52 protein-coding genes, 5 pseudogenes and 1 riboswitch (2 of these 58 running past the window's edge) are annotated in these 56,015 nt (G+C 61.1%); of the genes and pseudogenes, 16 read left to right on the forward strand and 41 right to left on the reverse strand.

Annotated elements, in window-relative coordinates; translation table 11 throughout:
- The 4 genes from G6N74_RS21545 to G6N74_RS21560 all read right to left on the reverse strand — a co-directional run.
- Positions 1 to 894, reverse strand: the 5' portion of a protein-coding gene (locus G6N74_RS21545) for an ABC transporter ATP-binding protein (protein WP_165120062.1). 90 nt of this gene lie to the left of the window's left edge; the window shows 894 of its 984 coding nt (coding positions 1–894); its start codon is at positions 892 to 894; the stop codon falls past the left edge of the window.
- Positions 891 to 1,919 (reverse strand): ABC transporter ATP-binding protein, encoded by a 1,029-nt coding sequence (locus tag G6N74_RS21550; protein WP_165120063.1) that lies wholly within the window; start codon positions 1,917 to 1,919, stop codon positions 891 to 893. The genes G6N74_RS21545 and G6N74_RS21550 overlap by 4 nt, the downstream gene beginning before the upstream one ends.
- 112 nt (positions 1,920 to 2,031) lie before the next feature.
- Positions 2,032 to 3,660, reverse strand: a complete 1,629-nt coding sequence (locus tag G6N74_RS21555) for an ABC transporter substrate-binding protein (protein ID WP_165120064.1) — start codon at positions 3,658 to 3,660, stop codon at positions 2,032 to 2,034.
- A gap of 156 nt (positions 3,661 to 3,816) precedes the next feature.
- Positions 3,817 to 4,485 (reverse strand): HAD family hydrolase, encoded by a 669-nt coding sequence (locus G6N74_RS21560; RefSeq protein WP_312857904.1) that lies wholly within the window; start codon positions 4,483 to 4,485, stop codon positions 3,817 to 3,819.
- Positions 4,486 to 4,674: 189 nt separating this feature from the next.
- Between G6N74_RS21560 and G6N74_RS21565 the strand changes: the two genes are divergently transcribed.
- Both G6N74_RS21565 and G6N74_RS21570 read left to right on the forward strand, forming a co-directional pair.
- Complete coding sequence (locus tag G6N74_RS21565) at positions 4,675 to 5,610, forward strand: sugar-binding transcriptional regulator (RefSeq protein WP_165120066.1); 936 nt, start codon at positions 4,675 to 4,677, stop codon at positions 5,608 to 5,610.
- A 334-nt stretch (positions 5,611 to 5,944) separates the two neighbouring features.
- Positions 5,945 to 6,832 (forward strand): LysR substrate-binding domain-containing protein, encoded by an 888-nt coding sequence (locus G6N74_RS21570; protein ID WP_165120067.1) that lies wholly within the window; start codon positions 5,945 to 5,947, stop codon positions 6,830 to 6,832.
- Between the two features lie 39 nt (positions 6,833 to 6,871).
- Here the strand turns inward: G6N74_RS21570 and G6N74_RS21575 are convergent, their stop codons facing one another.
- The 5 genes from G6N74_RS21575 to G6N74_RS21595 form a co-directional block, all read right to left on the reverse strand.
- On the reverse strand, positions 6,872 to 8,101 hold the full coding sequence (locus G6N74_RS21575; protein ID WP_165120068.1) for an aspartate aminotransferase family protein: 1,230 nt from the start codon (positions 8,099 to 8,101) through the stop codon (positions 6,872 to 6,874).
- A gap of 47 nt (positions 8,102 to 8,148) precedes the next feature.
- A complete protein-coding gene (locus G6N74_RS21580) occupies positions 8,149 to 9,435 on the reverse strand; it encodes a TRAP transporter large permease (protein WP_165120069.1) in 1,287 nt (428 codons plus the stop codon).
- A 7-nt stretch (positions 9,436 to 9,442) separates the two neighbouring features.
- Positions 9,443 to 9,895, reverse strand: coding sequence for a TRAP transporter small permease (locus G6N74_RS21585; protein WP_165120070.1), 453 nt, complete (start codon positions 9,893 to 9,895; stop codon positions 9,443 to 9,445).
- A gap of 99 nt (positions 9,896 to 9,994) precedes the next feature.
- The gene (locus tag G6N74_RS21590; RefSeq protein WP_165120125.1) at positions 9,995 to 10,990 is read right to left on the reverse strand and encodes a TRAP transporter substrate-binding protein; all 996 of its coding nucleotides are present in this window, start codon (positions 10,988 to 10,990) and stop codon (positions 9,995 to 9,997) included.
- Positions 10,991 to 11,200: 210 nt separating this feature from the next.
- On the reverse strand, positions 11,201 to 12,187 hold the full coding sequence (locus tag G6N74_RS21595; RefSeq protein ID WP_165120071.1) for a methyltransferase: 987 nt from the start codon (positions 12,185 to 12,187) through the stop codon (positions 11,201 to 11,203).
- A gap of 150 nt (positions 12,188 to 12,337) precedes the next feature.
- On the opposite strand from G6N74_RS21595, the gene G6N74_RS21600 reads away from it, so the two are divergent.
- From G6N74_RS21600 to otsB, 5 genes are all read left to right on the forward strand, one after another.
- Positions 12,338 to 12,619 (forward strand): hypothetical protein, encoded by a 282-nt coding sequence (locus G6N74_RS21600; RefSeq protein WP_246245855.1) that lies wholly within the window; start codon positions 12,338 to 12,340, stop codon positions 12,617 to 12,619.
- A 131-nt stretch (positions 12,620 to 12,750) separates the two neighbouring features.
- Positions 12,751 to 13,812: a glycosyltransferase family 4 protein gene (locus tag G6N74_RS21605; RefSeq protein ID WP_165120072.1), complete on the forward strand. Its 1,062-nt coding sequence runs from the start codon at positions 12,751 to 12,753 to the stop codon at positions 13,810 to 13,812.
- 55 nt (positions 13,813 to 13,867) lie between these two features.
- Positions 13,868 to 16,030, forward strand: coding sequence for an amylo-alpha-1,6-glucosidase (locus G6N74_RS21610; protein ID WP_165120073.1), 2,163 nt, complete (start codon positions 13,868 to 13,870; stop codon positions 16,028 to 16,030).
- Positions 16,031 to 16,317: 287 nt separating this feature from the next.
- Positions 16,318 to 17,958, forward strand: a complete 1,641-nt coding sequence (locus G6N74_RS21615; protein WP_246245856.1) for an alpha,alpha-trehalose-phosphate synthase (UDP-forming) — start codon at positions 16,318 to 16,320, stop codon at positions 17,956 to 17,958.
- Positions 17,958 to 18,710, forward strand: coding sequence for a trehalose-phosphatase (gene otsB, locus G6N74_RS21620; RefSeq protein WP_165120126.1), 753 nt, complete (start codon positions 17,958 to 17,960; stop codon positions 18,708 to 18,710). Before G6N74_RS21615 ends, otsB begins: the two co-directional genes overlap by 1 nt.
- 70 nt (positions 18,711 to 18,780) lie before the next feature.
- On the opposite strand, the gene G6N74_RS21625 is transcribed toward otsB, so the two are convergent.
- The 7 genes and pseudogenes from G6N74_RS21625 to repA form a co-directional block, all read right to left on the reverse strand.
- Positions 18,781 to 18,975: a hypothetical protein gene (locus tag G6N74_RS21625; RefSeq protein WP_165120075.1), complete on the reverse strand. Its 195-nt coding sequence runs from the start codon at positions 18,973 to 18,975 to the stop codon at positions 18,781 to 18,783.
- A 167-nt stretch (positions 18,976 to 19,142) separates the two neighbouring features.
- Positions 19,143 to 19,466: pseudogene (locus tag G6N74_RS21630) on the reverse strand (DDE-type integrase/transposase/recombinase); the annotation flags it as partial.
- Positions 19,467 to 19,588: 122 nt separating this feature from the next.
- Positions 19,589 to 20,305 (reverse strand): SMC-Scp complex subunit ScpB, encoded by a 717-nt coding sequence (gene scpB, locus G6N74_RS21635; RefSeq protein ID WP_165120076.1) that lies wholly within the window; start codon positions 20,303 to 20,305, stop codon positions 19,589 to 19,591.
- Positions 20,306 to 20,307: 2 nt separating this feature from the next.
- On the reverse strand, positions 20,308 to 21,255 hold the full coding sequence (locus G6N74_RS21640) for a DUF1403 family protein (protein ID WP_165120077.1): 948 nt from the start codon (positions 21,253 to 21,255) through the stop codon (positions 20,308 to 20,310).
- A gap of 706 nt (positions 21,256 to 21,961) precedes the next feature.
- Positions 21,962 to 23,173: a plasmid replication protein RepC gene (gene repC, locus G6N74_RS21645; protein ID WP_165120078.1), complete on the reverse strand. Its 1,212-nt coding sequence runs from the start codon at positions 23,171 to 23,173 to the stop codon at positions 21,962 to 21,964.
- Positions 23,174 to 23,329: 156 nt separating this feature from the next.
- Positions 23,330 to 24,370: a plasmid partitioning protein RepB gene (gene repB, locus G6N74_RS21650; protein ID WP_165120079.1), complete on the reverse strand. Its 1,041-nt coding sequence runs from the start codon at positions 24,368 to 24,370 to the stop codon at positions 23,330 to 23,332.
- A 39-nt stretch (positions 24,371 to 24,409) separates the two neighbouring features.
- Positions 24,410 to 25,621: a plasmid partitioning protein RepA gene (repA, locus tag G6N74_RS21655; RefSeq protein ID WP_165120080.1), complete on the reverse strand. Its 1,212-nt coding sequence runs from the start codon at positions 25,619 to 25,621 to the stop codon at positions 24,410 to 24,412.
- 754 nt (positions 25,622 to 26,375) lie between these two features.
- Between repA and G6N74_RS21660 the strand changes: the two genes are divergently transcribed.
- Positions 26,376 to 27,497, forward strand: coding sequence for an RHE_PE00001 family protein (locus G6N74_RS21660; protein ID WP_165120081.1), 1,122 nt, complete (start codon positions 26,376 to 26,378; stop codon positions 27,495 to 27,497).
- Positions 27,498 to 27,531: 34 nt separating this feature from the next.
- On the opposite strand, the gene nadC is transcribed toward G6N74_RS21660, so the two are convergent.
- From nadC to thiC, 10 genes are all read right to left on the reverse strand, one after another.
- Positions 27,532 to 28,386 carry a carboxylating nicotinate-nucleotide diphosphorylase gene (nadC, locus tag G6N74_RS21665; protein ID WP_165120082.1) on the reverse strand — a complete coding sequence of 285 codons (855 nt, stop codon included), beginning with the start codon at positions 28,384 to 28,386 and terminating at the stop codon, positions 27,532 to 27,534.
- Positions 28,387 to 28,389: 3 nt separating this feature from the next.
- Entirely contained in the window at positions 28,390 to 29,940 is a 1,551-nt protein-coding gene (locus G6N74_RS21670) for an L-aspartate oxidase (protein WP_165120083.1), read from the reverse strand.
- On the reverse strand, positions 29,937 to 30,911 hold the full coding sequence (gene nadA / locus G6N74_RS21675) for a quinolinate synthase NadA (RefSeq protein ID WP_165120084.1): 975 nt from the start codon (positions 30,909 to 30,911) through the stop codon (positions 29,937 to 29,939). The genes G6N74_RS21670 and nadA overlap by 4 nt, the downstream gene beginning before the upstream one ends.
- A gap of 67 nt (positions 30,912 to 30,978) precedes the next feature.
- A complete protein-coding gene (locus G6N74_RS21680) occupies positions 30,979 to 31,926 on the reverse strand; it encodes an NUDIX hydrolase (RefSeq protein ID WP_165120085.1) in 948 nt (315 codons plus the stop codon).
- 205 nt (positions 31,927 to 32,131) lie between these two features.
- Positions 32,132 to 32,908, reverse strand: a complete 777-nt coding sequence (locus tag G6N74_RS21685; RefSeq protein ID WP_246245858.1) for a hydroxymethylpyrimidine/phosphomethylpyrimidine kinase — start codon at positions 32,906 to 32,908, stop codon at positions 32,132 to 32,134.
- Positions 32,878 to 33,483 carry a thiamine phosphate synthase gene (locus G6N74_RS21690; protein ID WP_165120086.1) on the reverse strand — a complete coding sequence of 202 codons (606 nt, stop codon included), beginning with the start codon at positions 33,481 to 33,483 and terminating at the stop codon, positions 32,878 to 32,880. The genes G6N74_RS21685 and G6N74_RS21690 overlap by 31 nt, the downstream gene beginning before the upstream one ends.
- On the reverse strand, positions 33,480 to 34,253 hold the full coding sequence (locus tag G6N74_RS21695) for a thiazole synthase (protein WP_165120087.1): 774 nt from the start codon (positions 34,251 to 34,253) through the stop codon (positions 33,480 to 33,482). Before G6N74_RS21695 ends, G6N74_RS21690 begins: the two co-directional genes overlap by 4 nt.
- 3 nt (positions 34,254 to 34,256) lie before the next feature.
- Positions 34,257 to 34,454, reverse strand: a complete 198-nt coding sequence (gene thiS / locus G6N74_RS21700) for a sulfur carrier protein ThiS (protein WP_165120088.1) — start codon at positions 34,452 to 34,454, stop codon at positions 34,257 to 34,259.
- On the reverse strand, positions 34,438 to 35,427 hold the full coding sequence (gene thiO, locus G6N74_RS21705; protein WP_165120089.1) for a glycine oxidase ThiO: 990 nt from the start codon (positions 35,425 to 35,427) through the stop codon (positions 34,438 to 34,440). Before thiO ends, thiS begins: the two co-directional genes overlap by 17 nt.
- Positions 35,424 to 37,256, reverse strand: a complete 1,833-nt coding sequence (thiC, locus tag G6N74_RS21710) for a phosphomethylpyrimidine synthase ThiC (RefSeq protein WP_165120090.1) — start codon at positions 37,254 to 37,256, stop codon at positions 35,424 to 35,426. Before thiC ends, thiO begins: the two co-directional genes overlap by 4 nt.
- Before the next feature lie 119 nt (positions 37,257 to 37,375).
- Positions 37,376 to 37,492: riboswitch (TPP riboswitch) on the reverse strand.
- Between the two features lie 164 nt (positions 37,493 to 37,656).
- On the opposite strand from thiC, the gene G6N74_RS31235 reads away from it, so the two are divergent.
- The 4 genes and pseudogenes from G6N74_RS31235 to G6N74_RS31410 all read left to right on the forward strand — a co-directional run.
- The gene (locus G6N74_RS31235) at positions 37,657 to 37,884 is read left to right on the forward strand and encodes a tyrosine-protein phosphatase (RefSeq protein WP_165120091.1); all 228 of its coding nucleotides are present in this window, start codon (positions 37,657 to 37,659) and stop codon (positions 37,882 to 37,884) included.
- 246 nt (positions 37,885 to 38,130) lie between these two features.
- On the forward strand, positions 38,131 to 39,057 hold the full coding sequence (locus G6N74_RS21720; RefSeq protein ID WP_165120092.1) for a LysR family transcriptional regulator: 927 nt from the start codon (positions 38,131 to 38,133) through the stop codon (positions 39,055 to 39,057).
- Between the two features lie 87 nt (positions 39,058 to 39,144).
- Positions 39,145 to 39,261: pseudogene (locus G6N74_RS31405) on the forward strand (iron-containing alcohol dehydrogenase); the annotation flags it as partial.
- 109 nt (positions 39,262 to 39,370) lie between these two features.
- Positions 39,371 to 39,541 (forward strand): annotated as a pseudogene (locus G6N74_RS31410) (iron-containing alcohol dehydrogenase); the annotation flags it as partial.
- 162 nt (positions 39,542 to 39,703) lie between these two features.
- On the opposite strand, the gene G6N74_RS30870 reads toward G6N74_RS31410, so the two are convergent.
- The 3 genes from G6N74_RS30870 to araD1 all read right to left on the reverse strand — a co-directional run bounded on the left by G6N74_RS30870 (position 39,704) and on the right by araD1 (position 42,975).
- Positions 39,704 to 41,440 (reverse strand): FAD-dependent oxidoreductase, encoded by a 1,737-nt coding sequence (locus G6N74_RS30870; RefSeq protein ID WP_165120128.1) that lies wholly within the window; start codon positions 41,438 to 41,440, stop codon positions 39,704 to 39,706.
- A 110-nt stretch (positions 41,441 to 41,550) separates the two neighbouring features.
- Positions 41,551 to 41,940, reverse strand: a complete 390-nt coding sequence (locus tag G6N74_RS31655; RefSeq protein WP_246245859.1) for a hypothetical protein — start codon at positions 41,938 to 41,940, stop codon at positions 41,551 to 41,553.
- A gap of 36 nt (positions 41,941 to 41,976) precedes the next feature.
- Positions 41,977 to 42,975, reverse strand: a complete 999-nt coding sequence (gene araD1 / locus G6N74_RS21740; RefSeq protein WP_165120129.1) for an AraD1 family protein — start codon at positions 42,973 to 42,975, stop codon at positions 41,977 to 41,979.
- A gap of 452 nt (positions 42,976 to 43,427) precedes the next feature.
- Here araD1 and G6N74_RS21745 point away from each other — a divergent pair, with 452 nt between their 5' ends.
- Entirely contained in the window at positions 43,428 to 44,159 is a 732-nt protein-coding gene (locus tag G6N74_RS21745; RefSeq protein WP_246245866.1) for a tyrosine-type recombinase/integrase, read from the forward strand.
- Positions 44,129 to 44,488, forward strand: a pseudogene (locus G6N74_RS30880) (tyrosine-type recombinase/integrase); the annotation flags it as partial. The gene G6N74_RS21745 and the pseudogene G6N74_RS30880, both read left to right, overlap by 31 nt.
- 121 nt (positions 44,489 to 44,609) lie before the next feature.
- On the opposite strand, the gene G6N74_RS21750 reads toward G6N74_RS30880, so the two are convergent.
- The 3 genes from G6N74_RS21750 to G6N74_RS21760 form a co-directional block, all read right to left on the reverse strand.
- Positions 44,610 to 45,920, reverse strand: coding sequence for a type II toxin-antitoxin system HipA family toxin (locus G6N74_RS21750; protein ID WP_165120093.1), 1,311 nt, complete (start codon positions 45,918 to 45,920; stop codon positions 44,610 to 44,612).
- Positions 45,920 to 46,171, reverse strand: a complete 252-nt coding sequence (locus tag G6N74_RS21755) for a helix-turn-helix domain-containing protein (protein WP_165120094.1) — start codon at positions 46,169 to 46,171, stop codon at positions 45,920 to 45,922. The genes G6N74_RS21750 and G6N74_RS21755 overlap by 1 nt, the downstream gene beginning before the upstream one ends.
- Before the next feature lie 426 nt (positions 46,172 to 46,597).
- Positions 46,598 to 47,173: a hypothetical protein gene (locus G6N74_RS21760; protein ID WP_165120095.1), complete on the reverse strand. Its 576-nt coding sequence runs from the start codon at positions 47,171 to 47,173 to the stop codon at positions 46,598 to 46,600.
- 137 nt (positions 47,174 to 47,310) lie between these two features.
- Here G6N74_RS21760 and G6N74_RS21765 point away from each other — a divergent pair, with 137 nt between their 5' ends.
- Both G6N74_RS21765 and G6N74_RS31560 read left to right on the forward strand, forming a co-directional pair.
- Complete coding sequence (locus G6N74_RS21765) at positions 47,311 to 47,547, forward strand: transcriptional regulator (protein ID WP_205826794.1); 237 nt, start codon at positions 47,311 to 47,313, stop codon at positions 47,545 to 47,547.
- A 526-nt stretch (positions 47,548 to 48,073) separates the two neighbouring features.
- A pseudogene (locus tag G6N74_RS31560) lies at positions 48,074 to 48,751 on the forward strand (LysR substrate-binding domain-containing protein).
- Positions 48,752 to 49,070: 319 nt separating this feature from the next.
- On the opposite strand, the gene G6N74_RS21775 reads toward G6N74_RS31560, so the two are convergent.
- The 9 genes from G6N74_RS21775 to G6N74_RS21815 all read right to left on the reverse strand — a co-directional run.
- Positions 49,071 to 49,718, reverse strand: a complete 648-nt coding sequence (locus G6N74_RS21775) for a PulJ/GspJ family protein (RefSeq protein ID WP_165120096.1) — start codon at positions 49,716 to 49,718, stop codon at positions 49,071 to 49,073.
- The gene (locus tag G6N74_RS21780; protein ID WP_165120097.1) at positions 49,715 to 50,083 is read right to left on the reverse strand and encodes a PulJ/GspJ family protein; all 369 of its coding nucleotides are present in this window, start codon (positions 50,081 to 50,083) and stop codon (positions 49,715 to 49,717) included. The genes G6N74_RS21775 and G6N74_RS21780 overlap by 4 nt, the downstream gene beginning before the upstream one ends.
- Positions 50,080 to 50,556 carry a hypothetical protein gene (locus tag G6N74_RS21785; RefSeq protein ID WP_165120098.1) on the reverse strand — a complete coding sequence of 159 codons (477 nt, stop codon included), beginning with the start codon at positions 50,554 to 50,556 and terminating at the stop codon, positions 50,080 to 50,082. The genes G6N74_RS21780 and G6N74_RS21785 overlap by 4 nt, the downstream gene beginning before the upstream one ends.
- A complete protein-coding gene (gene gspG, locus G6N74_RS21790) occupies positions 50,537 to 50,980 on the reverse strand; it encodes a type II secretion system major pseudopilin GspG (RefSeq protein ID WP_165120099.1) in 444 nt (147 codons plus the stop codon). Before gspG ends, G6N74_RS21785 begins: the two co-directional genes overlap by 20 nt.
- 8 nt (positions 50,981 to 50,988) lie before the next feature.
- Positions 50,989 to 52,197 (reverse strand): type II secretion system F family protein, encoded by a 1,209-nt coding sequence (locus G6N74_RS21795; RefSeq protein WP_165120100.1) that lies wholly within the window; start codon positions 52,195 to 52,197, stop codon positions 50,989 to 50,991.
- Between the two features lie 3 nt (positions 52,198 to 52,200).
- Positions 52,201 to 52,698, reverse strand: a complete 498-nt coding sequence (locus G6N74_RS21800) for a hypothetical protein (RefSeq protein ID WP_165120101.1) — start codon at positions 52,696 to 52,698, stop codon at positions 52,201 to 52,203.
- A complete protein-coding gene (locus G6N74_RS21805) occupies positions 52,695 to 53,306 on the reverse strand; it encodes a GspMb/PilO family protein (protein WP_165120102.1) in 612 nt (203 codons plus the stop codon). Before G6N74_RS21805 ends, G6N74_RS21800 begins: the two co-directional genes overlap by 4 nt.
- Complete coding sequence (locus G6N74_RS21810) at positions 53,303 to 54,370, reverse strand: PilN domain-containing protein (RefSeq protein WP_165120103.1); 1,068 nt, start codon at positions 54,368 to 54,370, stop codon at positions 53,303 to 53,305. The genes G6N74_RS21805 and G6N74_RS21810 overlap by 4 nt, the downstream gene beginning before the upstream one ends.
- 392 nt (positions 54,371 to 54,762) lie before the next feature.
- Positions 54,763 to 56,015 carry the 3' portion of an IlvD/Edd family dehydratase gene (locus G6N74_RS21815; RefSeq protein WP_165120104.1) on the reverse strand. It continues 550 nt past the right edge of the window, so 1,253 of the gene's 1,803 nt are visible here — the last part of the coding sequence; its start codon lies beyond the right edge, outside the window; the stop codon is at positions 54,763 to 54,765.

Genomic DNA, 56,015 nt, shown 5'->3' on the forward strand with positions numbered 1-56,015 from the left:
ACGGCAGATGTCGCGCGCGATGGAACAGCGGGGGTGGAAAGCGCAGCCCGCGGGACGGTTGGCGGGATTGGGCGGCTCGCCCTGCAGGATGACGCGGCCCTCCAGCAGCTTGCCCGGCACCGGCACGCTCGAGACCAGCGCTTGTGTATAGGGATGCCGGGGCGACCGGAAGATCACGTCGGAGGAGGCCTCCTCCACGATCCGGCCGAGATACATGACGGCGACGCGGTCGGCGATGTTGCGCACGACCTTCAGGTCGTGACTGATGAAGACCATGGCGATGCCGTTCTGTTCCTGAAGCTGGCGCAGCATATTGACGACCTGCGCCTGTATGGAAACGTCGAGGGCCGAAACCGGCTCGTCGCAGACCAGAAGCTTCGGGCGCGAAGCCAGCGCCCGCGCTATCACCGCGCGCTGGCGCTGCCCGCCGGAGAGCTCATGCGGGAAACGCCCGGCCTGATCCTGGCGCAGGCCGACCGCCACCATCAGTTCGGCAACGCGGGCGGGGCGCTGGTCTTTCGGGATGATGCGATGAATTTCCAGCGGCTCGGCAAGCTGGGACGCGATCGTCAGGCGCCGGTCGAGTGCTGCCAGCGGGTCCTGATAGACCAGCTGCATCTTCGCACGAAGGGCGCGCCACTCGGCCGTGCGCAGTTCGGGCATTGCCCGCCCCTCGAAGCGCACCTCGCCCGCCTGTAGCTGGTCGATGCCGAGAAGCATGCGTCCAAGCGTCGATTTGCCGGACCCGGATTCGCCGACGATACCCAGCGTCTCGCCCGGCATTACAGCGAGCGAAACACCGTCGACAGCGCGTACCGGCTTCGGCTGGGCAAAAAGCCCACGTCGCACTTGATAGATGCGGGCAAGGTTCGTGGCCTGGATCAGCGGCGTCATTGCAGCGCACTCTCGACAATCCGGGCAGGTGTCCGGGGCTTTGCCGCGTGGATGACGAGCGCCAGCGGAACCGGGCGGGCGCAGGCCAGCAGGCGGCCGTCACCTTGCGGGACAAGAGGCGGCAGTTCCGTGTGGCAGGATTGCAGCACCCTCGAACAGCGCGGGGAGAAGGCGCAGCCGGCAGGCAGATGCTTCGGATTGGGCACTGTGCCGGGAATGGGAACCAGCGGTTGACGGGGACCGTCAATTCGCGGGATCGCGTCGAACAGACCGCGCGTATAGGGATGACGCGGCGCGGCGAATAGCTGCTCGACGGTTCCCTGCTCGACGATGCGGCCGGCATACATCACGCATACCCGCTCGCAGACCTGCGACACCGCACCGAGATCATGGCTGATGAACACCGTCGCCATGCCGGTTTCGGCGCGAAGCTGGATCAGCAAGTCAAGAATCTGCGCCTGGATCGTCGCGTCGAGCGCCGTGGTCGGCTCGTCCGCGATCAGCAGGTCCGGCTCTCCGGCCAGCGCCATGGCGATCATCAAGCGCTGGCATTGGCCGCCTGAAAATTCGTGGGCGTAAAGATCGAAACGGCTGCGGGCGTCGGGGATACCGACCATATCCATCAGCCGTAGTGCCTCCGTCCTTGCCGCATCGCCCCGCAGACCGCGATGCAGCGCCAGAGCCTCGGTGATCTGGCGGCCGATGCGTAGCACCGGGTTCAACGAACTCGACGGATCTTGAAAGATCATGGCGATCCGCCCGCCACGAACCGATTCCAGCGTGCTGCGCGGACTGCCGCAAAGCTCGCGCCCTTCGAGCCGGACAGACCCGCTGACGCCGGCTTTGCCCGGCAAAAGCCCGAGTGCGGCCAGCCAGGTGACAGATTTGCCACAACCCGACTCGCCGACAAGCCCCAGCGCCTCGCCGCGGCCTACGGTAAGGTCGATACCATGTAAAACCTGAACACCGTCGAAAGCGACCTTCAGGTCTCGCAATTCCACCAGATTGGATTTTGCTGCGCCCATGTTTCCCTCTCAAGCTGCGTTCTGTCCGTTTCCGGACAAGTAAGGATTTGTGCGCTGGAAAAAGAATTGCTCCGACAGCTAAAAACTGCCGGAGCAAAAACGGAATGGACTATCAACTCGCCCAGTTTGAGGCGCGGAAATCCATTGCAAAGGCAGGTGCGGCCTTCCACTTCAGCGAAGACTTCATGCCGGTGAACACCGCGTTCTGGTGCAGAACCTGATAGACCGGGTCCTCGCGCTCGCAGATTTCCAGCATGCGCGCGAAAGCCTTCTTGCGGGCGGCGCGATCGGTGCTGGTTTCCATGACCGCCGCCATCTGGTTGGCCTCAGTGTTGGTCCAGTCCTTCTTCTGCTGCACTTCGCCGTTCGGGCCGTACTGGTTGACGATGCCGGAAACCGGATCGTTGAACGTGCCACCGGCGGACCAGTCGCGCACGCCCTTTACGCCTGCCGGATCGTGGATCTGGCCCCAGTTCTCCTTCATCTCGATCTGGACATTCAGGCCGACCTGCTTCCACATCTCGACCATGATCTGGGCGTTCGCGGTCTGGTTGGTGTAGTAGTTGTTGAGAAGGCGGTAGGGGATCGCATCGCCCTTGTAGTTGGCCTGCTTCAACAGATCGCGTGCCAGCTCAGGATTGAATTCCGGAACGGTCCAGTCCTTGATGAACATGTCGCCATAGAAGGGGAACTGGAGTCCGGCCGGGATCACGGTCTGACCTCCCCACAACGCGTCGATGATCGCCTGGCGGTCGATCGAATGGGTCATGGCGCGGCGAACCAGCGGATCCCTGAGGATCGGATTCTCGATGTTGAAGACCGAGACGCGGTGGTTGAGGATCGTCGACCCCTGGACTTCCAGGCCGGATGCCGCCTGTACGGTGGCGATCTGGTCCGGTGGCAGGTCGCAGGCGAAGTCGTATTCGCCCGACAGCAAGCCGTTCACGCGCGACGCCACTTCCGGCACCTCGACAAAACGGATTTCGGCCAGCGGAGGACGCCCGCCCCAATATTCGTCGAACGCCACCAGCGTCAGCGAGACGTCAGGCCTGAAATCGCCGACCATGTAGGGGCCGGTGGTGATCGGCTTGCGCGCCCAGTCGACATAGGCCTCGGCCTCGTTCCAGGCGCGGTGGTTGGTGATCTGGCTACCGAAGGCATAGAGACGGCCCTCGATTGTCACGTCCGGCGTCGCGTTGTGGAAGCGCACCGTATATTTGTCCACGGCCTCGACGCCTGCAAGCGCCGGCCACAGGCGGCGGCCGTTGCCCGGCAGCGTAGCCGGCAGTTCCTTCACCGTCGTCGGCTTGTGGTCGGCCTCGAAGATCGTCTTGCCGCCGGCAGGCTGGGTGCTGCCAAAGACCCGCTCGGGCGAGAAGCTGAACACGACGTCGTCGGCCGTCAGTTCGTCGCCATTGTGGAACTTCACGCCCTGGCGCAATTTGAGTTCGACGGTCTTGTCGTCGATGCGCGTCCATTCGGTGGCAAGGCCCGGAAGGGGTCCTTGATCGCCCATCCAGTTGCGCAGGATGAGGCCTTCCCAAAGGTTCGGGAAGAACACGCGCTCGCCGACATTGGAACCTTCGTTCCAGATATCGAGCGTGCCATTGATGGTGATCTTCTGCACAGCAATCGTCACGGACGGGCGCGTTGCCTGGCCCATTGCGATGCGCGGCAGGATGATGCTGCCGGCGGTGGCCCCCAGCAAACCAAGGGCACTGCGCCTGTTAAGTGAAAGCATTTGGAGGTCTCCTTTTTCCATGGCCGACAATTGGTGACCGGGTGCCATGCGGCCTTGCTTGTACGGCTGGCGGTGTGTCGGTTTCTTAATGCTGGAATGAAGTTTTCATGACATGTGGCCGACGCGGATGCTGCGATCCGCATTGGCTTCGGGAACTCAACCTGTAAGCGTGGCGACTGGCATTCTGCGCGCAGGGGCTGGTGAAATCGCATCGATCGTCATGGCGAGTTCATCCGCACCTTCGGCAACGAAGGAGGCCCCTGCTTTCTCGAGGACGGCATGCCGTCCCGTACGTGGATCGGCCGGATCGACAAAGCCGATCGCTCTCATCCCGGCCGCAACGGCGCCCTGAATGCCAATGGCGCTGTCGTCGATCACGACGCATCGTTCAACCTCCACCCCGAGCTGCCTGGCGCAAAGCAGAGCAAGATCCGGCGCGGGCTTGGGGTGCCTCACCATATCGGCGCTGAAGATGTTCGGGTGGAACTCGCTCCACAGATCGAAGAGACCGAGGCTTCGGCGCAGCCTTTCCATCGTGCTATTGGAAGCGACGCATTTGCGATGCGGCAGCGATCGTACCAGTTCCGTCATTCCCGCCATCGGCTGCAGGGAACGCGCAAACTCACCATAAATGTCCGCCTGCCAGTTGGAAAAGACGCGGTCCACATCCGCCAGCCCGAACTCATCGGCACATATGCGCCGGCTCTCGCTCTCCGACAGGCCGGTGAAGCGGCGATGGACGTCGTCCGCACTTAAATTGACACCGACGCGCCGCAGCGACTTGGCAAACGTGGCGCTTGCGACCGGTTCGCTGTCGATCAGCACGCCGTCGCAATCAAAAATGAGAAGATCTACCGTCATGAAAGCGAAGGTTTCCGTGTGTCAGGTGAAATCGATTGCCGACCAGCCGCCTCTTCGCGACAATCTTCTCCGGTGATTATCTGATCGTTAGGACGGCATTAGATTACAAATGTTACATCGATGTGACATTTGTAATTCTGGAGGAAAGTTCGCGTGGAACAGCAAGAGTTGATGATCAAGGCGGCGTGGCTCTATCACGTTGAAGGGCTAACGCAGGCGCAGATCGGCGAGCAGATGAATCTGACCCGCCGCAGGGTGAATGAACTTCTTGCCGCAGCCCTGGAAGACGGGATCGTCCGGATCAGCTTCAGTTCACCGCTTGCCGCCAATATCGAGCTGGAAGCGCAGTTGCGCAGCCACTTTGGCCTGAAGGATGCCGTCGTGGTTCCGACGCCCGCCGATCCGCTGCAGCTTCATTCGGTCATCGGTCGGGGTGCTGCAGCCTATCTGGACCGACTGATCCAGACGCAGAAGCCGGGTTCGATCGGCATCGGCTGGGGTGCAACGCTACGCGAAACCGTCCAGCATATGAGCCCCGCCAACGAACCGCAGATCGACGTGCGCTCCATGATGGGCGGTCTGACCTACGGATCGGAGATCAACACCTTTGAGATCGTGCGCGGCTTCGCCCAGGTGCTGAAGGCGCAGTGCCACTATTTCGTGGCGCCGGTCTATGCAGAAAGCCCGCAATCGCGCGATACGATCATCTCGCAATCGGTCTTCCGCAAGATTTTCCTCCAGACACACGATGTCGATGTCTCCTATCTGAGCGTTGGAGACGTTTCCCGACAGTCGCTGCAGGTGCGCTACGGCCTGCCCGCCGGCATCGAGGTGGAGAACCTCATCGCAGCCGGCGCCGTCGGGGATCTTTTAGGCCGCTATCTTGATATCGAGGGTAATCCCGTCGATCACCCCATCAATGGGCAAGTACTTTCTCCCGAACTCGACGACTACCGCAAGATTCCCTGCCGCATCGTCGCTTCCGGCGGCGCTCACAAGCATGCAGTTCTTCTTGCAATTGCCAGAGCGGAATTGGCAACGATCATCGTGACGGACGCGGACAGCGCGAAGGTCATACTTGGCACATAAAAGCATAGCCAGCGGACGATGTTACCCGGCCGCAGATGAAAACCAATCCGCCAAGGCGCCCGTAATGCGCCTGGGAGGACGAGGCTGTGGCAAATATCCTGGAACAACGTCGTTTGCCACGGCCAACTACATAAGACTGGGAGACCGGGCAGCGTCGCCTCGGAGTCCAAAGGGTGCCCAGGTCCGCTCGGGTGCGTCCGAGTTCCGCGACGGCACTGCGGCGAAGCATCAGAGCACCCCTCAGGACGCCGAACATCAGAAGTTGCCCCTAATTGAATGCGGGCAATAGAATGATAGATTGCGTCCGGCGGGAAGCCGATATGGAGCCCACTCGATGAGACATCTCGACGGGGATGCGCTGGCTACGCTCGTTGCAGTGGTGGACGCTGGCGGTTTCACCGCAGCAGCCCACAGGATAGGCCGGACACAGGCTGGCGTCAGCAACGCAATTGCCCGGCTTGAGGATAAGCTGGGAAAGAAGCTTTTCGATCGCTCCCGGCGTGGCCTGCATCTTACCGAGACGGGAGAAATCCTGATCGGTTATGCCCGCCGCATGATAGCGATCGAAGATGAGGCACTGGCCGCGCTCCAGCCTGAAGCACTGACAGGCCGCGTGCGCGTCGGCATGCCCGACGATTATCTGGGCGTTTTCGGCACCCCATTGATTGAACGTTTCTCGGCCCAGAACCCGCGTATCCAGGTCGAGATTCTGTGCTATTTCTCGAGCGAGCTTGAAACTCGCGTCGACCAGGGCGAAATCGATATCGCTATAATTACCCGGGGCAACGATCCGGCAAAGGGCGAATTCCTGCGCCACGAGCCGCTCGTCTGGTGCGCATCGCAGGACGGAAGGCCCGAATTGCAGAAGCCGCTGCCGCTGGCTCTGTTTCCGGAGAAATTCTGCCGCGCTCGCCCCATCATACTGGATGCGCTGGATCGAGCAGGCCTGCCCTGGCGGGTAGCGTGGACCTCATCGCACCTGCCGTCGATCCAGACCGCGATCGGACTGGGCAAGGCTGTAACGGCTTTGCCGGCATCGGTCATTTCGCCCGCACACCGCCAACTCGAGGCGAAAGACGGCTTGCCGTCGCTGAAGCCGGTCGATCTGGCGCTTCTCGTGCCACAAGGCGCAAGGGCTGCCGTCCGACGCATGGCAAGCTTCATTCGCTCCGAATTCCAGGTGGCGAGCGGCGAGGAACTCCTAAGGCAATCTGACCTGTAGCGTATCGGGAGAGTGGCCGACGCAGCAAGCCGCCTGGGCTTACCGCATGGACAAGGCAACCCGAGCGAAGATTTCCGCCATCTCGGCGATGACCGCGTCGTCATGGGCCGCTGAAAGATAAAGCCGGCCGTAGGGCGACGGCATGGCAAGAAGCCCTTCCCGCCGCAATCCCTCATGCATGGCCCGCGACCTCCCCTCGTCGACCTTGGCCGCCGCCTCCCTATAGTCTTTCGGGGGAGCGTCGCTGAACCATACGGTGAAGACACTGCCATAGCCGGATGTCACGGCACTGATCCCGTTGACAGCGAACGCATGCTCGATCTCACCGCGCAGGCGCTCGCCGCGCGCGACGAAGACGTCGTAGTCATGCGTGGCGAGCAGGCCCAGCGTCGCGCAGACGGCGGCGGTGGCGACCGGATTTCCGCTGTAGGTTCCTGCTCGTGCCACCTCGCCGCTTTCACACAGCGCCATGACCTCCAGCGTACCGACCACGCCCGCAACTGCGATGCCGCTGCCGATCGCCTTGCCGACGGTGGCGAGGTCGGCATCGATGCCCATCGCCTGGCCGGCAAGGCCGAAGCCGGTGCGGAAGCCCATCAGCACCTCGTCGAGGATGACCAGCGCGCCGTTGCGTCGCGCCACCGTCTCGACATGCTTCAGGTAGCCGGGCGCTGGCAGGATACAGCCGGCATTGGCCAGCATCGGCTCCATGATCACTGCAGCCACGTCGTCGTTTTCGGCAAACAAGCGCTCGACATCGTCGAAATCGTTGAAACGCAGCAGCAGGGTTCGGGCGCTTCGGGGGCGCCGGTTGGCGCGCATTTCTGCCTCGGCCGAGCCGGCATTGCCGAAGGCCACGTCGTCATACCAGCCGTCGAAACCCGCGGCCATCTTGGCGATCAGGCCGCGGCCGGTGGCGGCGCGGGCCAGCCGGCAGGCCAGATGCACGGCCTCGCTGCCGGTATTGGTGAAGATCGCCTGCGACAGCGACCCGGTGGCAGCGGTGAGCAATTCCGCCGCCCGCTCCTCACCGGCATGGGCGAAGGCCGGCATTGGTCCATCGGCCAGTGCGCGCTTCACCGCCTCGACCACCTGCGGATGCGCGTGGCCGAGCAGCGTAGCGCCGAAGCCAAGCGCAGTATCGATGTAGCGGCGGCCATGTTCGTCCCACACATGCGCGCCAGACGAGCGGGCGGTCAGGAACGGGACGCCGTCGACCGCTGGCAACGCGCGACCGGCGCTGGAAATGCCGCCTACCAGATGTTTCATGTCTCTATTCGCTTCCAGGTTATGTCTTGGCGCCCACATGGCCGGCGTCAGAATCCCAGCAGTTTCGGCAGCCATTCCGTCGTCGCCGGCACGAAGGCAATGAGCAGCAGGCAGATGTTGCTGGTGATGAAGAACGGGATCAGCCGTCGCGTCACCGCGTTGACGCCCACTTTGGCTACATTGCAGACGACGAAGATGTTGGTGCCGACCGGCGGGGTGAAGAGGCCGATGCCCAGCGCGACGGTGAAGATGAGGCCGAGCTGGTAAGGAGCCAGTCCCGCATCGATGCCGATCGGATGGACGATAGGCGCCAGGATGATCAGCGACGGCCCAAGATCCGCCCAGGTGCCGACGAAGGTCAGCAACAGAAGGATGAGCAGGATGGTAACCGTCGGCCCGGCGCCGGATGCCGTCAGCAGGCCGGCGGTCCATTGCGGTATCTGCTCGACCGTCAGGATCCAGGAGAACGGCGTCGAGACCGCCATGATGATCATTATGGCGCCGGTCATGCGCACGGTTTCAAGACCGATCTTCCATAGCGCCTTCCATGTGATCTCGCGATAGACGAGGCCACCGACTATCAGCGCCCACACCACGGCGACGAACGCCGCCTCTGTCGTCGTCGCATAGCCGGTGAGCATCGAGCCCAGCACCACGATCGGCATCAGCATGGCTGGCAGTGCGCGCACCAGATGCGTGGCGAAGCTCCTCAGCGTCGGGCGTGAATCAGATTTGGGGAAGCCTTCGCGCACGCCGATCCACCAGGCGGTGAGCATGAAGGTGACCGCCAGCATGATGCCGGGGATGATGCCTGCGGCAAACAGGCCGCCGATCGAGGTGTTGGTGAGCACCCCATACATGATCATCACCACGCTTGGCGGGATGATGATGCCGAGTGTGCCGGCAGCCGCTGTTACCGCTGCCGCGAAGGCCGGCGGATAACCACGCTCGACCATTGCGGGGATCATGATCGAGCCGACCGCGCCGGTGTCAGCAGTGGCTGACCCGGTGATGCCGCCATAAACCATGCAGGTGGCGACATTAACGACGCCGAGGCCGCCGCGAACCCAGCCGAGAAGATCGTCGGCCAGATCGATGATGCGGCGTGTGAGACCACCTTCGTTCATGATGCCGCCTGCGACCAGGAATAACGGGATAGCCGCCAGCGAAATAGAGTCGGCGCCGCCATAAACCTGCTGCGCGAACCAGGATGGCGGCAGCGGCACCAGCCCGAGGAAGATAACGGCAAGCGTCGAGATAGCGATCGACCAGGCCACCGGCACCCCGGTGTAGAGCGTGACGGCGAAGATGCCGAAAAGGACAAGCAGGGTCATCGGGCAATCACCGGAAAATGCGCAGGATGCGGACCAGCGCAACGACGCCTAGGCCAGCGCCCAGAAACGCTATGCTGGAATGGACGACCCAGGAAGGGGCACGCATCACCGGAGTCGGCACGAAGGCGGTGCGGCCGAGCATGGCCAGGCCGCTCCACACAAAGGCAGCCGCCACCAAGAGAAGGATCAAGTTGTGATAGAGGCGGAAGCCCTGCCCCCGGCTGCTTGTCACGCTGTTGCCGTCGATCGAGACATTCTCGCCAGCGATCTCGGCCAGGACTGCGCCGATCATCGTTGTCCAGAGAAACAGCATTCCAACCAGCTCAAACGACCAAGTGACGCCGGTCATATGCAGATAACGACCGATTGCCCCGAGGCCGGTGGTGATGATGAGTGCGGCGACCACGCAGACCCCGATCACCGACAGGATCAGGGTGATCCAATGCCCTGTGCGTTGCATGATGATATTCCAATCTCTTCAGGGCGAATGCGGCGATGATTTCACCGCCGCGGCATCACAATGCGAGACGTCGTTCCTGACTACGCCATCGCACGGCTGCTATTCGCCGGTCGCCGCCTTGCGCACCTTGGCAACGTAGTCCGCGCCCCATTCGGCACCAAACTGCTGGTAGACGGGATCGACCAGGGCCCGGAACGGGGCTCCATCTACCTCGTTGATCTCCACGCCCTTCTCGGTAAGCTTGGCGCGCACGTCGGCATAGACTTCTTCCAGTTTGCCGCGATACCACTGGGTGGTATCAGTCACGGCCGCATCGAGCACCTTGCGCTGGTCATCCGTTAGGCCGTCGTAACGGTCTTTGTTCATGTACCAGTAGTTGGGCGTCCAGATGTAGTTGGATATGGAGAGGTATTTGGCGCTCTCGTACCATTTCTGATCATAGAAATCGCGGATCTCAGGTTCGACGCCGTCAACGACCTTGGCCTGCAGCGATGTGTAAACCTCCCCGAACGGGATCGATTGCGGCAATGCACCGAGCTGCTTGATGGTGGCGAGAATGACTGGATTTGGCGGTGTGCGCAGCTTCAGTCCAGCGATGTCCTGCGGCGATTTGATCGTGTGGGCACTGTTGGCAAACTGACGAAAACCGGAATCCAGCGCGCCCAGCATCTGATAGCCGCGGTCGCCGCCGGTAGTGAACACTTCTTTACCCACCGGCCCATCGAGGAAGTCATGGGCAGCCTTGGCATTCGCAAAAAGGAAAGGCAGGGTAACCACGTTCAGCTTCGGATCGATCTGGTCGACAACGCCACCCAAACCGATATCGATTGAGCCCGAACCAACGCCGTCAGCGATCGGGCCTTCATCACCAAGCTGGCCGTCCGGGAATATCTGAACGGTTAGTTCGCCACCGGATTTTTCCTTCACCTCGTCGGCAAATTTCGTCACGGCATCGTTGATCAGGCTGCCGGAACTCGACGCATGGGCGAGCCGCAGCACCGTTTCCGCGCTGGCGCTGCCAACCGGCCAGATGGCGGCCAAACACAATAGCGATGCAGCGGCGAGGCGAAGTTTGTTCTTGCTCGAATCTGGCATGTTACCCCTCGGAATTTTTTGTTTGATATGCCTTCTAGCAAGCGCCCTGAGCAGGACCCAAGTCAACGGGACCTGACATTCTAAGAAGTTATCCTAGAATTCATGGCTGTTATGTCTCACTGCCGAAATAATGAAATGTCGCTGGCGGCGTCGTGTCACGTTCAAGCGGAAATCAACACTCTGTGTCCGAAACCAACCATTTAGCCACGATCAGCTCGTAAGGCGCGCGCGAAATAACGTGCAGCCGTCCGTCAGGCGCGACCTGGAGATATCCCGGAAACCAGCCTCGGTCATCCAGGCTCGATACTGACCTTCAGTGTACGATTCGCCGTGGCGATAGAGGTTCAAGAAGGTGAGATTCAGAAAGACACCCTCAGGCGGGCCGAGGCGGTCGTCATCGACGACACCCCACCCCGCAATTGCTATCTCGCCTCCGGGTGTCAGGCAACGCGCCGCGTTCAGGATCGAACTGCGTGCCTGGTCCGGCGGAAGGACCTGGACGACGGCCTTCAGGATCGCCAGATCGTGACGACCGATCGATGGCGCAACAGTTATGTCACCCTCTTCGACAACCACGTCGTCGGCACCGTATTCTGACAGGATTGCTGGCGCGACCGCTGCGACTGTTGGGAGTTCCATCAGCGTCGCAGCAATCTGCGGCCGCCGCTCGCGAAGTCCGACGAGAATGGTCCCGGGGCCTCCACCGATGTCGATCACCGAACCGATCGCAGAGAGGTCCACCTCCCGGGCCAGATGTCGACCGAAAATGATCCCGCCCGGTGCAAGCATACGGCTGAAGGCCGCCGCGGCCTCGGGCCCCGCTTCGGAAAAGTCATGCAGCGCAGCCGGCCGGTTCTGTCGCAGCGTCTCTGCGGTCAGTAGGTCAGCCCCCCAAAGCTCGCGCAGAACCGCATGATCGCCGCCGCGATAGGTCGGCTTGGACGCGTCGAGGAAGGCCGCCGCTTCGGCTCCGTTGCGAAACTGACCATCCTTGACTTCGAGGAGACCGATGCTGGCGAGCGCGTAGAGGAGCCTCGACAGGCGATCAGGCTCGACTTTGAGCGCGGATCCCAAGGTGTCGGCAGTCATCGCGCTGCCACCGAGCCGGGTGAAGATGCCAAGGTCCATCCCGGCGCGAAGCGCCAAGGCGGGGGACACCGCTGCGATCAGGTTGTCGATCCGATCAGAATCCACCATGTCACATCCCCTTCCGCGATCCAGGAGCGACTTTGAAGCAGCTCCCATAAGATTTGAACCTCCGTTCTCCGGAAAGTGAAGCAAAATCACTATTTCGAGCGACCGACACGACGACGTGACGGATACTCTTGGCAAATCCGGCTTCTGAGAATGTCCATCGCCGCCTTCCGGCAGATGGTGTTGCCGGCGCTCAAGGCCTACAAACCGGACCTCATCGTCGTACCGTCCGGCTTCGACGGATCGGGCGCCGATCCGCTCGGCTGCATGATGCTGCACAGCGATACCTATCGCGATATCACACGCATGCTGATGGAAAAGGCGGACGAACTGTGCGGTGGACGTCTCGTGAGTCACACGAAGGCGGCTATTCCGCAGCCTACGTGCCCTATTGCGGCCTCGCCGTCATGGAGCGGTTTGCGACAGAGCCGTTGAGCGCCCCCGACAGGACTGGCAGCAGTTCCAATCTCGCTCGACACCTCAAGCTGCAACCGGGGTTGTCGGAACGATCTGCTGGCTGAAACATTCCGGTTACCTCGACGATATTGATTGAGGGAACCTGAACCATGAGAATCGCGCATGTCGCGCCACTCTATGAATCGGTCCCGCCTAAGCTCTACGGTGGCACTGAACGCATCATCTCCTATCTGACGGAAGCGCTAGTCGCGTTTGGTCACGACGTGACCCTCTTTGCCAGTGGCGACACCACGACATCGGCAAAGCTGGTGCCGTGTCGACGGCTCGCGCTTCGTCTCGATCCTCATCCGCTGAAATCCGAGATTGCCGCGCATCTGGCCATGCTGGCCGAGGTCAGGCAGCGTGCCGACCAGTTCGATATCATCCATTTCCATCTCAGCCACTTCCAGCATTTTCCGTTCTTCGAGCATATGCCGCAGCGCACGGTGACCACGCCGCATGGCAGGCTGGACTACGCCGATCTGGCGCCGGCCTATGAGCGCTTTCCGAATTTTCCGATGATTTCAATTTCGCGCAGCCAGCGCATGGGGCTCGCAGAAGCCAATTGGCTCGCGACAATCCATCACGGGATTCCGGTCGATATTTACAAACCTGCTTTCGAAGCAGGGCGCGACGGGGGCTATCTCGCATTCCTGGGCCGCATGTCGCGGGACAAGCGGCCGGATCGAGCCATCGAGATCGCGCGACGCGCCGGGCTCAAGCTCAAATTGGCGGCCAAGGTCGGCGATGACGACCGCGCCTATTTCCACGAAGTGGTCGAGCCGATGATCGATGGCGATCAGATCGACTATGTCGGCGAGATATCGGAAGACCGCAAAGCCGCCTTCCTCGGCAATGCCGCCGGGCTGCTTTTCCCGATCGACTGGCCCGAGCCGTTCGGTCTTGCGGTCATCGAGGCGATGGCTTGCGGAACGCCGGTGATCGCCTGGAATTGCGGAGCGATGCCGGAAATCGTCGACAACGGCGTGACAGGCTTCATCGTCGCTTCAATCGAAGAGGCGGTTGCGTCCATGCCGCAGCTTCTGCAACTCGACCGGCGTGAAGTGCGCCGAACCTTCGAGCGGCGCTTTTCTGCCGAACGAATGGCAAGGGACTATGTCAGCGCCTATGCGCGGCTGCTCGGCGGTGCAGCCGAGGCGAAAGCCTCCTGAGGCGGCGGACGCCTTTCGAACATATTGCAGCAACAACCGCAGAGCTTCATGACCAATGGCACAACTTGACGAGCGCAAGCTCGACCCGGCCCTTGCCCTTGCATCGCTGGATGATACCGCACCACGGGAGCCGCATCGGCAGTTCGCCCTGAAGCATGGCGATTGTTTCGCCGTGGCAGACGCATATGGCGACATACGCGGTGCCGGCGACGGCTTTTTCCGTGACGACACGCGCGTGCTGTCGGAGTTTCGCCTTACGGTTGGTGGACGCCCGACCTCGCTGCTCGGCGCGTCGCTCAGCCAGGACAATGTACTGTTCACCACCAATCTGACCAACCTGCCGATCGAAAACCTCGAAGGCCGCGAGGTGCCGCAGGGCGCGGTTCATATCGAACGCGTCAGGCTGCTGTGGGAGAACCGTCTCTATGAACGGGTGACCATCTCGAATTATAGCCAGCAGGATTCCACCATCGCGCTCTCCCTGCACTTCGCCGCCGATTTCCGCGACATGTTCGAGGTGCGCGGATCGACCCGGGCCAAGCGTGGAACAGTGCACGAAGCCGAGACGAGCACGGGGTCCGTCGTGCTTCGCTACGAGGGGCTGGATAAGCTCGTGCGCGTCTCGGTGATCTCGTTTTCCCATTCAGCCGATAACTTGTCGGCAGGCAGGGCGGATTTTCGCCTCGCCGTGCCGAAGCGCGGCCGGCAGATTTTCTACATAGAGGCTGGCCCGGACGTCGCCGGCCAGCCATCGCGCCAACGCTTTCGCGCAGCTGCTGCCCGAGCGCGTTTCGGCATGCGGGCAAAGCGCCGTCACGGCGCGACAATCCACAGTTCGGGCCGCGTCTTCAACGATTGGGTCGGACGTGCGCGGGCCGATGTCGCGCTGCTCACAACCGAACTTGAAACAGGGCCTTACCCCTATGCCGGAATCCCCTGGTTCTCGACCGCATTCGGCCGCGACGGCGTCATTTCCGCCTTGCAGATGCTCTGGCTCAATCCGGGCCTGGCGCGGGGCGTTCTTGCCTTCCTGGCGCAGCATCAAGCGACCGAAACGTCGCCCTTCAGCGATTCCCAGCCCGGCAAGATCATGCACGAGACGCGCAAGGGTGAGATGGCGGCGCTGCTGGAGCTGCCCTTCGGGCGCTATTATGGCGGCGTCGACACCACGCCACTCTACATTCATCTCGCCTGCGCCTACGCCAACCGCACCGGCGACATGGCCTTCATGGATACCTTGTGGCCGTCTCTCTGCGCGGCGGCCGACTGGATCGAGGAGGCCAGCCGCCTCACCGGTTTCCTCACCTATCAGCGCGCAGCCGATACAGGCCTCGCCAACCAGGGCTGGAAGGACAGTTTCGATTCCGTCTTCCATGCCGACGGCCGCATCCCGAAAGGCCCGATCGCGCTGGTCGAGGTCCAAGGTTATGTCTTTGCCGCGTTCAAGGGACTGGCCGAATTGGCTTCGCGCCGGGGCGAGACTGAAAAGGCGGGGCACTGGGCAGAACGCGCCGAAGCGATGCGCATTGCCGTCGAGAGGCATTTCTGGATCGAGGATCTCGGCTTCTACGCGCTGGCGCTCGATGGTGATGGCAATCCTTGCATCGTCCGCACGTCCAATGCCGGGCATCTCCTCTATGTCGGGCTGCCGGAAGCCGGTCGCGCCGAAAGGGTGGCGGATCAACTTCTGGCAGCGCCCTTCCATTCAGGCTGGGGCCTGAGGACGGTCGCCGACGATGCCATATTCTTTAACCCGATGTCCTATCACAACGGTTCGATCTGGCCGCACGACACGGCGATATGCGGTGCAGGCCTGGCGCGCTACGGCGTGCGGGACGATCTGGTGCGGCTGATGAGCGGGACGTTCGAGTCTGCTGTCCATTTCAACATGCGGCTGCCCGAACTGTTCTGCGGCTTCACCCGGGCACCGGGCGAGGCGCCAATCGCCTATCCGGTCGCATGCCTGCCGCAGGCTTGGTCCGCCGGTTCGGTCTTCATGCTCATGCAGGCCTGTTTGGGTCTCGAGATCGATGGCTGGAACGGAGAAATCCATGTTGATCGCCCGAGATTGCCGATCGGCATCGACAATCTAACGATCCGGCATCTTGGCGTGGGCGCGAACGCGGTCGATCTGACATTCCAGCGCGTGGGAGATCGCGTCGGGGCTTTTCTTGCAAGCCGCGACGAGGGCAAGGTACCGCTTATCGTCCGAACCTGATTTTCAGGAACCGATGGCGCACCCGATGCGTTAGCCATCCACAAGCAGATCGCCTCCAGTGGCGGCGGTACATTTTTCTGACACAGACCCGACAGACGGCTGCTCATGCGGCCGAGGATGATTTTGGCACTACCATGACAAGCGACGGCTTGGATATTCTGCATTCCCTCCCCACCCTTTGGTTCTTGATTACGGCAAGCATTGCGCTGTCGATCTTCGCGCTGGTGTTTTCCTTGCGGCAACAGCGCCGAGCGCATCGATCGGCCCAACATAGCACCGGGGACGAGATGGTTCCCGATACGTCCAGCAAACTGCGCGAATACGAAAAAAACGGGCATTCGGCCGATGCAACCTTGATCAACTGGTCGCCGGAAACCTTGCGCAAGATATTGGCAAGCGAACTGCCTGGTGCCCAGGTCATCGTGGTGTCCAACCGGGAACCTTACATCCACAATCTGAAGGACGACGGCGATGTCGAGCTTGTGGTGCCTGCCAGCGGCCTCGTCTCGGCCCTGGAGCCGATCACGCGCGCCTGCGCCGGCACCTGGATCGCTTATGGCGGCGGCTCGGCCGACCGGCAGACGGTCGACCAGAACGATCGCATGGAAGTTCCGCCGGATCGCCCCTCCTATACACTGCGCCGCGTCTGGCTGAGCGAGGAGGAGCAGCAGGGTTACTATCTTGGCTTCGCCAATGAGGGTCTGTGGCCGCTATGCCATATCGCTTTCACGCGGCCCATTTTCCGTGCCTCCGACTGGAAGGCATATGAGGCCGTGAACCGGAAGTTTGCCGACACCGTAGTGGCCGAGGCGCGCAATGAGCGTCCGATCGTTCTGGTGCAGGATTATCATTTTGCACTCCTGCCGCGCATGATCCGGGAGAGATTGCCGGAAGCCATCGTCATCACCTTCTGGCATATTCCGTGGCCCAATTCCGAAGTCTTCAGCATCTGCCCGTGGCGCGAGCAGATACTGGACGGGCTTCTCGGCAGCTCGATCATCGGCTTCCACACCCAGTTTCACTGCAATAATTTCACTGAAAGCGTCGACCGCTTTCTCGAAAGCCGCATCGAACGCGAGGACGCCGCCATCTCCTATGGCGGCCAGACGAGCCTGGTGCATGCATATCCGATTTCCATCGAATGGCCGCCGACCCAGCTGGAAAACCTGCCATCCGTCGTCGAGTGCCGGGATCACATACGCGCCAGGTTCGGCCTGGACGAGGACGTAAAACTTTGCGTCGGCGTCGAACGTCTCGACTACACGAAGGGCATTCTCGATCGCTTCGAGGCGCTGGAGGAACTGTTCACGCACCACCCCGAATGGATCGGCAGAGTGGTCGTCCTGCAAATTGCCGCGCCCAGCCGCGGCACCTTGCCGGCCTACCAGCAGCTCTACGAAGATTGTCTTCAGCGGGCAGAGGACCTGAACCAACGCTTTGGCAGCGAGGGCTACAAGCCGGTGCTGATGGTGGCGGAACATCACACCCAGGAGCAGGTCTATGAGATCTATCGAGCGGCCGATGTCTGCCTGGTGACCAGCCTGCATGACGGCATGAACCTGGTTGCCAAGGAATTCGTGGCGGCGCGCGACGACGAGCAGGGCGTTCTCCTGCTCAGCACCTTCGCCGGTGCCGCGCGCGAACTTCTGGAAGCGCTGATCGTCAATCCCTACGACGCGACGATGATGAGCGATATGCTGCTTCAAGCCATAACCATGAGCCCCGACGAACAGCGTCGGCGCATGGCAAGCCTGCGCGACATCGTCCGCGACAACAACGTCTACAGATGGGCCGGCAGCATGCTGCTCGACGCCGCCCGGTTGCGCAAACGCGGTGCGATCGATCGCGCCACGGCAAATGTCGATTACCAGCCGCCATCTGCAAGCGGCAACATTGTCTCGATAGTCGATCGCAAGAGGGCGTCATGATGGACATACAGGAAAGACTGCGCGTGCCGGATCTGGCCGAAGGCAAATGGTCGCTATTTCTCGACATCGACGGCACCTTGCTGGAACACGCCGCGCATCCCGATGCTGTCGTCGTTAGCGAGGAACTCCGTACTCTCCTGATCGATCTGGAGCATCAGTTGGATGGGGCAGTGGCCTTCATTACCGGTCGCTCGATCGCTCAGGCGGACAGGCTTTTTCACCCGCTCAAGCTGCGCGCGGCGGGACTGTATGGACTGGAGCATCGGTTGGAGCCGAACGGCCCGGTTGAAGCAGCGGGCGAACCTGACGATATCGCCGCTCTTGCCGCTGAGATCGAGGCGGAGTTCGCCGGCAGCGACATCTATATCGAACGCAAAGGTCCGATCCTGGCCATCCACACGCGAGCAGCGCCCCATCTGCTGGCCCGTGCCACGGAACTGGTCGACCGGGCATTGGACAGACTGCCCGAGGGCTATCGGACAATTCCCGGCAATGCCGGCGTGGAATTGATGCCACTCGAAGCGGCCAAGGGCGCGGCCATTCGACGTTTCCTGAAAATCACGCCATTCGCCGGCAGGCAGCCCGTATTCCTGGGCGACGACACCTCCGACGAGAACGGCTTCGAAGCGATCAATGAAGCGGAAGGCGTTTCAATACGCGTCAAGCCGCGAGGCCCTACTCAGGCGACCTACAGCATTGACAGCGTCGCGGACACGCTTGCCTGGCTGAAGCAGCAGTTGTGCAGGATATAAGAACGCGCCACTTGGACAGCCTTTCGGCGCTGGACCCGATCCGATCTGGTGGGATCAGGACTCATGCGAGCTACGCTTGATCGATAATTTGCTGGGCGGTCCCACCGCCCAGCGCCCTGGCAAGCAGGCTTGCTTCTTCCTTGCCACCATTCAGTTCGTGATGGAGCCGGTCTGAGAAAAACCCGTTGCCTACGCTGGCACGGCGATCGGTGCTGTGATCGGATATCGAACCGGTGGGCAGATCGAGGCGGAACGTATCCTCCACCACTCCATCCTCGGTAACAGCCTAGACGCGCAGGTCGATGAACAAAAGACCGACCGGCGGTTACCCGATCATTGCGCGTAGCACCCAGCCATGCCGGCAGCGCACGCCCATCAGCCGGCTCTGTCGCAAACTCGAAGTTGAGACGCGGAAAGGCTTCTGCTCAGTTTCTACGCGGCCAGGATTTCAAACTGTTCGACAAGTGACGGTGCTGGATTGTGCGCGTACCTCGCCTGTCGTTTCCGCAGCATGTGAACCATTTCAATGCCGCACAGTATAGTTGCTGCGCAGGTGATCGATTTGAAGCCGAGCATGGACCGGATCCGACGCTTGATTCGGCGATGGTCCTGTTCGATGCGGTTGTTCAGATATTGGCTCTGCCGGATGCGGATCGGCTTCAGTAGCCGTTGCGATTGGTCTCGAAGCCGGCTCTCGCCATCGCAGGCAATGATTGCTTCCCGGTTCGTCTGGCTACCGTCAATGACGATGCGATCTGATCGGGCAGGCACGATTTCTCGCGGCTAGCTGCCATTCGCCGCGCGCAAGGTGGAAATCACTTTGTGTCAAAAGTGGACGGCTCCCTAATCTACAGAGGAGCTGCGTAGCCGCAAAACAGCTAATCGGCCAACGCACGCCCGTCGTCTTCCATCTCAGCGGCAGGGTCAGAAATGGCTCCTGGTCTAGCCTCCCCCCGCCTCAGCAGCCCTGCATCCTCCAGCGCTTCGAGGTCGGGCAGATCGCGCAGCGTCTCCAGGCCGAAGGTAGAGAGGAAGTGTTTTGTGGTGACGTAGGTATAGGGCGCTCCGGGCGTCGGGCTGCGCGGGCCGGAGACGATGAAGCCGGCATCGCGCAGGCTGGCGACGGTGTCACGCGAGACCTCCTTGCCAAAAATCTTCGACAGATCGCCGCGCGTCACCGGCTGGTAATACGCAATTGCCATCAGCAACATGGCCTCGCCGTCGGAGAGAGTTTCTGTGGCCGAGCGGGTGGGCGCCGCCGCTGCACGGATCGCGGGTGCGTAAGCCGAACGGCTTCGGTGCTGCCAGCCGCCGGCGACGGAGACTAGTTCGTAGGGCCGATCGCGCAATTCCTCCTGGAGATCGTCGATCAGAAGCTCGACACTGCAGTCTTTGCCGACCACCCTGCCAAGAATTTCGCGCGAGACCGGCTCGGCTGCGGCGAACAAGACGGCTTCGACCCGCAGCATCCATTCGCGCCAGCGCAAGGCCGGCGACAAATCTTCGAGTTCGCGATCCAAGGGCATGTCGTGACCCGGCATTTCGCCTCTGGCCATCTTTTTTTCACCGCGCGCTGTTTTCGTGGCGCCGCCCATGGTCACAGCCCAAAAATCCGAAACGAAGAACGGCCAGACAATTCGCGCACCGCCCCAAAGCTTTCCAGCCGTTCGAACAGCCGCATTGCGGCCCAGCGCGACAATCTTGTGCCGGGCGCCGAGGCCGGCACGGCGTCCTCTTCGAGCAATTTTGCGATGACGGTGTCAGCTCCCTTCGTCCTCACCTTCGGCGTCACGGCGACAAGGATGTCGGCGCGTCGAGCGATTTCTCCCGCTGACCGCAGCGCCGAATTTGTCGCCTCGACTAGGGTAAGACAAACAGCGCGTTGGAAAGAAGATTCACCCGGTCGCACCCGACCTGTGCCCCCAGGCGTCCGAAAGGCTGAACCGAACCGCACCGTCATCAGCAGCGGCACGGTCTTTTTCCACTGCAGCCTTTCGGCGAGCAAAACATCGGCGAGCGCCCAGGCCAGAATTTCGGCGTCGGGGCGTTCGGTGTAAATGGCGGATACAAACTCGGCGACGGCAAAGGGCACGGCGCGCCCAGATTTTTGCTGCACGCCGACAGCGTGATCGAGGGCAGCGGCCAGGCGGTCGTCCCAGGCTATTCCGAACAGCGCGGCGATCTCAGCCGCAACCGTCACCGACAGAACAGGTTTTTTAACGGCCAGTTTTTGGAAGGCCCGGCAAAAATTACCGGCGGGACCGGGATCGTTGCCAAGCGCGGTGAGCAGAACGGCATCGCGCAGGGCGGCTTCGTCTTCGCCCCGGCCCATCAGGCGAACAGCCGCCGCGGCGCAGGAAAGCGCCTGGCGGGCGCGAAAGCAACCGGCCCAGGCGGGGTTGGTGCGCAAAAAATCGTCGAGCGCTTTCAAAGCAATGCCAGCGGCGAAGGCTGCATCCGCCTCGCTCGGCGCGCGACCACGCGGCAAAGCCCATGCGGGGAGATGCGCGGCAGGTGAATCGGGTCGGACAGTGGGCGAATCCATGCCGGTTAGCCTACAGTGCCCGTGCAGTTTATGCCATCGCTTTCACATTAAACCGCACAGGGTGTCGCTCACTTAAAACGAACGATAATGTTGCCTTATTAGCCTCTTATGACCCTACCGCTAACGACCTCTCCCTCAATCAGATTACCGACAAACTCTCAGCAGATTTCGAGAGCGTCTCATAAAACTGAGAATATGTCGTTGTCGAACGGTACGCTGATTTCTGCCGACGCCACCCGTTTCCCCGTTACGGGCCAAGGAGGTTGCAGATGGCGCTCGCAATGATTCCGACCGGACATTTTCGACGAACCTATGCTGCTGACTGGAGGCATTTTGCGGGTGAGCGGGCCGCCAGAATCTCGATGTGTTGCAATTCCTCACCCTTGCTGCCGGCGTCCGTAGCAGAATGTTCGAGCACGAGCGCGTCCAGAGGTTTTCGGTAGGCTCGCTACAGCGCCAAGCCGTATTTCCGCGCAAATGATCGATATACGCCGTCATATGTGTGAGCCTTTCTTTGACCTGAGGAGAAGGCGTATACGTGCCAGGAATGGGCAAGATGCGCTGGCAAGCCCACCTGTTGATGCATCGCTGTCGCAAAGCAGCCGGGACTTCGATTTGCAGAAATAATTATCGGGTTTCGTCACTATGCTTCTCTGGATGGAATGAATCGTCCAATTGGCGATGCGGATTTTCTTCCATAATTTTCCTAGGCAACCGCCGTTTCGCTCGGGCCATTTTGCTTTCTGAGCAGTGCCATCAACGCAGGACCGACGGTAAAATTCCCGTTCCTTGCTTTTTCAGTCAGGCTACGCAGATAACCGCCAGGGTTTGATATTTTTCCGGCACGTTGCAGCATTGCTGCCGTGATGATGGCTGTATCGACAGGCCCCATCGCTTGATTGGCGTGGTTCCATGCATCGAGCGTTACGCCAAGGGCGGAGCGGACAAGGTTTGCCGTTTCGATGAGATCGCCCCAGCGAGAAATGCCATTCCTGGCGTAGTCGGCAATGTCGGGGCAGGCTTTCAGCACAAGGTTGAGCGGATAGTTGGTTGTTATTTGGATTTCGGGTTCAGCCGTTGGCTCGGTGATTGTTTCCGCCTGCGTGTTTTGGCGAGATTCAACTTCATCTGGATTCGGATTTGAATAGTGTATGTGCCGCTCAAAATGGGACTCATTGGCGCTTGGTTTTTTCGATTTTACGTGTGTTTCCAGAATCTTGCGCAGTTTTACGGCCAAAGCAGCCAGGCCCTCTTCGCAAGGTTCCAACGCGAGGAGCGTGGCTGTTCTGGGCAGCCGACCGATGATTGCCTGATATTCGATTTGTAGCCGGTTCCAATCGGCGGCGACGCCACCATCACGGCCGAACGAGAGCATTTTCGCGATGTCGCGACGGCTGAGTGTGATCCGCTCGCGGCAAAGCTGGAGAGCACGCCTTTCGGCACGTATTTCGTTTGCAAGACGCACGAATTCTGCGACACGCGCGACCAAGGGTATGAGGTCGAAGCCAAAGGCCTGCTCGATGGAACCGCCCTGCCCCTTTCGTGCATAGCGCTTGCCATTCGGGCTGTCGCGACGGATGAGAAGCCCGCGTTCGACTAGCACCGCCAGATGTCTGCGTAACGTGGCTGGCGCCATTCCATGGGCACGCAAGGCCAATTGTGCGTTTGACGGAAAAACGATGAGGTCGTCGCCGCCGCAAAGGTCGGTTTCTGGGTGAAACGACAACAGAGCATTGAGAACGACGAGCGAACGGTCGGTCACGCCGATCGCTGCTTTGGCCTCGCATATGGTTCGGAACGCCTGCCACTTGTTGATGGTGGTGTCTGGTGGGCATTCATTGGCTGTAACCTGTCCTGCCACCATGGCAAACGACAGCGCTCGCCGCCCAAAGGGCGTCGACGAGAGTACTACTCCCATTTTTCTCTCACCTTTTTTCAGGCAAAAGAAATCTGCTCGCCAAAACGACGCCAATGACTCTTGACAGTGATTCGCGGATTTGCGATTCTCAGCTTGCTACAGACTTGAGAAGGGCTTCCGTGACGGCAACGTTCGGGGGCCTTTTTCTTTTGCGGTTTAGTCTCCTGTTTTGGTCTTTTCGGTTTGCCTGAAGGCCTGATACAGCCCCTCCAGGTTCTGCGAAATCCAGTCGCCAAAGCGCGTGCCATCCTTGTCCTTCAAGGCGAGCGTGAACGCCTTTCCGGTGGTTTTCATCGTTACGCTGAGGGATTTGTCGGCGGGCACCCATGACGTGGTGCTTGCCTGGGCTTTGTCCTGATGGAGGGCGGCTCCATTCTTCAGTTCTTCCGATGGAAGAAAATCGAAAAGGCTGTTGAACCGTTCATCCGAATCCGATTCGCCGAATTCAGTCCGTGCAACATAGGCAACGGCCCTGGCTGCATTTCCGTGAATGCGGAATTTGAGCGAGAGATCGTACCAACGGTCGCGGCCAATGCCGCGTGCTGCTCCAACGGCTTCGATGATCGCCACCGGAATTTGCTTGGTCACCGAAGCCATCTTCGACACGACGGTCTTGTTTACCGACAGCGCGGTCATGATTATCTGGTTGTCGAAGCCGCTTTCGGCGAGCTTTGCCGCAAATATCGCACGCTCGATGAAGGAGAGATCGGCGCGTGCGCTGTTTTCCTGGCCCTGGGCGACGACATGCTCGCGATCGGTGAGGGGTTTGACCACCGCCCGCACCGGTCTGCCCAGCAGCCTTGCCGCCTTGACGCGGCGATGACCAAAAACGATCTGATAGCGGTTCTCTGACGTTGGATGCGGCCGCACGAGGATCGGGGAGTCCTGCCCCCGCTCCTTGATTGCCTCGACCAGCTCGTCTAGGCGCGCATCGTCCTGCTCCATGCGATCGAGCACGAATGAGCTGTCCATCTGATCGGGATCCAGCTCGATGACGCTTTCGCCGGCGAGCAGCTTCCGTTCGATTTCTTGCGCTGCTTCGACCTTGGTTGCCATTTCATCGGCGGCTCGGCTCATCATGCCAAAGGCGCCCCTGCCACTGCGCGGCGACGGGATAGGAGCGGTGGGGGCGTCGGGGTTTACTGCCGTAAACTCGTCCTCTTCGAGGAGGCCCGCCAGAAGGCCTTTACGTGACATCTCGAAGTCCTCCTGTCAGAGTTTTTCCGCGAAACATCGTCATACCCTCCCCCAAGCCTGATGGATCAGGTCGGTAACTTCGCCGTTGACTGAGTGCAACGCTTCCATTGCCCGGTCATAGGTCGACCGGGTCAGCTGGTTTCGTTCAACCTCGTAAAGCGTCTGCTTGGTGATGCCGGCATCCGAAATGGCTGTGCTTTTCACCATTTCGTTCTTCAAGACATAGTCGCCAAACAGCGCCCGCATGAAATGCACCATCTGCGCCTGAGGACCGTCGCCAGGCTCAAAGCGCGTGACAAGATAGCGGAACCAATCGAGGTTCATGTTGCCGCCACCGCGCTTGATGGGGTTGAGGATCTCTCCGAGCATCAGCAGGAACTGGCACATCGACATCACATCGAGCATTTGTGGATGCACGGTGATAAGAACTGCCGTTGCCGAGGAAAGCGCCGTCAGCGTCAGGTAGCCGAGTTGCGGTGGGCAATCGAGCACGATCACATCATAGCGGTCCTGCACTTCGGAAAGTGCAGTATCGAGGCGGGTGAAAAAGACCCGGCCGATATCGCGTGTTCCCTTTTCGGCAAGAACCAGCGGCGTGTCGTACTCGAACTCCTGCAGGTCGAGGGCAGCGGGTACGATGTCCAGTCCCGGGAAATTGGTAGGCTTGATGAGCGCCGAAAGCGGTTTGCGCCCGTCGTCATAGCGGAGTGCCTCATAGAGGCTTTCATCCTGGTCGATTTCCGGCCGGAAGCCATGGAGTGCCGATAGCGAGGCCTGCGGATCGAGATCGATGGCCAGCACACGATGCCCGGTGAGGGCGAGATGCTGGCAAAGATGCGCGGTCGTCGTTGTCTTGCCCGAACCGCCCTTGAAGTTCACCACGGCAACGATCTGAAGATGCTCTTCGCCGCGCCGGTGCGGAACGTAATTTTTCACCTCGGAGCGGCCGTTCTTGTCGAGCCAGTGACGCATCTCCTGCATCTGCTCCGCAGTATAGGAGCGGCGGCCCGTCGGCGTGACGGCAGGCTGGGGACCTTTACCCTCCAGCGAGAGGTTCTTGAGGTGACCGGAACTGATACCGAGATAGCTCGCGACTTCGGCAAGCTGGAAGGGCCGTAAGGTCTTCTGGGCATTGGGCGGAAAGCTATCCAGCCGGTGCTTTTGCAATCGCTTGGACAACTCGCTACCCTGTTTCAGGATGAGCTGGTCGAAGTCTGACAGCGCGTTGTTGAAGCCGGGTGCGATATTCATGGGCGCCTTTTCCAAAATGCGAATTTTCAAATCATCCGCAAAGAAAGCGCATTTTGTCCCGATTCGGATATGGGAGCAAGGAATTTAGGGTTAACAAAAGGTTAACGCCGATTCAATGCTGCGGGTTTACTGCCGTAAACTTCGTCGACGGGTTATTTTAATACAGGTTCTGCAGTGAAGGAATCTCTCGCCGCCGCAGAGTAGCGCATTCCGATTCGGGTGAGAAGCAACGCAATAGTGTGTGCCGTCGCTCCTGTGTCTTGATCGAAAGCTGGTCGCTGATAGCTGTAACCGTGCGCGAGCAGGCACCGGCTCTGATATACAAGATTGGAATTGCGGCGAGGCTCGCGATGTCAGGCATCGAATGAACATAAAGAACACGCTAGTTCTCGGACATGCATTCCTCCTTGCGGAGACGGGGTCCGCATGGAGCCTTCGAATTTCCTGGAGGGTCACAGGTCGGTGCGCCAACCTCGCTCAGCCAGGTTCCCGCATGAAGGCGCCCTTCCTTCCGTGAATGCCGTTAGACACGCGGCGTTAAGAAGGGGCTTGCCGTACGCCGAAAGCGTCGTACAATGTTTCGTAACGTTCTGTGGCTATGATTTTCATGCGTTCCGCACTCGTCATAGGCCTGACCCCGAGATGGTCAAAACTGCTTGTTTCTTTCGCCAAACAAGCGATCAATGCGGCCCCGCAGCAAGTCAACGTAAGAACCATATAGCTTGACTAACGAAGCTAGGCTATTGTACTTTCAATGGCTTACCAGTTCACCCCTTTGTCTCTTGAAAGGCTTCTGGTCCCGGTTACGCGGGCCGGCGAGGCGTTGACGAGGCTCGACGAGCGTCTTGCCCGGTCCCCGGTTCGAGAAGGCTGGATCGGCCGCATGCACTTTCATGACGCGGTCGCAGCATTGTGGGTTCAAGGCGAACTGGTCCATATCGAGGATCTTGTCCTGCATGATGCCCGCATGGATATCCGTGCGCCCACGCATGAGCTTACGCGCGCACATTCAATGCTGCGCACCCGCCGCAAGATACTCGCCAACAAGCCGGACTGGGCGCTCAGTAGAGATGGAATGCGCCAACTTGCCGGGAGCGGGGCCATGGAGGAGGAACCCGACGACGTTGTCACCCTGGGAGGGGAGGGGACCCCCGGTGCAGGGCCCCTTGACGGCTTTGATGACGATGAGCCCTCAAACCGCCTTGCGGGGGAATTTGCCACGATCGATGCCGTGCTGGAGCGGTCAAGCGCTGTCCTTGACGGGCTTGAGACGAAGTCCAGATCGCTCTCGGCGCCGGAGCGCGATTCCCTGATATATGATCGCGACTGGAACGAGGGAGAAAGACTTTCCGAATGGAACACGGTCGTCGCGCAAACCGAAGGCCTGCCGGCCGTGCTGCGCGCGGCCATTCTCAGCGACGCCTGGAGCGAGATCGAAGTTTTGCAGCATGCATCCTGGCTCGGCCCATTGTTCGTCGCGGCGCTTTTGCGGCAGACGGCCATCACCACAAACCATCTCGCTTGCCTCAACATCGGACTGCGAAACATCCCGATAGAGCGCCGCCGTTCACGCGACAGGACCACACGATTGCTGGCGTTTCTCGATGCCATTCATCAATCAGCCCTCGCCGGCCTCAAGGAACATGATCGCCTGATGCTGGCGCGCGAACAGATGGAGCGGCGTTTGAAAAATCGCCGGTCGAGTTCCAATCTGCCCCGCTTGATTGAAATGGTGCTGGCGCGGCCGCTGGTTTCGACGACGATGATCCAGTCGGAACTCAAACTGACGCGGCAAGGCGTGCTGAATCTGGTCGGCGAGCTCAATCTGCGCGAGATAACGGGCCGCAAGCGGTTTCAGGCGTGGGGCGTGGTCTGAGGAACCAGCCGGTCTGTCTAAGGCACCTTGTTCCTCAGGATGTCAGGACGTCCAGCCCGATGTCGAGTACCGGCGCGCTGTGGGTCAGCCAACCGATGGAGATGAGATCGACGCCAGTTGCCGCGATAGCCGGGGCTGTTGCGGGCGTCACGCGGCCGGAAGCCTCGGTGATGACGCGTCCGCCGACCATCGTCACGGCGCGTCGCAGATCCTCGGTAGACATGTTGTCCAGCAGCACTGCATCGACGCCCACGGTAAGTGCGATCTCAAGCTGGTCGAGCGTGTCTATCTCGACCTCGATCTTCACCATGTGGCCGGCATAGGCCCGCGCGCGTTCAATGGCGGTGCGGATATCGCCGGCGATGGCGATATGGTTGTCCTTGATGAGCACTGCGTCATCAAGCCCGAACCGGTGGTTGGAGCCGCCGCCCGCGCGCACCGCGTATTTCTCGACGGCTCTCAGGCCGGGCGTCGTCTTGCGGGTGCAGACGATTTTCGCCTTGTGTCCTTGCACTGCCGTCACGACTGAATGGGTCGCAGTGGCGATACCGCTCAAATGACAGAGAAAGTTGAGAGCGGTTCGCTCGGCAATCAAAAGGCTACGCGCAGAACCACTAACTTCGGCAATGACATCGCCGGCCACGATCGCGCTGCCGTCGGGCTGTTTGATTTCCATTTCGATTGCTGGATCGATCAGGCGGAACGCGAGTGCTGCAAGATCAAGCCCGGCTACAACACCCGGCTGGCGCGCGGAGAAAATCATCCGCCCGTGCTGGTCTGCGGGAACGATCGCATCCGTGGTGACATCGCCGGCCCGGCCGAGATCCTCGAGCAGGGCGGTTCGCACCAACGGTTCGAGCATGACGGCTGGAAGTGGGGGAAGGTTCATCGATCAGGCACTCCGGGCCAGTTGCATCGGAAATTCGTCCGTCAGTTTGTTTGCGAAATCGATCGCTTCATCGAGGCTGATGAATGACCGCCGTGCGACGGCGGCCTTTTGTGGAAAATCCGTCCGGCAATGCGCGCCACGGCTCTCTTGACGCTGCATGGCACTGACGGCAGCCATCAATCCGACCACGGCCGGATCGGAGGCTGCATCCTGGTTCGACGCCAGTGGGAGGAGGGCGGCGATCGCATCGCGCAGTTCGTCATCACAGCGCTCGACGCCGAGGGCGCGAGAAACAATCGGACGCACGGAAGATGGGTCGGGTCGTGGTGGTATGCGCGCGGGCATCGATGGCCGGCAGGAGTAGGTTGCCGTTTCAGCCACGCTCGTAGCGACCCAACCGGCCGTGACCACCGCTTCGGTCAGCGAATTGCTGGCGAGGCGGTTGGCGCCATGCAATCCCGTTGCGGCGACTTCGCCGCATGCCCAGAGGCCGGCGACAGAACTGCGGCCGGCTTCGTCGACGGCGATGCCGCCCATATGATAATGCGCTGCGGGCCGCACCGGAATTGGCTCTAATGCCGGATCCAGTCCTGCCTCGTGGCAGAAGCCCGCTATTGCCGGGAAGCGGGCAGCAAAATTTGCGCCGGGCTTTTCGCGTGCATCCAGAAAGACGCGGTGGCCCTTGGCGAGATGGCGGAAGACCCCGCGCGCCACCGCATCGCGTGTCGCCAATTCGCCGCCCGGCAAATCTTTGAGGAAGCGGAAGCCATTTTCATCGATCAGAATTGCGCCTTCGCCGCGCACCGCCTCGCTGATGAGCCGCATCGGCCGGGCTAGGCCATCGAGCGCGGTCGGATGAAACTGGACGAACTCGAGATCAGAGAGCACCGCACCTGCGCACGCAGCAAGCGCCAGCCCTTGGCCGAAAGAGCCGAGTGGATTGGTGGTGTCATGAAACAACCCGCCGATGCCGCCGGTGGCAAGAACCACCCTTCCCGTCAAAAGCGTCACGTCGCCAGATGCTCCGGCGGCGAGCACGCCGGCGATCGCGTTGTCGTCGATCAACAGTCGCCGCGCTTCCATCCCTTCGAGAACCGTGATCGACGGTGTGCGACGGACGGCGGCAGCAAGCGCGCGAACCAGTTCCGAGCCGGTGGCATCGCCTGCCGCATGAACAATGCGGCGGCGTGAATGGGCGGCCTCAAGACCGAGCCGCATCGTCCCGGATGGCGTTCGGTCGAAGGCGACGCCAAGGCGCTCAAGCGCTTCGATCGCTGCAGGTGCCGCCTCGACAATTCGCTTCGTTGTTGCTGCGTCGCAGAGCCCGTCGCCGGCGGCCAGTGTATCGGCAAGGTGGAGTGCGGGGCTGTCGTCGGCGCCGAGGCTTGCCGCCAACCCGCCCTGGGCGAGCACGCTGGATGCCTCCGCGCCGAGAGGCGCCTTGGTGAGCAGTACGACCGGCTCGGGCGCCAGTGCCAGCGCCGTCATCATGCCGGCAATGCCGCCACCGATGACAATCGGCCGGCCGGAAAGATCGTGAGCGTCCGTGATCATACCGCCAGCATGCGCTCGACGGCGAGCCGCGCACGAACTGCTACACTGGCATCGATCGTCACGGCGTAACGATTTTTTTCCAGCGCAGTGCGGATGTTGCTGAGCGTGATGCGCTTCATATGCGGGCACAGATTGCAGGGGCGGATGAAATCGACATCTGAATGGTCGACGGCGACATTGTCGCTCATCGAGCACTCGGTCATCAGCACGACCCGCGCCGGTTTTTTCTGCCCGACATAATCTGACATGGCCGCGGTGGAGCCGGCAAAGTCGGCTTCCGCGACAACCTCCGGCGGGCACTCGGGATGGGCGAGCACGGTGATGCCGGGATGAGCCTCGCGCAGCTCGCGGATGTCGGCCGGCGTAAAGCGCTCATGCACTTCGCAATGGCCCTTCCAGGCGATGATCTCGACGTCCGTCTGGGCGGCGATGTTCTGCGCCAGATATTCGTCGGGCAGCATGAGCACGCGCGGCACACCGAGCGATTCTACGACGGCTTTCGCATTTCCGGACGTGCAGCATATGTCGGATTCGGCCTTCACCGCAGCCGAGGTGTTGACATAGGTGACGACCGGCACGCCGGGATAGCGCTGGCGCAGCAGGCGAATGTCCTCGGGCGTGATCGAGTCGGCCAGCGAGCAACCAGCCGCCATGTCGGGGATCAGCACCGTCTTGCCCGGATTGAGGAGCTTGGCCGTCTCGGCCATGAAATGCACGCCGGCAAGAACGATCACGTCGGCCTCGACCGTCATGGCTTTGCGGGCCAGAGCCAGACTGTCGCCGACAATGTCGGCGACGCAGTGGAAGATTTCCGGCGTCTGATAGTTATGCGCCAGGATAACGGCATTGCGTTCGCGCTTGAGCGCAAGGATGGCATCTATGTCGTCCGAAAAGACCGGCCATTCGATTGGCGGGATGACCCGCTGAACCCGGTCGTAGAGCGAGGCTGAGGTAAGCGACATGCCGGACATTTTCCAACCCTATTATGCTCGAAGTGAGTATAAGATAGGCATATGCTTACCTTGAGCATAAGGATTGTCAAGCCCGTGAAAGAGGCAATTTTGTTCCTGCGACGGTTTGTTCCGCCAGCACGGCGTGACGAAAGCGGAACAGCTTGGCCGGACGCCCGCCAGTGTCGGAGGTCGTCTCGCCCGTCTCCTCGACAAGGTCCTGCTGTTCGATGAGGCGGCGGAAGTTCTGCTTGTGAACGAGCAGTCCGGCCAGCGCCTCGACGGCGCGTTGCAATTGCAGCAACGTGAACACCGGCGGCATCAGTTCGAACACGACCGGACGGTATTTGATCTTGGTGCGCAGCCGGGCAATGCCGGTTGCGAGAATGCGCCTGTGGTCGGCGATCATCGACCGGCCGGCGATGAGTTGCGCGTTGCTGCTTTTGCGTCCGCGCAGCGCTTCCTCGACGAGAGCGGCCTCAAACAGTAGCTCGTAGCGCTGCAGAACGAATTCCTCGTTCCAGCCGCGATCGTCCAGGCCGAAGGCAATGCTCGCGCGCTGCCAGCGGTCGCGGCGCGTTTCCATATCGTCCGCCTCGTCGGCCCAGAGCCGGAGGCGGGGCGCCAGAACTTCGGAGAGGATTGATGGCGGCCCGGCGCGATGGTCTTCCCAGGGAAAATAATCGTACCAGCTGCGCCAGCCGGATTTTTTCGAACTGTCCGCCTGGTCCTCTCGGGTCAGGCCGAGATAGCTGATCGAGATGACGCGCTGCGTGCGCTCGCCGCCGGTCCGGTCGCGGTCGGCAAAAGTATAGAGCTGCTCGATATAGCCGAGCGGATGGCCGGTCTGCTGTTCGACCCAGTCCCGCAGTCCCGATTGCAGCGAGCGGTGGCTGAGTTCGAACGGACCCGAGGGCAGGGCGCTGGCCTGCTGGATGGTCAGAACCGAAGGCTGGCCATTCGTGACGGCGACCAGAACGGCGATAAGGTCGGCGGCGATGGCGTGACGCTCGTGGGGTCTTTCGGTCTCTTTCATCGCCTGGCTGTCTTGTCCCGTCCTGATCTCCCAAACGCGGCTCCAGATTCGCACTGGTGGGCCGCCATGTTCGTATCCTTGGCAGTTTTTGACCCGCGCACCTACAAAAATCTGCCCGGGAATCATTACCCACAAATGACGATGGGGAAGGACGCATCGGCTGCTAGGACGAAGCGGTAAACGGGCTCGCGTCCGAACCTCTCGATCAGGCGAGCTGACGATAGCGGTCGAAGACGTAACGTTTTGCGCTGCGAACGCAGTCTTCGAGGGGTTCGCCAAGCGCCAGATGCGCGGCGATCGCGCTGGCGAGCATGCAGCCGGTCCCACGCATTTCTCCGGCCAGGCGAAGTGCGTCGAAGCGGATCTGGTTTTCACTGGGGCACAGCAGGATATCGGTTGAATTTGGCCCCGAGGAATGACCGCCCTTGATCAGGACGCCTTGCGAACCTGCATTGAGCAGCAAGCGGCCTTGATTGACGGCTTCCCCCTCATCTTTCGCCTGCGGCGTGCCGGCGAGAATGGCAAGCTCGGGCAAGTTCGGCGTGACGAGCCGGCAAAGCGGCATGAGGTCGGTTTTCATGGTGTCTATGGCTTCTTGCGCCAGAAGCAGACGTCCGGAGGAGGAAGCCAGAACAGGATCGAGAACCACCGGGACGGATGGGTGCTCCAACAATACGGAGGCGACGGCTTCGACGGTTCCCATCATGCCGAGCATTCCCACCTTGATTGCAGCGATTGTGTTGGACACCAGCGCGGCGCGCATCTGCGCAGCCACGAGATCGGGGGCAATGTATTCGATGTGGTCGACCGAGTGATGCATCTGGACGGTCACGGCGGTAACCGCAAGGCAGGTACGCAACCCGACCGCAGAAACCGCTTCAATATCGCGCGCGATGCCGGCGCCGCCTGAGGAATCGGAGCCGGCGACGATCAGGACATGCGGATCGCCTTTCAGCGCCATCGCGCGGTCGCCGCGATCCATTCGCGGGTGCGCGCCTCGGGATCAGAATTGCGCGTAATGTCGGTGACGACCGCGGCACTATCGGCGTCGTGAGCGAACGCCCCATCGATTCTCTCAATATTCAGGCCGCCGATAGCGACGAGTGGAAGGTCCCCAACGCGGGTCCTCCACTCGGCGATGCGGTCGAGCCCCTGCGGCGCCCATTTCATGGCTTTCAGGATCGTCGGATAGATCGGGCCGAGCGCGATATAGTCCGGGGCGGCGGCCAGCGCTGTTTCGAGTTCGATATTATCATGCGTACTCAGGCCGAGCCTGATGCCCGCTCGCCTGATAGCCGCAAGGTTGGCGGTGGCTAGATCTTCCTGCCCGAGATGGACGAAATCGCAGCCTTCCTCGATCGCCAATTGCCAGTAGTCGTTGACGATGAGCTGGCAGTCGTGTTTTGCGCAGATGGTCCTGGCCGCGCGGACTTCGAGCCGCACGGCAGGCTCTTCCATGTCCTTTATGCGGAGCTGGACGAGTTTTACGCCGAGCGGCACCAGCCGCTCGATCCAGCTGGCGCTGTCGACGATGAGATAGAAAGGATCGAGCTTCACGAAAACACTGCCTTGCCAATGAGGGGGGTCGAAGGAACGGCCATGTCGCGCGGTTCGAGCATGCCGGCGAGGAATGCCGCGCGACCGGCCTCGATCGCCTTGGCGAAAGCGGTTGCCATGCCGATGGGATCGCCTGCCTTGGCCACAGCCGTATTGAGAAGCACGGCGTCGAAACCGAGCTCCATGACGGCTGCCGCGTGAGATGGCCGGCCGATTCCGGCGTCGACGATGAGCGGCGTATCGGGAAAGTGACCGCGCAGGCTGCGCAAGGCCTCGACATTTTGTGGCCCGCGCGCCGAGCCGATAGGCGCGCACCATGGCATCAGGATTTTGCAGCCTGCTTCAAGCAGGCGCTCTGCTACTACGAGATCGTCCGTGGTGTAGGGAAATACTTGGAAGCCATCAGCGGCAAGGATACGCGCGGCTTCGACCAGGCCAAAAACGTCCGGCTGCAGCGTGTCGTGATTGCCGATCACCTCAAGCTTGATCCAGTTGGTTGAAAAGACCTCGCGTGCCATTTTTGCGGTGGTGACGGCCTCCTTGACCGAATGGCAGCCGGCGGTGTTGGGCAGCACGCGCACGCCGAGCGACTGGATCAGCGACCAGAATTTTTCGCCCGTCCTGCCGCCTGCTGCTTCGCGCCGCAGTGAGACGGTGACGATTTCGGTCCGTGAGGCTTTGACTGCGTCGCCCAGTATCGCGGGCGAGGGGTAAAGCGCCGTGCCAAGCAGCAGGCGAGACGATATTTCGGTTCCGTAAAGGGACAGCATCGCTCAGCCTCCTTTCATAGGCGAAAGGATTTCTATGTGGTCGCCATCCGCCAGCCGGCAAAGTTGTCGTTCCGCTACCGGAACGACTTCGCCGTTACGGGCCGTCGCCAGCCAGTTCCCCGCGTAGTCGAGTTCAGCCATCAGTGCTGCCAGAGTGTCGGCTGCCACCTCCTGCACCTCGCCATTAATGACAAGCTTCATGGTTGTGCTCCGTTGTCGTGTTTTGGCTAAAGGCCAGGTTGGCGGCTTGCCGCGCCATGGCCGGTGCCAGCAGGAAGCCATGGCGATAAAGCCCGTTGATCTGGATGACGTCACCGTTGCGCGTCACGCGCGGCAGATTGTCGGGAAAGGCCGGGCGGATGCCGACTCCGCTCTCAACGATTTCCGCTTCCGCAAAAGCGGAATGGACGGTGTAGGCGGCATTCAACAGCTCCATCATCGAGCGCGCGGTGATTGCGCCGGCGGCGTCGCTTTCGATCATCGTCGCGCCAACCATGAAGCGGTGATCCGCGCGCGGAACGACATAGACGGGAAAGCGCGGATGCAGCAGCCTGATGGGACGTGACAGCGAAACGTCCGGCGTGTGAAGGATGAGCATCTCACCGCGTACCCCGCGAAGTTGCATATCGGCCTTGGCCCTTGCCATTCCCGTGCAGTCGATGGTGACGTCGAAACGCTTCGTCCACCCAGGTTCGGTTTCGACGAAAGACACGCCTTTTCGCTCCAGCCTGTCGCGAAGTGCCGTGAGTGCCGCGCGCGGGTCGAGATGTGCTTCACGGACAAAATGCAGCGCCAGGCGAAAACGACCGCCAAGATCGGGCTCCAGCGTGCCGATCTCTTCGTCGCCCAAAGTCTGGAAGCCGTTCGTGCGGGAGGCGAAGCGTGCCAATTCGCTGGTATCGCGGCCCGCAGCCACAACCAGCGTGCCGGCACGGGTGACATGGCCCGGCAAAACTGTTTCCCACCAGTCGGCGGCATCGAGGCCGAGATCCTGGACGATCTGCTCTGCACTCTCACGCTCGCAGTCGGGCGCCAGCATGCCACCGGCGAACCATGACGCGGTGCGCGTCATGTCCCGACACGGGTCGGCGACGGTAACGATCGCTCCCCGCGTTGCGAGTTCGTAGGCGGCGGTGAGGCCGGCGACGCCGGCCCCTTTGACCAGCGCTTTCATGGCACCAGCGCCGTCTCGACGGCGGGCTTTTCGACCTCATCGACAGGCATGTAGAGATCACCGCCCTGGCGATACTTCGCTGCCATCGCCGCCATACCTTCCTTCTGCGCTTCAGCGCGGATGTCATGCGAGATGCGCATCGAACAGAATTTCGGCCCGCACATCGAGCAGAAATGCGCGACCTTGTGCGCCTCCTTGGGCAGCGTCTGGTCGTGGAAGGACCGCGCCGTCTCTGGATCGAGCGAGAGATTGAACTGGTCCTCCCAGCGGAACTCGAAACGCGCCCGCGACAAAGCATCGTCGCGGATCTTTGCCGCCGGATGCCCCTTGGCAAGATCGGCAGCGTGGGCTGCGATCTTGTAGGTGATGACGCCTGTCTTGACGTCGTCGCGATCGGGGAGGCCGAGATGTTCCTTCGGCGTGACATAGCAGAGCATCGCCGTGCCGAACCAGCCGATCATGGCCGCACCGATGCCGGAGGTGATGTGATCATAGCCGGGCGCGATGTCTGTGGTGAGTGGCCCAAGCGTATAAAAAGGCGCCTCGCCGCAGACGGCAAGCTGCTTGTCCATGTTCTCCTTGATCTTGTGCATCGGCACGTGGCCGGGGCCTTCGATCATCACCTGGCAATCCTTGGCCCAGGCGATCTGGGTCAGTTCGCCAAGCGTCTCCAGTTCGGCGAATTGCGCGGCATCGTTGGCGTCGGCGATGGAGCCGGGGCGCAGGCCGTCGCCGAGTGAGAAGGCAACGTCATAGGCTCGGCAGATGTCGCAGATTTCCTCGAAATGCTCGTAGAGGAAGCTTTCCCTGTGGTGGTGAAGGCACCATTTGGCCATGATCGACCCGCCGCGGCTGACGATGCCGGTGACGCGATTGACGGTCAGTGGAATGTAGGGCAGCCGCACGCCGGCATGGATGGTGAAATAGTCGACACCCTGTTCGGCCTGCTCGATCAGCGTGTCGCGGTAGACCTCCCAGGTCAGGTCCTCGGCGATACCGCTCACTTTCTCCAGCGCCTGATAGAGCGGCACGGTGCCGATCGGCACGGGCGAATTGCGGATGATCCATTCGCGGATGTTGTGGATGTTCCGGCCGGTGGACAGGTCCATCACCGTGTCGGCGCCCCAGCGGATCGCCCACACCATCTTTTCGACCTCCTCGGCCATGGACGAGGTCACCGCCGAGTTACCGATATTGGCGTTGATCTTGACCAGGAAATTGCGGCCGATGATCATCGGCTCGCTTTCCGGGTGATTGATGTTGGAAGGAATGATCGCCCTACCGCGTGCAACCTCGTCGCGCACGAACTCCGGTGTGACATAGTCGGGGATAGCCGCGCCGAAACTTTCGCCGTCGCGCTCCAGAGCCGCATACGCCCTCTCGCGTCCGAGATTCTCGCGAATGGCAACGAACTCCATTTCGGGAGTGATGATCCCGGCGCGTGCATAGGCAAGTTGCGTGACGGCCCTGCCGCCCTCAGCCTTCAAGGGCTGGTTGCGCACCGGAAACTCCGGCGTCAGCCGATTGCCGGAGACAAAGCCGTTGTCTTCCGGCTTGATGACACGGCCCTCGTAGCGCTCGACATCGCCACGCGCGACGATCCAGCCTTCGCGAAGGCGCTCAAGCCCTCCTTCGATATCGGTTTTGACGTTAGCGTCGGTGTAGGGGCCGGAAGGATCATAGACCGTTACGGGTGGCTCGCCTGCACTCGGATGCACCGAAATCTCGCGCAGCGGCACGCGCAGTTCGGGATGGATGATTCCTGGTTTGTGGATTTTTCGCGAAGCCGGCAGTTCGCCAACGGTCACGGTTGGGGTCAAGGCATTCATATGGACCTCCTTTGCTTGGTCGCATTGGAGACCCAGTCCTATGCCGAAAGGAGGATAGAGAGGCTTCGCCTGCTGAAACCGGTAATCTGCCCGGGATGATTCTGCCTGGGTCTACGACCCGCGAAGCTTCCGCACCGTCCCTACGCCAGTATGAACTGGATCAGGTTCAACGGGTCACTGCGCTGCGAAAGCCAGCAGTATCTCAGCCCCTTGTCGGGACTCCCCTGGTGAGGCTCAAGGGTGGATGAATGTGCCGGGAGTTGTCAACCGTTGAATTGCTCTGAATTGTGCAGTTCTTCCGACGATCCGGATTTCCCGGCTGGCGCGCTGACTGGAACAAGGCGGCTTTTCAGCTTTCGAAGTGCCCGCTCATCGAGGCCCTTGCCCGCAAGATAGCGGAATGTGCCACCATGGTGCACTGTTCGACACGGCGGCTCGCTATCGCGATGCCATCGATCAATGCCGGGAGCCGATCGCGACTGTAATGACTGCCATCGCCGAGGCTGACGAGGGCATCGTGCTCCTGCATTGCAGTGCGGGCAAAGACCGGACCGGCAGCATCGCGGCCCTATTGCTGTCGCTCGCGGGGTCGACAAAATGTCATTTTCCGGCTTTAGCGAGGAGGTGACCATCCAGTAGACCGGGAAGATCGCAATCACGACGAGAGGGATCATTGTTCCATGGACGGCGATCGACCCGACGGAAATCGTCCGGCGAGCGGTTGTTTGCCGAGAAACGTCTAGGCGAGTAGCACTGCTGCTGCCGATAATCTCTCTGTAGTATGGGACCCAATCTGGCCGAGGACCGCCAATGATCTTCTTTTGAAATCCTTGCGGTCGATGTGATCTCGGTATAACATTCACGCAACTCAGGCATGACCCCACCGCTCCACTCGATCATTTCCAGGCTCCACCTGAAACAGCTGCGGCTCCTGGTCGCGCTGGGCGAGCACGGCTCGCTCCTGAAGGCCTCGCAGCAGGTCGCGTTGACGCAACCGGGCGCGAGCAAGGCATTGCAGGAAATCGAGACGACCTTCGGCACGCCGCTGTTCGTTCGCACCAACCGGGGCCTTGAGCCCAATGCCGTCGGCCATTGCGTGATCCGCTATGCGCGCTTGATCCAGACGGATCTCGCGCATCTGCGCGACGAGATCGTCGGAATCATGCGTGGCCAGGGCGGACGGGTGGCGGCCGGCGTCATCATGGGCGCGGTGCCGCTGCTCACCGATGCCATCTCCGCGCTCGTTGCGCGGCAGGCCGACTTGTCCGTCGAGATCGTCGAGGACACCAGCGCCGCCCTGCTGGCTCAGCTCGACGCCGGCCGGCTCGACCTGGCGATCTGCCGCACGACCATCAGCCAGGCGCCGCAGGTCTACGACAGCGTGAAGCTCCAGGATGAAACGCTCGCGGTGATCGCGAACGTCGGCCATCCGCTGCGGCATGCGAAGAAGCTCACCCTGCAGGAGCTGGCGCCATACCGATGGGTGGTATACCGCGCGAACATGCCGATGCGTCTCTCGCTCGAACGCGAATACCGCGATTGCGGGATCCGGTTCCCGCAGCACCTGCTCGAGACGACCTCCGCTTTTGCGACGCTGGCGCTGCTCCAGGCCAACCCGTCCTTCGTGGCCCTGGTGTCGATCGAAGTCGCACAGTTCTTCGCGCACCGGCAGATGACGCGCATCCTGCCGCTGGCCCTGGCGTCGCGAAGCGAAGCCTATGAGCTCGTCACTCGCAAGGGCACGCGGGTCCCGCCCGCCGCCAAACTGCTGATCGACGAATTGGTCCATCGCCAGTCCTGAGCATCAGGTCGGCGCGACGGCGCCGGTCAGCGCTGTATCGGCCAGGGCGTCGCCGTCTGCGCGACACACGACGGCCCGCTGTAAGCTGTGATCGAAGGCGGGGCCGATCGCATCACCTCCCGCACGGCCCCCGTCATCGCCGTCCCGACGACCGCCGGCACCGGCAGCGAAGTGGGCTGGGGCGCGATCCTCATCCTCGACGATGGCCGCAAGGTCGGCGTGATATCGCCCTTCGTCGTGCCCAAGGTCGCGATCTGCGACCCGGCACTGACCCTGGGCCTGCCGCCGGCGCTGACGGCGGCCACGGGGATGGATGGATGCCATCGCACATTGCATCGAGACCTTCCTGTCGCCCGCCTTCAATCCGCCTGCGGACGGCATCGCGCTCGATGGGCTGCGGCGCGCCTGGCGCCACATTGGGCGCGCAACGCGCCAGCCCGGCGACCGCGACGCGCGGCTGAACGTGATGAGCGCATCGATGCAAGGCGCGCTGGCGTTCCGAAGGGGCTCGGGTGCGTGCAGCCTGAGCCACTCGCTCGCGGCATCGATCCGCCGGTGCTGGAATCGTTGGCCTCGGGTCCGAGAAACAGATAGTCCCGCCGGACCGAGAGGCCTGGCGAGACTATTGTTGAGTGCTGTAGTCCTGCTAAAGCGAACGGACGGCTGCGTGCCTTCCTGCGATGATGCCCTGAGAGAGAGCCCGCCCGTTCCCGTGCTGACTGAATCCGCCAGCAGCTTCGCCGGCGCAATAGAGGCCGGGAATTACCTGACCGGCAAAGTCGAGGACCTGGCTTGAGCCGTTGATGCGCAGACCGGACCGGGCGTCGTGGATAACCGGCGTCGACCAGGCAGCATAGAAGGGCGCCTTCTGGATCTTGTATTGCGGTGTCGGTTTGCCGAAGTCGGTGTCGACACCCCCAACAAAGCTGTTGTACCGCGCCACCGTCTCGACCAGGTTGCTTGGCGGCATGGGAACCCGCTGATGCTGCATGACGATCTTCTGTGCGAGTTCCTCCAGTGTATTTGCCTGGAAGAAGAAGCCGTCAGGATCGACGAAGGGTGGCGCCACAGTCCATCTCTGGCGGGCGACGGCATCTGCGTCGAATATGGCCCAGATCGGGCCACCGCCATTTTTGCCGTCGCCGATTCCAGCCAAAGCGGCGTTGATCCAGTTTTGTGGGTTGTACGTGATGTTCTTGGCGTTCAGGTAGCTGCCCTGAGTGTACGGGTTGACCGAGCGAGAGCTGTTCGTCGGGAATTGCCCCCCCGTTTCGTCGAAGAACCGCTTCCCAAGCATGTTGACATGTATGACGTTCTGGTTGTTGACGCTGGCCAGTCCCGAAGCCTTCGCAAGGTGGAAGACCGGGCTTTGGGGCCCCCACTGCAGGAACGAGTAGTTGTACCGCGTTCCGATGGCGGTTGGCTTGGTGATGTTGGTGCCGAACTCTGCAGTCTGGTTGTACGTGCCCGCGAGGGACGCGCCGACATTCAGCCCTGCGATGATGCCACTGGCGTCCTGGAAGGAATAGGGCTCGCCAGCGACGCCGCAGTACTCCGCGGTGAGCCGTGGGTCGAACTGCCGGCGGTATTCCACATTGCCGTTTCCGCCGCCGCTCGCGATGATGACGCCCTTGCGTGCCTGAATGTTAACCAGGCGGCCTTGATTAGAGGCGACGACTCCGACCACGCCCGCTTTCGTCCGGAGCAGCGACTCCAAACGGTAGTTCAGCAGGATCTTCACGCCACGCGCCTTTGCCGCAGCCTCCAGCGGATATATGAAGCCCGGCCCTTGAGACGTCGTGCGCTGCTGGTTCGCGGCTACCGGCAAGCCGGTCCGGACCGAGGCGTAGTTCATGATCGCCGTATGCATCATACGGTTGACCGAGTTGCCGACTTCATTGCCGCCGACGTTGTCGGGCCTCTGTGTCGTCCACACGACGCCATGGCGGACCAAAAAGTTGTACATGTCGACGTTGACGTCGGCAAATGCCCGGATCAGCTCGCGATCGTTATAGCGGTAGCTCGGAAAGCCGTTCGATAGGGTGAGGGACCAGTCGGTAAGATCGCCATACAGGAGATCTGGCGAGTCCACGATGCCGTTTGCCAGCTGGGCAGGGGTTCCACCTCCCAGGGGAATGTTGCCTGAGCTGACGATGCCACGTCCCCCGATGTGCGGTTGCGACTCGAGGACAATAACCGACGCGCCTGCCTCTGCGGCAGCGACTGCGGCGCCGAGGCCCGCCGAGCCGCAACCCACAACGACGATATCGGCTACACGCGGGTCCGCGGCATTGGCAATGCTCGGCTGCAAAATGCTGCTGGCCACCCCTGCGGCGGCGATTCCGGCACCTGCCTTCAACAATGAGCGTCGGGTGACTGTCATTACGTTCTCCTCCTGATATTTTTAGACCAGCGCATTCTGGCTTGTGTGGATCTGGGCCTGAACAGCAAAACTCATTAATCATGATCGCCGTAGAGACTTGGCCGACCGCACTATTGCAGCATTCGCTCGGGCGACAACTGAGAAGATGTGATCTCGGTATAACGTTTACGCAACCCAGGCATGGCCCCACCGCTCCACCCGATCATTTCCAGGCTCCACCTGAAACAGCTGCGGCTCCTAGGCGCGCTGGCGAGCACGGGCTCGCTCCGGAAGGCCTCGCAGCAGGTCGCGTTGACGCAACCGGGCGCGAGTAAGGCATTGCAGGAAATCGAGACGACCTTCGGCACGCCACTGTTCGTTCGCACCAACCCTGCCGCGACGATGCCATGATCGGAAACCAGCAGCGGCCTGCGTATCTGCAACCGCGCCAGACGGCCGGGAAGCTCGACAATGCTTCCCGGCCCGAACTCGGCATCGGTAAGATAGACTATTGAAGACAAGATCCACCTGCTGGCCACAGGTGAGAAATTACCCGATTAAAGAGAAGCGACGGCTCCCATCGTGAAGCGGGTGGAGGTCCGCCGGATGGCATTGACGAGCGGCTTGCCGAATTCGGGAATTTCGATCTCGAAAACATCTCCCTCCTCGGTCGCAATCCCGTCGCCGAAGGAAGCAACAGACGTCCCGAGGAACTGGACATGCACATAGCCAGGCCGGTGGAACTGGTCGTATTTGAAATGGTGATATTCGAGGTTGGCGATCGAATGAGACATGTTGTCCTCGCCTGTGGGGAAGGATTTTTCCCAGATCACTTCCGCGTTTCGGCGAATGCGAACCACGCCTTCGACATGGGCGGGAAGGTCGCCCAGCCGCAGTTCGGGTCCGAATGCGGAATGACGCAACTTGGAATGGGCGAGATAGAGATAATTCTGCTTCTCCATCAAGTGGTCCGTGGCTTCGTTACCAACAGCAAAGCCCACACGATAGGGGAGGCCATCGTCGCCGATCACGTAAAGCCCAACCACCTCGGGCTCTTCGCCCATATCGTGAGCATACTGGGGCACCGGCAGGTCCTCACCAGGACGCACCACGGTGGACCCGTCGCCCTTGTAGAACCACTCTGGCTGAACACCAGGTTTGCCATCGGCAGGCTTGCCACCTTCGACGCCCCATTTGAACATCTTCATGGAGTCGTTGAGATCGGCTTCCGCCGCCGTCGTTGCGGTCTGATGCATCTTCGAACGGGAGGCAGCGCTGCCGGTATGGGTGAGGCCCGTCCCCGCGATGATGCAATGGGCCGGATCGGGATGATCGAGCGGAGGCAGCACCCGCCCCTCGTCCAGCAGGGCCTGGTAGGAATGCGCCTTGCCGGTTCCCAGTTCGCTCACGAGTTCGGCGATCTTCTTACCTTGGCGAATGGCTTCAAGCGCCAGTTCACGCGTGGTCAAATAGACGTTGAGTTCCTTGATCTCGTCGCCGGAGACGATACCGACCGCTCGTGCTCGGTTATCGGTTTCAAATTGAATCAGATGCATAATCACTCCATCATCTGGAAGGGCGGCCGGACAATCGCGCCAGGACCGACGGGTTTCGGCGACGAGCGCCGCCATGGGTGATCCGGAGCGCGGTGCTCCCGTTGTTTCGCTTGGAAAGGCTCACCTCATCGAGTCCGACCATAGCCAATGAGGGTGTCCGGATATAATGAAGAACTCTGATACTGCTATCACCAATAAGAATAGACGATGGTACTAACCTGGGCACCATTTTCCTTTCCCATAGCTTCTCACAGTGTCCCACTAGTCAAATAAATCAACGAGTTAGCCGACTCTGGCAGCTCATGGCTACCCATCGCATACCGTTGCAACGCATCAGTTTGTGGGTAACGATCTCGGCATTACCCATACCCCAGGAGGTCCGTTACCCATGTGGCTCTCCAACTTCGCCTGCAAGGCCGCCAAGCCTAAAGACAAGCCGTATCGCCTTGCTGATGGCGACGGCTCTATCTCCTTGTCCAAGCACCAAGCTCTGGCAACTGCGGTATCGCTACCTAGAGAAGGAAAACATCCTCTCCTTTGGAAAATACCCACTGGTGTCCCTTCTCGACGCGAGGGAGAAGCGGGACAACGCCAAGAGATTGCTAATCGGCGGCATCAACCCCTCCACCAAACGCAAAGAGGAGAAGATCGCAGCCATCACGGAAGCACGCACCACCTTCGGCCTGATCGCCGAGGAATACGTCAAGCGAATGGAGGAACGGAAGGCCGCGGCGGCCACCGTCACCAAAACTATGTGGCTCCTCGAAGACCTGGCCAGCCTGATCGCCAAGCGTCCTATCAAAGAGATCACTCCGGCCGAAATTCTCCAACTCCTCCAGAAGATCGAAAAGAGTGGCCGAAGAGAGACGGCGCGGCGCTTGCGTGGCGTGATCGGCAGCGTCTTCCGGCTGGCCATTGTCACCTTACGGGCCGAGACCAACCCGACCCTGCCCCGCCAGGGCGCTCTCCAGCCGCCGAAAGCCATTGGTCGCGCCGCTATCATTGATGAAAAGAAATTCGGCCAGCGCCTAGTGACGATCGATGAGTATGACGGCTGGCCGACCCTTAAAGCCGCTCTCCAGTTCCTGGCCTCACCTGCGTCCGTCCCGGCGAAGTACGGGGAGCTACCCGCGACGAGTTCGACCGAAAGAAGGCTCTCTGGCGCATTCCGGCCGAGCGCATGAAGATGCGCGCTCCGCACGATGTCCCACTATCCAAGCAGGTGCTTCGGGTCCTCGAAGAGGTCTGGCCGCTTTCCGAGAACGCCATGAATGCCGCGCTACGGCGTATGGGCTACGGCAAGGACGAAGTGACCGCCTACGGCTTCCGAGTGACCGCCAGCACCATCCTCAACGCCCGCCACTACGACCCAGACGTAATTGAGGCGGTGCTGGCGCAACAGGACAAGAACGCCATCCGGCGAACCTACAACCGCGCCACCTATTGGGAGCAGCGGGTGACGCTGATGCAGGAGTGGGGAGATTTGTTAGATACACTGAAGGCGGGCCGTTAGTTTTACGGGCTATCCGCTTTTGGGATGCTGGTTCGATCAACCAAGCCCAGGGAGACCTCCTCGCAGAATAACCTTGGCGCGCGGGCGCAAGTCGCCTCGCTTCAATGTCCCCCGTCTCCGTCTAAGATATCGTCATACCGCGCAGCCGGCCAGTGACCGCTGCGGTAATCGATTCGTGGATGAAGGCAGGAAAATCCTTCGGCAGAGATTTTTCGATCCATGCAATCGCATCGCTTGCGCTTGCGGCTATTTCTTCGATTGCATTAGGGACAAGTGCTTTCGGTAGGCCGGCTTCCGCACCGGTTTGAACGAAATGCCGCACGTGTATCTTGTCGATGCGATAGTGCCGGCTATTTCCGACCGACATCGCCAGCTTCATCTGTTTGCGCTGGATTTGGTGGGAGTCGAGGCTCGGTTGCGCTGTCAGCACGTCATAGAAGGGCGTCAATTGGTAAGTGCCACCACGCCCTAGGTAGATGCTGAAATTCTTCGCATGGCCGTCTGTTGCGCCAATCAGCCAGAACAGTATCTGTGCCTTGATGAATGCGGCCTGGTCTTCAGCCGGCGTATCGCCGCCCTTCAGCAGATCGAGGATCGCGACCATGCCGGGGCCGCCCTCGCTTTGGTATTTCAGGGTCGGGGGTACAGAGAGTGCCTGACAGCAATCCTCCTGCGGCAGTCTCAGCAATCTGCCGTCCGAGGTCCAGCGGCGATCGAAGCGCTCTATGACCAGCGCTTTCGTTTCGCCGAACGTCCTGATTTCGGCTTTATTGACCGGAAGGCCAAATGCTTCGATGAATTTCAGGCAGTAAAATTCGTTTTCGACGCTGTTCGACAGATCGATTCCATTGGGCAAGGTGCCGATCTGGGTTTTGAATAAATGCGTGGTTGCGGTTGTACCATGCGGTTTGAGCCATTTGCGGTCGTACCAAAGCAGGGCGGTTTTCTCCTGAGCACCTGCAATCGATATCCGGAATTCATCGTCACGGCTCAAACCGAGCGGTGCTTGCGCGAGACCGCGCAGCAGTTTGTCGATGGCCTCGTCATCGACGACTTCACCCTTGATCGCGCCGGTTGCGTCTATTGTCTCGGCGTCACCGGAGATAAATTGGAGCGCTCCCACGCAGTCATGCCCGATGGCCGCAAGCATGCTGTAAGCGTCGGTTCCTCGCGCGCCGACTTTCTCCGCTACTCGGCGACGTAGCGCATCGGAATCGGGCAGCAGATTCTCGAATACGGCGACGACAGGTTCGCCTCGGAAGGCACTTTCCCGCATGGGCAGGGATAGAGAAATAGGGAACGCATGCTCCCATTCTAGCCAGCTTTGATCGTACTCGAAGTCGATCGCGCCGCTTGTCTCTTTATTCAAATGGCCAACCAAGCGGTTGTTGAGATAAACGCGGAGCGGCTTATATGTGCGGCGTCGGGCCATCAGAAAATGTCCTCGATATCCGAGGGGCGGTTTTTCGATCGCGGGACGATCCTGAATTCCAAATCGAGAGCGGCGAGGACGGCAAGGATTGTCTCAAGTTTTGCTGCCGGATTACCAGTCTCGATAAGGGAAATGGTTTCTTGCCGCAGTCCGGCTTTTATTCCGAGCTCGGTCTGATTTAGGCCCTGCTTTTTGCGGGCGCGCTGTACGATGTTTCCGATCTGCTTCGGATTTCGTGCCATATCTATCATTTAGATATTATGCTCTAATTCCGATAAAAACGCAATATCGGATTTGACGCATAATGAAAAAATATGCGTCAAATTCGATAAAGTGAGTATATGTCATTTGGCGCATAAACCAGATCGCCATGCCGAGTCTCTTGCCCGTCAGTTCCAAACAGAATGAAAAAGCCGATCAAGGCAGCTCCCACAACAAGCCGAGCCTTGACCGGCTTCTCCGACCGGAGTTCCTTGGGGGGAAGGAAGCACCGGGCAGAATTTTTTGGCGCGGTCGCTGTCTGCGAGGCAAAGTAGGAGCAGGCAAACGGAAATCGGATGTCTCCGCCTTCATGCTCCGGGATAAAAGAATTCCGGTGCCGCCAACCGCCCGATCCACATCAGATCGTCGCGGGCCGAGCGGATTTGCGGCCAGGGAAAGGCTGAAGAACATTCTTCTCACGCCTCGCCCTCGCGCATCACCGCATCGAGCTTGCCCACCACGCCCGCTAGTGAGGTTGCCGGTGTCGTCGATAGCGCTTCCAGCAAGACCTTGATCTGCCGGAACCCTTCCTGTTCGGCCCTTAACCCCGAAAAGTAGCCGATCTCCTCGGCAACAGTCTCGAACCGCGCCTGTCTCGATGCGAGCTCGGCCCGCGCCTTCATGCGGATATCCGCCATGTCCGTCCGCGCGCCAATCACCCGCTCCAACCCTTCCATCGAACAGACATATACCGCCTCCCCTCCCGGAACAGGGACCATCGTCCCAAGGCAATCCACCCGCTCAGCAAGCTCCACCTCAAGTTCCTGCTGCCGGCGGCACAGAAACTGCACCCTCTCATGTACCACAGCCCATTCCCGCCACAGCGAAACAACCGGATCGGGCACTTGTGCAGAGGCTGGCACGGCAGCCGCGCCCAATGCAGCCGCTTGTGCGTCACCGCCGAGTATCCCGTATCCAGCGGCAACGCCGCCCCAAAGCGCCGCTCGACGCGTGACGCTGGCAAATCTCGTGCTATGGTCGGAATCAGCCATGATCCGAGCTCCTCAACAGCTTAGGTTGTGGTCAGGTCAGGCACGGTGCTCCAACACCGCGTCTGGCCGTTAGTGCAGGCAAGGGTACATCTAGTGAATCAGATGGGCAACAAGAATCATCATAATATGGTGATTTTATGAATCCGGCACAGTGCCGCATGGCAAGAGCCGCGTTGGAATGGGGTGTACTGGATTTGGCAAGAGAGGCGGCAGTCTCCACCCAGACAATTGTTCGCTTTGAACGCGGAGAGGTGCTGAAACAGACGACTCATGACCGTCTTCGAGATGCCTTCAAAGCCGCCGGCATCGAATTCATCCCGGAAAACGGCGGCGGCCCCGGCGTACGGTTGGCGCGTCCTTCGGGAAAGAAATGATCCTGGGGGTAAGCGGAAAACGATGACTCAAAGGCGATATTTGCCTTTCGGGCGGCGAATAGCTGGTTTGCACCCCATTTCCGGCCGTTGAGACTGGGTTGGCGAAGTCCCAAAATCTGCCATTGGCTTTGAGTACCTTGAGTGTTGAAGACCGGGTGGAAAGTGGAATCAGTTTCTGCGCGATGAAATGGAAAAGCGGTGCTCCAACTAGCGTTGGCACTTCAACGGCAACACGCTTCAATGAGTATGTCGGTGGCTACCATCGAGCTGCCTGTGAGATGCGGCCGTCGTTATTTCCATGCAATGCAATTTCCTATGGAAAACGGAACCGAACCGCCGGTATAATCTTGAATTGGGTAATTCTGCGGGTATCAACTATTACCCACAATGAAAATTATTCAATAAATTCAACATGATATAAAGAAGTTCGATTCCGCGTCTGAATCCATTATGGCGCGCCTCAAACTGCGCCACTTCCGGCTGCTGATTGCGATCGACGATCACGGGGCGCTCCTGAAGGCAGCCGATGCGGTGGGCATCAGCCAGGTGCTACCAAGGCCCTGCAGGAAATCGAGAAGGCAATCGGCAGCGCGCTCTACGTGCGGACCAACCGCGGCCTTCGCCCCAACGAGCTTGGCCATTGCGTCACCCGCTATGCCCGACTGATCCATCAGGACCTCACCCATTTGCGCGAGGAGATGGCGGGACTCTGGACGGACATGGTGGGCGCTTGGCCGTCGGCACCGTCATGGGCGCGGTGCCGCTCCTGAACGATCATCTGCCCCAGCTTCTGGAGCGGCAGCCCACGATCCGCGTGGAACTGGTGAAGGACACTAGTGCGCATCTGCTGAACCTGCTCGACAGCGGCCGGCTGGAAATCGCCATCTGCCGCACCAGCGTCAGTTAGCGGCCCGAGGCATATGAAGATCGCCGGATATGAGACGAGCAACTCGTCGTGGTCGCCAATATCGGTCATCCCTTAGTGAGCGGCCCGGTCTCGTTGAACGACCTCGCCTACAGCACCTGGATCGTCTACGCTGCCAACATGCCCATGCGCCGCTATCTCGAACAGGAATTCCAGAACCAGGACCCGCGCTTTCCCGGCAGCCTCATCGAAACCACCTCGTGCTCGGCCGGACGGGGACCGCGACCATGCTGCCGATCGGCCTGCCGGCCTGCCGGCCCGCAGCGAATCCTATTATAACCCTATTATCTCGTGAGGCGCTGCGACCGGACGCGTTCGCCCATCGCCGAGCGCCTCTGGCAGGACATGCTGAACGCGGACGTTGTTGCAGGGATCGGGCTTGCCGGGTAGTGAGGTTGTGGACGCTTGGCAGGATCGCCCGAATGCCGCACACGCCGCCATATGCTCCCGAAGCAGCGGCACCGGCTGACGAACTGGACGGAATAAAATGGGGCCCTTCGCCGTCGTGGGGACCTGACGATCTGGCTTGAAGATGGCGTGGCCGATTTATGGTCAGCGTCGCGCCGGAAGACACGGAGTGGTCACGCGCGAGCGGAGTTCAGAAGCCGATGCCGTAGCGCTGCATACACAGCGCGAGCGCTTCAGCCGCGCCGCAACGCGCGGGCAGTTCGACGCGCAACTGCGCATAGGCCCATTGCCGCCAGGGACGCGGAGAACTGCCGGATATCTCGATGCGCACGAATGACGGCATTCGGTTGTTGCTTGTCCATTCGGGGTTGAGCGCGCCGTCCGGCCCGGCATAGCTGAATGAAAGCTTCAGGTCGCCGCGCACCAGCGGAAGATCCTCCCCGCCCCCGCTCATCATGAAATCGCGGCGGGCACGAATGAGGGCGTCGTCGGTTCCGGCCCGACCCATCGAATAGGTGATGTCATCAAGTCCCGCACGCGGCTCGTAGCCAAGTGCCGGGCGCACGAAGGTGACCTCGTTGGCGTGGCCGGTGAAGCGGACCGCAGCCCCTTCCGTGTTGGAATAGCTGGGCTGCGCCGCCTCCAGATCCTCGACCATCCGGTCGAGAATCACCGCCACCGTGTCCTCCTGCCCGCCTCTAGCGATCATCCCCTGCCATTGGCGCAGCCAGGTTCCGGTGTAGAGTGCCAGCCCACCAAACAGCATCGTCGCAAGCACCAGCGAAGCCAACGCCTCGATCAGCGTAAAGCCGGCCCGGGCGCTGCGTTTCCTCGTCATTTCAGCTTGCCGAGGCGCACGGTCTGTATCACGTCGTCATCCGATCTGTCGGTGCTGCGAATGGTGACAGAGTAAAGCTGCCATCCGGCCTTCGCCAATGCAGCGCCGCGTTCGAAGCGGTACGGTTCCACGATGACCGTGAAATCTCCGATCACGCTTCGGCCCCCTCGCAACGGCTCAAGCGTCATCGCTGCCGCCATGGCAGCCTGCACGCCGACACGGCGTTCGGTCGATCGTTCCAGACCCGCGAACGCGCCTGCGGCGCCCGTGATTATGCGCGCGATCGGAACGATCAGCAGCATGGCGATGGCAAGCGAGGCCAGAACCTCGATCAGCGTGAAGCCGCGTCTCAGCCGCGCCTTCATTTCGGGCTCATTTCCACGCGGCCGGTCAACCAGTCGACGCGCAGTTCGATCTCCCGGCCGCTGGCGGACAGTGTCATGACGCCCCCGCAGGAGCGTCCGTCGGCAAGGAAGCGCAAGGCTCTGGTTCCGCCTCGTATCGGACACCGGTCCGACGTGACCCAGTTGATGGCCACCCCGTCCCTGATCGAGACCGGATTGGCGCCATCCACCTGGATGCGATTGTTTCCCGGATCGACCGTCACGTCGGCGGCGCTGCCCGTGGTCAGCGCCTTTGCCCTGCCTTTGCGAATTTCCCCGCTGACGCGAACCGCCTCCGCAGTAAGCTCGGCCGCCCCGATGCTGGAACGCGGACGCGGCATCAGCACGAAGGCCGCGAGGGCGACGATCGCAAGCGCCGCGACCACGTCGAGCAGCACGACACCGCGCTGCGCCCTTTTGCGACTGCTGTTGCCCTTACGGCTGGGCGGAGACATTGGAGCCGCGCCCATCTGGCCCATCGGCGGTGATATTGAATGTCTTTCCGTCGCTCGCGTATTTGTACTCATTGCCCCACGGATCGAGCGGAACACTCTCGCCGCGGAGGTATGGCCCGTTCCAGACCTGAATGGTCGAGGGCTTGCGCACCAGAGCTCCCAGGCCCTCGGCCTGCACCGGATAACGGCCGACATCGATGTAGAAGATGTCGAGCGCGCTGGAAAACGCCTCGATCTGGAGCTTCGCCGCGCGTTCGCGCGAGTCGGACAACTGCGCGAGAACACGAGGACCGACGAGCGCCGAGATCAGGCCGATGATGGCCAGCACGACAAGCATCTCGATCAGCGTAAAGCCCGCCCTGCGGCGCCGGGCACGCTTGCGCTGCATGAGATCGGGACCGACTGCGAATTTGAGGCTCTGCATAATGGCTCCTATCGGACCATGTCGTTGAAGGACATAAGAGTGGACATGATAGACACGATCATACCGCCGATCAAAATGCTGATGGTTGCCACCGCCGCAGGGCCAACAAGCCCGACGATACGCGATAGCGAACGCTCCAGCCGCACTTCATAGAAGTCGGCGACACGATAGGCCAGCCCCGCGAGGTCGCCACTTTGCTCGCCGAGCCTCAACATGCGCACCGCCAGCGGGGGAAGCTGAAGAATCTCGAGCGCATAACCAAGCCTGTTGCCCTGCCTCAGCGCGTCGGACGCCTGCTGCGCGCGTGCCCGGGCGGCCTCGCCGTGATCGATGGTATCGCTGATGAGCTTGAAAGCGACGGGAACCGCCACTCCCGTTTCGACCATGATGCCGAGGAGACGGGCGAAGCGCCCCGTCCGATAGCTCCCCGGTATCTCCGACAAGAGCGGTAGTTTCTTGGCGAGACCCCAGAGCCACGCCCAGAGAAGGCCCCGCCGCGCCGCCACGAATCCCAGCAATACGAGTATCGAAGCCGCAAGCAAAAGGACGAGCCCGTAGGCGCGCAGGAAATTCGAGACGGCGAACATCACCACCATCAGCGTGTCCTTCTTGCCGCTCTGCATGAGCATCGGTTCGAACTGAGGAACGACCCCTACCAGGAAGAAGACCAGTACGCAGATCGTGCCGGCAAACAGGACTGCGGGATAGCGCAGCGCCTCGCTGACCTTGGCCTGCAAGGCCTCGAAGTTCTGGCGCTCCTGGACGATGCGCGACAGGAGCGTGGGCAATTTGCCGGACGTTTCCGCGACACGGACCATGGCAACCTGGAAAGCCGGAAACAGAGCAGGCCAGGCCTCCAGCGCGCTGGAAAATGATTTGCCCGACGCCAGGTCGGTGCGAATGCCGGCAACGACGGGCTGGAGCCTGCCGCTGTCGAACTCCTTTTCCATGATCGCCAGCGCCTCGTCGATCCGGATCCCGGCATTGAGCATGATCGACAGGTCGGACAGCAGCCGCGTGACCTGCGCCGCCGGTATCCGGGTCGAAAACAGCGGTGCGCGCGACGCAGATTGCTCGCTCTGTTCGACACTTACCGGGATCAGCCCACGCGCCCCGAGCTTCTGGACGGCATCGTCTGAATCGGAGGCATCGATGCGCCCGAGTTCAAGACGACCCTCGCCATTCAAAGCCTTGTATGCGAATGCCATGGAGCTCATGGATCAACCGCCAGAAAGGGTGGGCGGGGGCTCCTCTGGCGGAACCATTGGGTCACTGCTCGCCTGATCCGAAAAGCGCAGCGAGGCGCGCCCTCCCGCTCCATCGAGCTTGACTTCGAACTGGCCAACTGCCTTCAGGGTCCAACCTTCCCGGCTTTCCCCGGTGCGTAGCGTGAAGGCCGTCACTTCGGCCGGGGTGGTGAAGGTTGCGCTGTTGAGCCTTTCCGACCGTACGATGCCGACCAACTGCCAATTGGGCGCCGCGGCAGGCGGCGGCTCGGGTTCAGGCTCGGGCTCGGGTTGCACGACGACAGGTTCCGGCTCGGCGGCGCCGAATGCGAACGGGGCAGTGCGGTCCGGCGAGAACAGGGGCCGATCCCGAAGCGCCGCATAGTCGCTGACCGGGCGTTCCCTGACCGATAGCTTTTCCGTGCCGAAGGACAGGTTCGCCGAGGCTGCTATGGCAGCGAGCACCGTTGTCGTGCGCAGCGCGGTCATCATGACTGCGGCCCTTTATCCCGGAAGGCCGACAGGGTGACGTTCAGCGACAGCGGCCGATCCATTGAACTTGAGGTCTGGTCTCCCCCCAGCAGATCGACCTTTCGGTTCAACCGAAGCCTGAAGCTGTCGACGACCATGACGGGCGAACCGGCCTCGATCGCATACATGAGATCGGGAAGCGACTGCTCCATGACCTCGATGTCGGCGGTCAACCGAATGCGTTCCAAAGATTCCAACGGTGGATCGCCTATATCGGCGACCTGACCGTCGTTGGGAACATCGACGCGCCGGATAACGGCACCCACGCTTTCCACGCGGGTGGAGAGCAGACGTTGGAACTCGGCGGAGACGAGCCCGCTGGTCTGCGCATCGAGAAGGATCTTGCCCTCGCCGAGGTCCAGAGCCTGGTTCGCACCCGGGGGCACCAAGGAGGTGGAGGCCTGGCTTTCGAGCAAAGCGGTGCGTTCCTCATAGAGCGCGAGCGAGCCCGCCTCCGCGCGCCAGGACAGCAGCGTATCGGCGACGAGGACAAGAGCGCCGACGACCAGCAGGGCCATGACGACCAGAGATTGAAGCCGCGTGTCGCGCCACAGGGATGTCGTCCTCATCGCAGCGAACCTCCCGTGCGGATGAGCGGGCGGGTGTCGACCTCGAATTCCGATGTGAGGCCGTCTTCGCCGCGCAAGGCCGATCCGACCTGCATGCTGTCTTCGAAGCGACTTGACGATTCCAGTGCAGTTAGCACTTCGGGTACATCCATTGTCCGCCCGGAGAGGCGCATGCGGCCATTAGCAAAGGCTATCTCAGTGGCGTATGAATGCATCGGCAAGGCCTCAGCCAGGTCGTCCAACGCTCCCAGCGCGCTTATCGCATCGTCCTTGATATTAAGCGCCTCCTGCTCCGGCGCTGTTTCAGCCTTGTCTGGAGTCGCCGCCAGCGCGATTGCCCGGCGTGCCTTCTCGGCCCGGACCTCAACAGCGGCGCGGCGCTCGGCATAGCTGTTCTGGATCATCGGCCGTATTGCCACAGCCGTAACGGCAGCGACCAGGCTCGCGCCCAAAACTCCGGCAAGGACAAACTTTATCCGGCCACGCGTGCCGGTGACCCGTTGCCGCTGTGTCAATACTTTCACGGCATCGCCTTCCGGAAACGGCGCCGAGATTACGACCTGGCGGGCCTCGGCCGCATTCAGGCAGGCCAAGGCGGCAGCGACACGCGACCTCGCAACGATCGCGACGGCGACGGTGATCTGCAGCGTCTCATGGCTGATCCCGAGGACGCTGTGGCCGAAATGGATATCAGAAGCAGGCAATGGCGAAAGCGCGCCCATCCGCGACGAAACGATGCCCTCGACGTGGCTGGCAGCCTCCATCGGCAGTTCGATCCGGCGCGCGATCACCCAGTTCGCCGGGATGCCGAGATGGACAGTCTTTCCATTCACCGCGGTACGCAATGCGGCTGGCGCCTGCCCGTCTGGAGAAATCGGTATCAACAGGGGTGCTGACGGCTTTCGGCTAGTCGCCGGCTCGATTTCAAGCGCGTCCCCGTCGCTCGCGACCCGCGCGACCACTCGGCTGCTGGATTTGATGCGCGCGAGTTCATCCAGCAGGGAGGCCGGTCCCGCGATCCAGTCATCCATGCCGCGGATCGCCGCGGTGAAAGGAGAAGCCATCCCGGTCAAACCTTAAAGCTGAAAGCCGGTACGGGATCCGGAGTTCCGTTGCTGCGTGAAAACAAATCATAGCGCATCTTCAGGCCCTTATTCCGGATCAATCCCAGTTCTTCGCCCATCGGGCAGCGATCTTCAACGCAGACTGGGACGACCAACTTGGCGGCGGAGTTGCAGAAGCTGTCGGCAATTGACCTCGACTTCGATTTCGACAGACATCAGCTTCTCGAGGCGAATGCCCGGCAAGGCCGACGAGGCCGTGACACGGGGTTGTATTTCGATGGCGATTACCGGCATCAACGTTAGTGCGGGGGCTGTCTGCAGGGCACTGGCATCTGATGGCGGCGCCAATGTTTCGTGCCTCTCGACCAATTCGGCCCCAAATAGGAACTCTCCTAATGATTGTCGCGCGGCACGCCGCTGGTGACGGCGATGTTCTGGTACTTCACCGCCGGCTTCAGAACCATTCCCTCGGACAACTGATCAACCATTGACCGCTGGATCTCCTGCCAGGGTGTCTGATGCTTCGGATATGCATAGCCGCCCTCGTTTTGCAGGTCGACGCGACGGCGCTTGATCTCGTCGTCCGACACGAGGATGTCGGCGGTCCCCTTGCGCAGGTCGATGCGTACCCAATCACCCGTACGCAGCAGCGCAAGGCCACCACCGACGGCCGCCTCGGGCGAGGCGTTGAGGATCGATGGGGAGCCGGAAGTGCCGGACTGACGGCCATCGCCGATGCAGGGCAGCGAGTGGATGCCCATCTTCAGCAGGTAGGCCGGCGGCTGCATGTTCACGACTTCGGCGCCGCCCGGATAACCGACTGGGCCGGCTCCGCGCATGAACAGGATGGTATTCTCGTTCAGGCCGAGTGACGGATCCTCAATGCGACCGTGGTAGTCTTCCGGACCGTCGAACACGACGGCGACGCCCTCGAAGGCATCGGGGTCTCGCGGATTTGACAGATAGCGGTCGCGAAACTCCGGCGAGATCACCGACGTCTTCATGATTGCGGAATCGAACAGATTGCCTTTAAGGTTGATGAAGCCGGCATCCTTCCTGAGCGGATTGGCCACGGTATGGATGACCTTGCCATCGAGATTCTCCGCCGCGGAGCAATTGTCGCCGATCGTGCGGCCGTTGGCGGTCATGGCTCCAGGGTGCGGCAGCAAGCCGGCCTTCATCAGCTCTGCCACCACGGCCGGCACACCGCCCGCATGATGATAGTCCTCGCCGAGATATTCACCGGCCGGCTGGAGATTTACGATCAGCGGAACGTGGTGACCGACCTTCTGCCAGTCATCGACGGTCAGCGACACGCCGAGATGCCGCGCAATGGCGTTGAGGTGGATCGGCGCATTGGTCGAGCCGCCGATGGCAGAATTGACGACGATGGCGTTCTCGAAGGCTTCCCGCGTCATGATGTCGGAGGGTTTCAAGTCCTCGCGCACCATGTCGACGATGCGCTTGCCGGTTTGGTAGGCGATCTGGCCGCGCTCGCGATAGGGCGCTGGAATGGCGGCGGAGCCCGGCAACTGCATGCCGAGCGCCTCGGCCAGTGAGTTCATCGTCGTCGCCGTGCCCATCGTGTTGCAATAGCCGACGGACGGTGCGGACGAGGCGACGACGTCCATGAACTGGTCGTAGT

The sequence above is a fragment of the Mesorhizobium zhangyense genome (genome assembly GCF_011045115.1).
GTDB lineage: Bacteria > Pseudomonadota > Alphaproteobacteria > Rhizobiales > Rhizobiaceae > Mesorhizobium_M > Mesorhizobium_M zhangyense.

Excerpts from the sequence above, each read along its gene's own strand:
- G6N74_RS21605 (WP_165120072.1), top strand. The coding sequence starts at position 12,751 with ATGAGAATCGCGCATGTCGCGCCACTCTATGAATCGGTCCCGCCTAAG.
- G6N74_RS21585 (WP_165120070.1), bottom strand. The coding sequence starts at position 9,895 with ATGCAACGCACAGGGCATTGGATCACCCTGATCCTGTCGGTGATCGGG.
- G6N74_RS21775 (WP_165120096.1), bottom strand. The coding sequence starts at position 49,718 with ATGACGAGGAAACGCAGCGCCCGGGCCGGCTTTACGCTGATCGAGGCG.
- G6N74_RS21610 (WP_165120073.1), top strand. The coding sequence starts at position 13,868 with ATGGCACAACTTGACGAGCGCAAGCTCGACCCGGCCCTTGCCCTTGCA.
- G6N74_RS21680 (WP_165120085.1), bottom strand. The coding sequence starts at position 31,926 with ATGAAAGAGACCGAAAGACCCCACGAGCGTCACGCCATCGCCGCCGAC.
- G6N74_RS21590 (WP_165120125.1), bottom strand. The coding sequence starts at position 10,990 with ATGCCAGATTCGAGCAAGAACAAACTTCGCCTCGCCGCTGCATCGCTA.
- G6N74_RS21805 (WP_165120102.1), bottom strand. The coding sequence starts at position 53,306 with ATGAGGACGACATCCCTGTGGCGCGACACGCGGCTTCAATCTCTGGTC.
- G6N74_RS21580 (WP_165120069.1), bottom strand. The coding sequence starts at position 9,435 with ATGACCCTGCTTGTCCTTTTCGGCATCTTCGCCGTCACGCTCTACACC.
- thiS (WP_165120088.1), bottom strand. The coding sequence starts at position 34,454 with ATGAAGCTTGTCATTAATGGCGAGGTGCAGGAGGTGGCAGCCGACACT.
- G6N74_RS21600 (WP_246245855.1), top strand. The coding sequence starts at position 12,338 with ATGTCCATCGCCGCCTTCCGGCAGATGGTGTTGCCGGCGCTCAAGGCC.
- repA (WP_165120080.1), bottom strand. The coding sequence starts at position 25,621 with ATGAATATCGCACCCGGCTTCAACAACGCGCTGTCAGACTTCGACCAG.
- G6N74_RS21750 (WP_165120093.1), bottom strand. The coding sequence starts at position 45,920 with ATGGCCCGACGCCGCACATATAAGCCGCTCCGCGTTTATCTCAACAAC.
- nadA (WP_165120084.1), bottom strand. The coding sequence starts at position 30,911 with ATGTCCGGCATGTCGCTTACCTCAGCCTCGCTCTACGACCGGGTTCAG.
- repC (WP_165120078.1), bottom strand. The coding sequence starts at position 23,173 with ATGGGAGTAGTACTCTCGTCGACGCCCTTTGGGCGGCGAGCGCTGTCG.
- G6N74_RS21595 (WP_165120071.1), bottom strand. The coding sequence starts at position 12,187 with ATGGTGGATTCTGATCGGATCGACAACCTGATCGCAGCGGTGTCCCCC.
- araD1 (WP_165120129.1), bottom strand. The coding sequence starts at position 42,975 with ATGCATCTGATTCAATTTGAAACCGATAACCGAGCACGAGCGGTCGGT.
- G6N74_RS21755 (WP_165120094.1), bottom strand. The coding sequence starts at position 46,171 with ATGATAGATATGGCACGAAATCCGAAGCAGATCGGAAACATCGTACAG.
- G6N74_RS31235 (WP_165120091.1), top strand. The coding sequence starts at position 37,657 with ATGTGCCACCATGGTGCACTGTTCGACACGGCGGCTCGCTATCGCGAT.
- scpB (WP_165120076.1), bottom strand. The coding sequence starts at position 20,305 with ATGGGCGGCGCCACGAAAACAGCGCGCGGTGAAAAAAAGATGGCCAGA.
- G6N74_RS21695 (WP_165120087.1), bottom strand. The coding sequence starts at position 34,253 with ATGCTGTCCCTTTACGGAACCGAAATATCGTCTCGCCTGCTGCTTGGC.
- G6N74_RS21795 (WP_165120100.1), bottom strand. The coding sequence starts at position 52,197 with ATGAGCTCCATGGCATTCGCATACAAGGCTTTGAATGGCGAGGGTCGT.
- otsB (WP_165120126.1), top strand. The coding sequence starts at position 17,958 with ATGGACATACAGGAAAGACTGCGCGTGCCGGATCTGGCCGAAGGCAAA.
- thiO (WP_165120089.1), bottom strand. The coding sequence starts at position 35,427 with ATGAAAGCGCTGGTCAAAGGGGCCGGCGTCGCCGGCCTCACCGCCGCC.
- thiC (WP_165120090.1), bottom strand. The coding sequence starts at position 37,256 with ATGAATGCCTTGACCCCAACCGTGACCGTTGGCGAACTGCCGGCTTCG.
- gspG (WP_165120099.1), bottom strand. The coding sequence starts at position 50,980 with ATGCAGAGCCTCAAATTCGCAGTCGGTCCCGATCTCATGCAGCGCAAG.
- G6N74_RS21765 (WP_205826794.1), top strand. The coding sequence starts at position 47,311 with ATGAATCCGGCACAGTGCCGCATGGCAAGAGCCGCGTTGGAATGGGGT.
- G6N74_RS21555 (WP_165120064.1), bottom strand. The coding sequence starts at position 3,660 with ATGCTTTCACTTAACAGGCGCAGTGCCCTTGGTTTGCTGGGGGCCACC.
- G6N74_RS21810 (WP_165120103.1), bottom strand. The coding sequence starts at position 54,370 with ATGGCTTCTCCTTTCACCGCGGCGATCCGCGGCATGGATGACTGGATC.
- G6N74_RS21615 (WP_246245856.1), top strand. The coding sequence starts at position 16,318 with ATGGTTCCCGATACGTCCAGCAAACTGCGCGAATACGAAAAAAACGGG.
- G6N74_RS21670 (WP_165120083.1), bottom strand. The coding sequence starts at position 29,940 with ATGATCACGGACGCTCACGATCTTTCCGGCCGGCCGATTGTCATCGGT.
- G6N74_RS21660 (WP_165120081.1), top strand. The coding sequence starts at position 26,376 with ATGGCTTACCAGTTCACCCCTTTGTCTCTTGAAAGGCTTCTGGTCCCG.
- G6N74_RS21760 (WP_165120095.1), bottom strand. The coding sequence starts at position 47,173 with ATGGCTGATTCCGACCATAGCACGAGATTTGCCAGCGTCACGCGTCGA.
- G6N74_RS21575 (WP_165120068.1), bottom strand. The coding sequence starts at position 8,101 with ATGAAACATCTGGTAGGCGGCATTTCCAGCGCCGGTCGCGCGTTGCCA.
- G6N74_RS30870 (WP_165120128.1), bottom strand. The coding sequence starts at position 41,440 with ATGACAGTCACCCGACGCTCATTGTTGAAGGCAGGTGCCGGAATCGCC.
- nadC (WP_165120082.1), bottom strand. The coding sequence starts at position 28,386 with ATGAACCTTCCCCCACTTCCAGCCGTCATGCTCGAACCGTTGGTGCGA.
- G6N74_RS21550 (WP_165120063.1), bottom strand. The coding sequence starts at position 1,919 with ATGGGCGCAGCAAAATCCAATCTGGTGGAATTGCGAGACCTGAAGGTC.
- G6N74_RS21720 (WP_165120092.1), top strand. The coding sequence starts at position 38,131 with ATGACCCCACCGCTCCACTCGATCATTTCCAGGCTCCACCTGAAACAG.
- G6N74_RS21685 (WP_246245858.1), bottom strand. The coding sequence starts at position 32,908 with ATGGATCGCGGCGACCGCGCGATGGCGCTGAAAGGCGATCCGCATGTC.
- repB (WP_165120079.1), bottom strand. The coding sequence starts at position 24,370 with ATGTCACGTAAAGGCCTTCTGGCGGGCCTCCTCGAAGAGGACGAGTTT.
- G6N74_RS21800 (WP_165120101.1), bottom strand. The coding sequence starts at position 52,698 with ATGATGACCGCGCTGCGCACGACAACGGTGCTCGCTGCCATAGCAGCC.
- G6N74_RS21780 (WP_165120097.1), bottom strand. The coding sequence starts at position 50,083 with ATGAAGGCGCGGCTGAGACGCGGCTTCACGCTGATCGAGGTTCTGGCC.
- G6N74_RS21570 (WP_165120067.1), top strand. The coding sequence starts at position 5,945 with ATGAGACATCTCGACGGGGATGCGCTGGCTACGCTCGTTGCAGTGGTG.
- G6N74_RS21745 (WP_246245866.1), top strand. The coding sequence starts at position 43,428 with ATGGCGACGGCTCTATCTCCTTGTCCAAGCACCAAGCTCTGGCAACTG.
- G6N74_RS21785 (WP_165120098.1), bottom strand. The coding sequence starts at position 50,556 with ATGTCTCCGCCCAGCCGTAAGGGCAACAGCAGTCGCAAAAGGGCGCAG.
- G6N74_RS21640 (WP_165120077.1), bottom strand. The coding sequence starts at position 21,255 with ATGGATTCGCCCACTGTCCGACCCGATTCACCTGCCGCGCATCTCCCC.